This is a genomic window from Luteimonas wenzhouensis (assembly GCF_007859305.1).
GTDB classification, from domain to species: Bacteria; Pseudomonadota; Gammaproteobacteria; order Xanthomonadales; family Xanthomonadaceae; genus Luteimonas; species Luteimonas wenzhouensis.
In genome coordinates, this window is sequence record NZ_VOHE01000002.1 from 1 (window position 1) to 57,671 (window position 57,671).

41 protein-coding genes, 2 tRNA genes and 3 pseudogenes (1 of these 46 running past the window's edge) are annotated in these 57,671 nt (G+C 67.3%); 2 read left to right on the forward strand and 44 right to left on the reverse strand.

Features of this window, described 5'->3' with window-relative positions:
- Positions 1 to 125: 125 nt before the first annotated feature.
- The 10 genes and pseudogenes from FQY79_RS03460 to FQY79_RS03505 all read right to left on the reverse strand — a co-directional run.
- Positions 126 to 745: pseudogene (locus FQY79_RS03460) on the reverse strand (IS3-like element ISPa39 family transposase); the annotation flags it as partial.
- 104 nt (positions 746 to 849) lie between these two features.
- A complete protein-coding gene (locus FQY79_RS03465; protein WP_246122991.1) occupies positions 850 to 1,269 on the reverse strand; it encodes a very short patch repair endonuclease in 420 nt (139 codons plus the stop codon).
- A gap of 14 nt (positions 1,270 to 1,283) precedes the next feature.
- Complete coding sequence (gene drmC / locus FQY79_RS03470; RefSeq protein WP_146310864.1) at positions 1,284 to 2,060, reverse strand: DISARM system phospholipase D-like protein DrmC; 777 nt, start codon at positions 2,058 to 2,060, stop codon at positions 1,284 to 1,286.
- Positions 2,053 to 3,903, reverse strand: coding sequence for a DUF1998 domain-containing protein (gene drmB, locus FQY79_RS03475; RefSeq protein WP_146310866.1), 1,851 nt, complete (start codon positions 3,901 to 3,903; stop codon positions 2,053 to 2,055). The genes drmC and drmB overlap by 8 nt, the downstream gene beginning before the upstream one ends.
- Positions 3,900 to 7,763, reverse strand: coding sequence for a DISARM system helicase DrmA (drmA, locus tag FQY79_RS03480; protein WP_146310868.1), 3,864 nt, complete (start codon positions 7,761 to 7,763; stop codon positions 3,900 to 3,902). Before drmA ends, drmB begins: the two co-directional genes overlap by 4 nt.
- A 79-nt stretch (positions 7,764 to 7,842) precedes the next feature.
- Positions 7,843 to 9,138 (reverse strand): hypothetical protein, encoded by a 1,296-nt coding sequence (locus FQY79_RS03485; protein WP_222434240.1) that lies wholly within the window; start codon positions 9,136 to 9,138, stop codon positions 7,843 to 7,845.
- Positions 9,139 to 9,557: 419 nt separating this feature from the next.
- Positions 9,558 to 12,689, reverse strand: a complete 3,132-nt coding sequence (gene drmD / locus FQY79_RS03490) for a DISARM system SNF2-like helicase DrmD (RefSeq protein ID WP_146310871.1) — start codon at positions 12,687 to 12,689, stop codon at positions 9,558 to 9,560.
- A gap of 15 nt (positions 12,690 to 12,704) precedes the next feature.
- Complete coding sequence (locus FQY79_RS03495; RefSeq protein ID WP_146310872.1) at positions 12,705 to 17,117, reverse strand: MarR family transcriptional regulator; 4,413 nt, start codon at positions 17,115 to 17,117, stop codon at positions 12,705 to 12,707.
- The gene (gene drmD, locus FQY79_RS03500; protein WP_146310875.1) at positions 17,114 to 20,296 is read right to left on the reverse strand and encodes a DISARM system SNF2-like helicase DrmD; all 3,183 of its coding nucleotides are present in this window, start codon (positions 20,294 to 20,296) and stop codon (positions 17,114 to 17,116) included. The genes FQY79_RS03495 and drmD (FQY79_RS03500) overlap by 4 nt, the downstream gene beginning before the upstream one ends.
- Before the next feature lie 92 nt (positions 20,297 to 20,388).
- On the reverse strand, positions 20,389 to 21,432 hold the full coding sequence (locus FQY79_RS03505; protein ID WP_146310877.1) for a DNA cytosine methyltransferase: 1,044 nt from the start codon (positions 21,430 to 21,432) through the stop codon (positions 20,389 to 20,391).
- Here FQY79_RS03505 and FQY79_RS15555 point away from each other — a divergent pair.
- The gene (locus FQY79_RS15555; protein ID WP_246122992.1) at positions 21,419 to 21,748 is read left to right on the forward strand and encodes a hypothetical protein; all 330 of its coding nucleotides are present in this window, start codon (positions 21,419 to 21,421) and stop codon (positions 21,746 to 21,748) included. The genes FQY79_RS03505 and FQY79_RS15555 overlap by 14 nt on opposite strands.
- A 397-nt stretch (positions 21,749 to 22,145) precedes the next feature.
- Here FQY79_RS15555 and FQY79_RS03515 read toward each other — a convergent pair whose 3' ends face one another.
- From FQY79_RS03515 to alr, 6 genes are all read right to left on the reverse strand, one after another.
- Entirely contained in the window at positions 22,146 to 22,763 is a 618-nt protein-coding gene (locus tag FQY79_RS03515) for a DUF6088 family protein (RefSeq protein ID WP_146310879.1), read from the reverse strand.
- On the reverse strand, positions 22,747 to 22,965 hold the full coding sequence (locus tag FQY79_RS03520; protein ID WP_125076807.1) for a helix-turn-helix transcriptional regulator: 219 nt from the start codon (positions 22,963 to 22,965) through the stop codon (positions 22,747 to 22,749). The genes FQY79_RS03515 and FQY79_RS03520 overlap by 17 nt, the downstream gene beginning before the upstream one ends.
- Before the next feature lie 87 nt (positions 22,966 to 23,052).
- Entirely contained in the window at positions 23,053 to 24,174 is a 1,122-nt protein-coding gene (locus tag FQY79_RS03525) for a Fic family protein (protein ID WP_146310881.1), read from the reverse strand.
- A 586-nt stretch (positions 24,175 to 24,760) separates the two neighbouring features.
- Positions 24,761 to 25,435, reverse strand: a complete 675-nt coding sequence (locus FQY79_RS03530) for a YiaD family glycine zipper/OmpA-like lipoprotein (protein WP_146310883.1) — start codon at positions 25,433 to 25,435, stop codon at positions 24,761 to 24,763.
- Between the two features lie 118 nt (positions 25,436 to 25,553).
- Positions 25,554 to 27,023, reverse strand: a complete 1,470-nt coding sequence (locus FQY79_RS03535) for a cryptochrome/photolyase family protein (protein WP_146310885.1) — start codon at positions 27,021 to 27,023, stop codon at positions 25,554 to 25,556.
- Between the two features lie 31 nt (positions 27,024 to 27,054).
- Entirely contained in the window at positions 27,055 to 28,194 is a 1,140-nt protein-coding gene (gene alr, locus FQY79_RS03540; RefSeq protein WP_186759742.1) for an alanine racemase, read from the reverse strand.
- Positions 28,195 to 28,331: 137 nt separating this feature from the next.
- Between alr and FQY79_RS03545 the strand changes: the two genes are divergently transcribed.
- On the forward strand, positions 28,332 to 29,042 hold the full coding sequence (locus tag FQY79_RS03545) for a hypothetical protein (protein WP_146310894.1): 711 nt from the start codon (positions 28,332 to 28,334) through the stop codon (positions 29,040 to 29,042).
- Positions 29,043 to 29,057: 15 nt separating this feature from the next.
- Here FQY79_RS03545 and FQY79_RS03550 read toward each other — a convergent pair whose 3' ends face one another.
- The 28 genes and pseudogenes from FQY79_RS03550 to FQY79_RS03680 all read right to left on the reverse strand — a co-directional run.
- Positions 29,058 to 30,458 carry a replicative DNA helicase gene (locus FQY79_RS03550; RefSeq protein WP_146310896.1) on the reverse strand — a complete coding sequence of 467 codons (1,401 nt, stop codon included), beginning with the start codon at positions 30,456 to 30,458 and terminating at the stop codon, positions 29,058 to 29,060.
- A 591-nt stretch (positions 30,459 to 31,049) separates the two neighbouring features.
- Positions 31,050 to 33,158, reverse strand: coding sequence for a polyribonucleotide nucleotidyltransferase (gene pnp, locus FQY79_RS03555; RefSeq protein WP_146310898.1), 2,109 nt, complete (start codon positions 33,156 to 33,158; stop codon positions 31,050 to 31,052).
- A gap of 122 nt (positions 33,159 to 33,280) precedes the next feature.
- On the reverse strand, positions 33,281 to 33,541 hold the full coding sequence (rpsO, locus tag FQY79_RS03560) for a 30S ribosomal protein S15 (protein ID WP_146310900.1): 261 nt from the start codon (positions 33,539 to 33,541) through the stop codon (positions 33,281 to 33,283).
- A gap of 175 nt (positions 33,542 to 33,716) precedes the next feature.
- Complete coding sequence (gene truB, locus FQY79_RS03565; RefSeq protein ID WP_146310902.1) at positions 33,717 to 34,682, reverse strand: tRNA pseudouridine(55) synthase TruB; 966 nt, start codon at positions 34,680 to 34,682, stop codon at positions 33,717 to 33,719.
- A 64-nt stretch (positions 34,683 to 34,746) separates the two neighbouring features.
- The gene (gene rbfA, locus FQY79_RS03570) at positions 34,747 to 35,103 is read right to left on the reverse strand and encodes a 30S ribosome-binding factor RbfA (RefSeq protein ID WP_146310904.1); all 357 of its coding nucleotides are present in this window, start codon (positions 35,101 to 35,103) and stop codon (positions 34,747 to 34,749) included.
- Positions 35,104 to 35,192: 89 nt separating this feature from the next.
- A pseudogene (gene infB / locus FQY79_RS03575) lies at positions 35,193 to 36,989 on the reverse strand (translation initiation factor IF-2); the annotation flags it as partial.
- A gap of 45 nt (positions 36,990 to 37,034) precedes the next feature.
- Positions 37,035 to 37,781 (reverse strand): annotated as a pseudogene (locus FQY79_RS15870) (translation initiation factor IF-2); the annotation flags it as partial.
- Between the two features lie 95 nt (positions 37,782 to 37,876).
- The gene (nusA, locus tag FQY79_RS03580) at positions 37,877 to 39,388 is read right to left on the reverse strand and encodes a transcription termination factor NusA (RefSeq protein WP_146310908.1); all 1,512 of its coding nucleotides are present in this window, start codon (positions 39,386 to 39,388) and stop codon (positions 37,877 to 37,879) included.
- A gap of 108 nt (positions 39,389 to 39,496) precedes the next feature.
- A complete protein-coding gene (gene rimP / locus FQY79_RS03585) occupies positions 39,497 to 40,054 on the reverse strand; it encodes a ribosome maturation factor RimP (RefSeq protein WP_146310910.1) in 558 nt (185 codons plus the stop codon).
- 178 nt (positions 40,055 to 40,232) lie between these two features.
- Positions 40,233 to 40,309: transfer RNA gene (locus FQY79_RS03590), tRNA-Met, on the reverse strand.
- Positions 40,310 to 40,390: 81 nt separating this feature from the next.
- Positions 40,391 to 41,845, reverse strand: a complete 1,455-nt coding sequence (gene nuoN, locus FQY79_RS03595; protein ID WP_246123022.1) for an NADH-quinone oxidoreductase subunit NuoN — start codon at positions 41,843 to 41,845, stop codon at positions 40,391 to 40,393.
- Positions 41,846 to 41,870: 25 nt separating this feature from the next.
- Entirely contained in the window at positions 41,871 to 43,385 is a 1,515-nt protein-coding gene (locus FQY79_RS03600) for an NADH-quinone oxidoreductase subunit M (RefSeq protein ID WP_146310914.1), read from the reverse strand.
- 4 nt (positions 43,386 to 43,389) lie between these two features.
- Positions 43,390 to 45,453, reverse strand: coding sequence for an NADH-quinone oxidoreductase subunit L (gene nuoL, locus FQY79_RS03605; RefSeq protein ID WP_146310916.1), 2,064 nt, complete (start codon positions 45,451 to 45,453; stop codon positions 43,390 to 43,392).
- Between the two features lie 145 nt (positions 45,454 to 45,598).
- Positions 45,599 to 45,922: an NADH-quinone oxidoreductase subunit NuoK gene (gene nuoK, locus FQY79_RS03610; RefSeq protein WP_146310918.1), complete on the reverse strand. Its 324-nt coding sequence runs from the start codon at positions 45,920 to 45,922 to the stop codon at positions 45,599 to 45,601.
- The gene (locus FQY79_RS03615; protein ID WP_146310920.1) at positions 45,922 to 46,554 is read right to left on the reverse strand and encodes an NADH-quinone oxidoreductase subunit J; all 633 of its coding nucleotides are present in this window, start codon (positions 46,552 to 46,554) and stop codon (positions 45,922 to 45,924) included. The genes nuoK and FQY79_RS03615 overlap by 1 nt, the downstream gene beginning before the upstream one ends.
- A gap of 10 nt (positions 46,555 to 46,564) precedes the next feature.
- Entirely contained in the window at positions 46,565 to 47,053 is a 489-nt protein-coding gene (nuoI, locus tag FQY79_RS03620) for an NADH-quinone oxidoreductase subunit NuoI (RefSeq protein ID WP_146310922.1), read from the reverse strand.
- Positions 47,053 to 48,156 (reverse strand): NADH-quinone oxidoreductase subunit NuoH, encoded by a 1,104-nt coding sequence (gene nuoH, locus FQY79_RS03625; RefSeq protein WP_146310924.1) that lies wholly within the window; start codon positions 48,154 to 48,156, stop codon positions 47,053 to 47,055. Before nuoH ends, nuoI begins: the two co-directional genes overlap by 1 nt.
- Entirely contained in the window at positions 48,153 to 50,414 is a 2,262-nt protein-coding gene (gene nuoG, locus FQY79_RS03630; protein ID WP_146310926.1) for an NADH-quinone oxidoreductase subunit NuoG, read from the reverse strand. Before nuoG ends, nuoH begins: the two co-directional genes overlap by 4 nt.
- Complete coding sequence (gene nuoF / locus FQY79_RS03635) at positions 50,411 to 51,778, reverse strand: NADH-quinone oxidoreductase subunit NuoF (protein ID WP_146310928.1); 1,368 nt, start codon at positions 51,776 to 51,778, stop codon at positions 50,411 to 50,413. Before nuoF ends, nuoG begins: the two co-directional genes overlap by 4 nt.
- The gene (gene nuoE / locus FQY79_RS03640; protein ID WP_146310930.1) at positions 51,779 to 52,306 is read right to left on the reverse strand and encodes an NADH-quinone oxidoreductase subunit NuoE; all 528 of its coding nucleotides are present in this window, start codon (positions 52,304 to 52,306) and stop codon (positions 51,779 to 51,781) included. It abuts the gene before it with no gap.
- 8 nt (positions 52,307 to 52,314) lie between these two features.
- Positions 52,315 to 53,610 carry an NADH-quinone oxidoreductase subunit D gene (locus tag FQY79_RS03645; RefSeq protein WP_146310932.1) on the reverse strand — a complete coding sequence of 432 codons (1,296 nt, stop codon included), beginning with the start codon at positions 53,608 to 53,610 and terminating at the stop codon, positions 52,315 to 52,317.
- Positions 53,607 to 54,380 (reverse strand): NADH-quinone oxidoreductase subunit C, encoded by a 774-nt coding sequence (locus tag FQY79_RS03650; protein WP_146310934.1) that lies wholly within the window; start codon positions 54,378 to 54,380, stop codon positions 53,607 to 53,609. The genes FQY79_RS03645 and FQY79_RS03650 overlap by 4 nt, the downstream gene beginning before the upstream one ends.
- Positions 54,373 to 54,960 carry a NuoB/complex I 20 kDa subunit family protein gene (locus FQY79_RS03655; RefSeq protein ID WP_146310936.1) on the reverse strand — a complete coding sequence of 196 codons (588 nt, stop codon included), beginning with the start codon at positions 54,958 to 54,960 and terminating at the stop codon, positions 54,373 to 54,375. Before FQY79_RS03655 ends, FQY79_RS03650 begins: the two co-directional genes overlap by 8 nt.
- Positions 54,951 to 55,307, reverse strand: a complete 357-nt coding sequence (locus FQY79_RS03660) for an NADH-quinone oxidoreductase subunit A (protein ID WP_146310938.1) — start codon at positions 55,305 to 55,307, stop codon at positions 54,951 to 54,953. The genes FQY79_RS03655 and FQY79_RS03660 overlap by 10 nt, the downstream gene beginning before the upstream one ends.
- 81 nt (positions 55,308 to 55,388) lie before the next feature.
- Positions 55,389 to 55,473, reverse strand: a tRNA-Leu gene (locus FQY79_RS03665).
- Positions 55,474 to 55,532: 59 nt separating this feature from the next.
- Entirely contained in the window at positions 55,533 to 55,985 is a 453-nt protein-coding gene (secG, locus tag FQY79_RS03670) for a preprotein translocase subunit SecG (protein WP_146310940.1), read from the reverse strand.
- A 35-nt stretch (positions 55,986 to 56,020) separates the two neighbouring features.
- Positions 56,021 to 56,773: a triose-phosphate isomerase gene (gene tpiA / locus FQY79_RS03675; protein WP_146310942.1), complete on the reverse strand. Its 753-nt coding sequence runs from the start codon at positions 56,771 to 56,773 to the stop codon at positions 56,021 to 56,023.
- A gap of 73 nt (positions 56,774 to 56,846) precedes the next feature.
- A protein-coding gene (locus FQY79_RS03680) for a glucuronyl esterase domain-containing protein (protein WP_186759747.1) crosses the window boundary here: on the reverse strand, positions 56,847 to 57,671 show its 3' portion. Its footprint extends 393 nt past the window's final position; the window shows 825 of its 1,218 coding nt (coding positions 394–1,218); the start codon falls outside the window, past its right edge; it ends in the stop codon at positions 56,847 to 56,849.

Sequence of the window (57,671 nt, forward strand, 5' to 3'; positions counted from 1 at the left end):
CCCTGCTTGAGCACGGCAATGATCTGGGTCTCGGTGAACTTCGACTTCTTCATACAACCTCCTGGCGGGGAAAAGATGCCAGAAAGTTCTACTTATTGGGTGTCTACCGACCGGGGAAGCTTACGCATCGACCAGGTGTGGTTCGGCCCCGACGGCAGCTGCAGCGGACGGCGCTCGACGGCCACGCGATCGCGCTTGCGGCGCTTGCGCACCGCCAGGCCAGCGTTGCGGTACAGCCGGTAGATTCGCTTGTGGTTGGCGATCCAGCCCTCCCGTTCCAGCAGGATGTGCAGCCGTCGGTAGCCGAACCGGCGACGTTCGCCCGCCAACGCAACGAGCCTGGCCTGCAACGGCGCGTTCGCCATGCGCGGCTGGTAGTGCAACACGCTGCGTGACGAGCCCAGTGCCCGGCAGGCCCGCCGCTCCGACAGGCCCAGCTTCGCCCGCACGTCCGCGACGGCAGCCCGTCGCGTCGGCGGGCTCAGTATTTTCCCCGCGCCACGATCCTCAGCGCTTCGTTGTCCAGCATCGACTCGGCCAGCAGCTTCTTGAGCCGCGCGTTCTCCGCTTCCAGTGCCTTCAGGCACTTGGCGTCGGGCACATCCATGCCGCCGAACTTGCGCCGCCACAGGTAGAACGACGCGTCACTGAAACCGTGCTTGCGGCACAGCTCCTTGACCGGCGTGCCGGCGGCCGTCTGCTTCAGGAAGCCGATGATCTGTTCTTCGGTGTATCGCTTCTTCATGTCCGTCCTCTTGTGAGACGGACTCTACTAAGATCAGACTGGCCCGGATATCGGGGGGCAGGTCAGGTCTTCTGGATGCGGATATCGCTCATGCCAGCTTGGTCTCAACAATCAAGCGCAACACCTGGATGAGAGTTCCGCCATCTCTTCGGCCAGCGCTTCCTCCGGAGTTTTCCCTTCAAGGCACATTCCCATACGGTCAACACGCGCCATCCGTCCGCCAGCAGCAGATTCACGTTCCTCTCGTCACGCGCCCTGTTAGCCGAGAACTTCTCCGCCCAGAACTCCTTTCGGGTCGTTGGTGCCGTCGAATACTTGCAGCCATGCACGTGCCAGAAGCAACCGTGCACGAAAACCACGGCATTGAAGCGTGGGAACACCAGATCCGGCGATCCCGGCAGCTTTCGATCATGCAGACGGTATCGCAGGCCCAATCGGTGCATCGCCTTGCGCAGACGCATTTCTGGGCCGGTATCACGTTGTCGCACGGACGCCATGATACGAGAGCGCACCGACTTGCTCACCGTGTCCACCACAATCACACCCTCTCGACGATGCCGGTGGTGACCAACGCGTCAAGATGACGATCGAGGTTGTCGGGGATGGTGCCTCCCCGGATCAGCACACCCAGTTCCATATTGCGTTCCATGGCGGCGGTGCTGAGGTTGGCACTCGTGATGAACGCCACCGCACCATCGGCCACCGCGCATTTCGCGTGAACGGATCTCGAGGGCCAACCGCTCCCCGCCTTGCCCGCATCGGGCTTCCACACGAAGATGTTCACTGAAGGCAACGCGTCCTTCATCGCCTTCACCGAATCGAACGTGACGGCTCCACCGTGAGCCGTGGACGACTCGAGCAAGACGTCCACCTGTACGTGACGACCCACGGCGGTACGCAGGGCCCGCGTTATCGAAGGCATTTCGTACGCGACGAAACTGACCAGGAAGAGCCTATAGCGTGCCGAATCGATGACCTCGCAGAGCACCTGCTCCGTATGCCGCACCGGGACCAGTCCGGTGGATGGTCCGGTCCAGACGAGTTCGGTCGAACCAAGACTCGCCGCCATAGAGGCCGTGGCCGAAGCGGCGACGAGCGCGGCGGCGACTTCTGCCGACGAAACCTTGGACGCTTCTCGCCACGCTTGTTCCAATCGCGCAGCGAGATTCTCGTCGGTGTTGGGGCCGAAGCTCGTCTTCACGAAACCGAACTCCTCGACCGACTTCAGCGAGCCTATCTTCTTGGCGACGGCCGCCAGGCGACGAGGATGCAGCTCTAGCCCGAGTTCAGCCACCACCCGCCAGAGCTCATCCATCCCGTTCCCCCTGTAGCGGGAAGAAGGCCGCATCCTTGCAATCGAAGGTACCCACCAGCAGTGCTCGGTCGAGATAACGATTTCCACGTTCGCATGACGTTTCCGCTACGAACGCACAAGCATGGCAAGAAGCGGCGTGCAGAGAACGATCGGCCGCCGGATCGTGCTCCGAGCACAGAGGATCCGACGAACACACCCCGGCACGGACCAGGGCCTGCTCGATCAGCGATCCGAGGTTTTCCGGCTTGCCCAGTTCGACGAGCCCGCCGAGCGTACCGTCGGAGTCGGCGGCCGCCGTGTAGAGAAGAACGCCCGCCATGGGCGAAGCCGGATCGGCGCTCGCGTAGATGCGCTCGCGGATGCTCGCCGCGTTGTAGCCACACTCCAAGGCCAGCTCTCGAACGAGGAGGTGGGCGAAGGTATGCAGCATCGCGTAGCGAATGCCTGGATATCCTTGGTCCGGCGACAGGCCACGAGCGTTACGCCATCCACGATGCCCTGCAAGAAGCATCCGGTCCCGATCGAGGACTACCTGCTGACTTTCCCATGCCCTGACCGCATCCTCGCGAAAACGAATGAAGATCCCTTCGCCATGTACCTCGGTGGCCGGAACCCACTCCGGCTTGCTCCTGCACAAATCGGCCATGGGAGGGCGCTCGTCGGGATCGGTCGCCTCTTCGGGCGCTTCGACGCGCGTATAACCGACCAGCGCGTTGACCTCACGTAGCCTCTTCAAGAGGAGGACGTCGTCGATCAGTCCAGCGAAAGCACTTGGAATCTCGGTCTTCTCGCTCATGAAATGAGGCCAGTCCGATGGTGGATTCGGGCTTGCCAACACGTCCCACTCCGGCCGCTTGATGTCGCCCTCCGAGACGGTGGTCGTACCCGTCTTGCCGGCGCGCTTCTCTTCTATCGCTTTCCATATGTCCCTTGGATCGTACCGGTCGATCCCCGGTAGGCTCCCACTGGCCGCCAGGGTATCGACGACGATTTCGACCGCTTCCACCGACTTCACCTTCTCGAAATACTTCCACCCGTCGGCGACGAGTTGCGACAGCTGATCGCCTTCCATCGGAATCGCCAGCACCGAAAGCGTGATCGGAAACCAGCTGTTGGTCGCCCCGAGGAGTACGGCGCGGGCAAGCTCTTCGCAGCTGTCGTCGTAGATGTCCAGGTGTGGATTACGGCCACGGCAGGCGGGGAGGTTGTCCTGCCCCTCCTTCCCGAATGCGTGGACGAGCGAACGCGCGGCGTCGCAACCGTCACACGTCACCCACAGGTTTTCGGTTTGCAAAGACGCCCCGCGTTCGAAGAAGCGAAGCGGCCCCTTGCACTCCGAAGGACCACCGTGGACGAACCAGCGCCAGGGGAAATCGTCCAGATGGCCGTTCCGACAGGCGAGCAGGAAACGCGCCGGGACGGCATCCGACTTCCCCCCTTTCTCGCAGTTGGCATGAACGAAATGAGTCTGATCGGGGCGATAGGGGTTAGCCTTGATCTCGAACAACCCGGAATCGTACTCGGCCAGCAGGCCACAACGGACGCAACGCAGCCAGCGTGGAAACGGCCGGACCGGCACTCCGATACGCCCCTCGGCCGAAAACGGGCTGACGCCTTCCTCGCGCAGGAACGGCGGCATGCGCAATCGTTCGACCTGGTGCCCGAGAATCCGGCGCACGGCCGCCAGCAATCGCGCCTCCTCCACCGGAGGACAGCGATCCGTGTCCCACCGGTCCAGTCCCATGGTGATCACGGAAAGATTGGGCAGATCGACGAGTGCGCCGGGGCCGTAGGTCCATAACAATTGACTCGGTCTCACTTGTCCCACCGGAATACCACTCATGCCGCACCTCCTCGATCCGCGTCTTTCTTGACTCTGACCCTCCATGAGGGCGGCTCTGGCAACTTCATGTCGTCCATCACCAACTGGACGCCGGGCTCGACCTCGCGCATCGACATCGGAACCGTCAACTCGTCCCACGCCCGAGCTCCGGGCTTCTTGAGAAGACCGGCGACGTCACCCTGGCGTCGTTCGGTCTCGTAGCCGAGTCGCCGTCCCCCTTTCGTCGCCTCCTTGACCCAGCGGTCGAATCGATCCGCCACCATGGTCGCGGTATGGGTCTCGATCGCCTTCTTGCCGGTGACCAGCCAGGCACGATCCGCGATCGCCTTTCGAACCGCTCCCACCTCCGGTTTTCCCGTGCTGTCCAATCGCTCCGCGCCGAGGTTCGGGTTCAGTTCGTCCTTGTCCAATCTCAGCAGGCTCACCATGGTCCCGGTGAGTCCACGATCCATCGCGCGGGGCGCGAATGGTGTCACCGACTGAGCCTCCACGTGCTTGTAGAAGGTGGCGTGGTAGTGCTCGAACGTCTCGTAGTGCGAGAGGTCGCGGGGCCTCGCCCAAGTCAGCACCGTGCAGACGAGCCCCGGGAAGGCACGCCCGACGCGACTCGTCGCCTGGATGTATTCGGCTGTGTTCTTGGGTTGGCCGTTGACCACCATCAACCCGAGACGGTTGACGTCCACCCCAACCGAGAGCATGTTCGTGGCCAAAACGACGTCGATGGCCCTGGTCTCGTCCTTCTGCCAAACCGCCTTGAATTTCACCTCCAGCTGATCGAGCTTTCTCGGAATGTCCTTGTTGGACACGCGCGACGTGAGCTCGTCCACGTTCCGCACCGACCGTTGCGCCAGCCCCGGACGCGCGACACGACTCATCTGCACTCGGTAGGCGCGAGTCTGTACGTCGTCCTCGGCGAGGCGTCGCATGCCGCCCAACTCGCGCAAGGAGTTGAAGTAGCCGACGACCGTCATGTACGGGTCGGCCGCGTGGCCGAAGCGCTCGAACAGAGCCTGAGCCGCCGTCAGCAGAGCCACGTAGACGCGAATCAGCACGGCGGGCCTCGAACTGCCGGGTGAACATATCCCCAGGTAACGGCGACCCGGCTTGCTCTCGATCGGCCGCTGGACGGAGAAGAAGTTGTCTTCCACGTCCAGTCCGTGCGGCGGGAAGACGGCCACCTGGCGCAGGAACACGTTGTTGACCTGCTCCGCCGCCTTGCGAACGGTCGCCGTGGAGGCGATGACTTTCGGCCGGACGTCCTTGCCGTCCCACTTCCAGGTACAGAGCTCGTCCACGGCCGTCTCGTAGAGCCCCACCATGGTTCCCAGCGGGCCGCTGATCAGGTGAAATTCGTCCTGGATGACGAGATCGGGCGGTCGGATAGGCGTGATCGTTCGCGCAGTGGTGGCGGCGAGCGCCCCCTTCTTCTGGTGGTTGCCGGTACAGTCCGCCTCCGGCCAGAGCAGCCCGTGTCGAGGACATTCCGTTGTTGCCCTGCCGAACAAGGTGCGGACCTGTCCACGCCAGGCCATCATCGCGAACTTGTCCACGGTCGCCACCATCATGCTCGGCGGGCGTCGGTAGATCTCGTCGTCCACCACCTTCACGGGCAATCCCTGGTGGTTGGACCTGGCGTGGCTGAAGTCACAACGCCCGAGCTTGTCGCCGCAATAGACGACCGTCCTGCCGCTATCGCGATCCACGCGGATGTCACGCCCAGGAGCGATCTCGGAACCGCACCAGGGGCAGAAGGTGAGCTGGGCCGGCGTCGAGCCAGTACCATACTTGCCGGCTCGCTCCTTCTCGATGGCCGCGTGGCTTTCCTCGGTCGTGTTCGGCGTCACGCGCTGACCGACCCAAAGGCCGATGGTGAAAGGCTCGTCGCCCCATTTCTTCGGGTCGACCCGTCGCAGCACCTCCATCGCGCAGATCAACGCGGTGGCTCGTTGGAACTGCTGCAGGGTGAGCAGACGCAAGGTGTATCGCATGATCACGGCCAGACCGCGTCTCGCGTCGTAACCACCGACAGTCCCCTGTAGCCTGCGCACCGCCATGGTGAAAGCCGCCACTCCGAGGTAGGCCTCGGTCTTACCACCACCGGTGGGGAACCAAAGCAGATCGGCGTAGGCCTCGAGCGGCTCGGTCCGGTCCCGATGATGGGGATCGGCGAGGGCCGGAATGGAAAGCAGAACGAAAGCCAACTGGAATGGACGCCATGATGGCTTCTCGCGCTTCTCCAATTCGGAAAGATCGGGCGCTCCGCCACGACGGCGTTCCAGCGAATAGACGCTGCGGAGGCGCTGCATCGACATGGCCCGATTCGCGAAGCGGAAAGCCTCGAGCGCTCGGTCGTCCGAACCGAGCACCTGTACGCCTTCCCTCAGGCGCTCCAGCACCGCCTGACACCGGCCCATCGCATCCGACGCCACCTTGTCGTATCCGACGACGTCGCCACCGATCCGGGCACGTTGCTCGGCAATCCAGACGGCATAGTCATCGACGAGAGCGGTGAGCGCGTCGACGAGATCGGAGCGATCCATGGTCGCCAGCCGATTCATGTCGAGCCAACCTTCCTCCACCATCCGTCGCATGGCCGGCCGGTCCTCGGGTCGGGAGCCAGGTGTCTCCGTGACACGAATCTCGTAGCGCGGCAGAACCTCCGTACGTACCTCGACGGCATGCTCGACGTCGTCCGAAGCAGTCTCGGAATGCACGGAAACGCCGTGTCCAACGGCGAATTCCACCCGGCGCCGGTAAATCATCTCCAACGCCAACCTTTCCTCATCCGGATGGGTGGCTTGTAGGTTCGGCTTGCGACGAAAGACAGGGCGTCGCTCTGGATCGCGAACGACCAGCTCGGGCTGGAAAATCCACGCTGCATCCTGGTTCTGGTCGGGAAGCTCCTGGGTGTTGACCAAGAACAGTGTCACCAGGCGGTCCCCGTTCGGGAGTGGCGAACGTACGGTTCCTTGGATCACCACGGCGGGGCACTCGCCGTCCGGAGCGATCGGGGCGATTTCGCCATCCCGCATGGGAAGGACCAGCCTGCCGCCCGAGGGGATACGCTTCCAGGCCCTCAGGGGCTTGCTCGTCTTCTCGTCCAAGTGCCGCTCGCTTTCGCCGCGCTCGTAGCGCCCCCAGCGGGCTTCGACTTCCAGTGCCGTGACGTCCGCGTCGACGCAGAACGTGATGCCGAACGACGACGGCACCAGCGACTGGTTGGTGGATGCGTCTATCTCGCGCGGCCCTTCCTCGGCCTCGACACGACCGCTGGTGCCCGCGAGGTCGTCTTCCTCCTCGACCCGACTGTCGCGGGGCGCGAGTTTCCCCACCAGATAGCGGTCACGCACGCTCATCTCGACGATCTCTTCGCGCGGACCGTCGGCGGGGCCGAGCAGGTCGTCGGTGACCGCCGCTTCGAGGAGTTCCCGGACATAGGCCTGCTCGTCCGGCGTGTCGCCCACGATCGTGGGAAACGCCGACCAGTCGAGACCGGTGGTGGTCTTCAAGGCGCTCGCGAAGACCGACCAATCGAGGCGGCCAATCGCACCGGCAGAGGTAGGCAAGGCGACGCCGACGGAAGCGTGGGCGATCGGCGACGGCAGACGGACCACACCGTCGAAATGGAACACCACCTCGTCGTGCATGGTACGGACGCGATAGACCCTTGCGAAAGCGACGGCATTGCCCATCGGCCCGTCGGCGATCAGGAAACCGTCACCTTCCCCGATCGCGGCGAAGTCATAGCTCTGCCCCTGCACACGCAGCGAGAACGTCTCGAATCTCGCCTCAGCGCCGAGGCGAACGAGCCATGCATTCGGAAGCCCACCAGTACCGGCGGTCGTATCGTTCTTGTCCATTTCATCCATAAGTCACCAACCTCGTCGGCGTTCGACCGAATCGATACGCCTCTCGATTCAAAAAGGGTTTCACACCCGCTCATCGGTCGCCATAAAGCTCCGTATGGTCGACACGCTCTTTCACGGTTCGCGTTATCGGTTCAATGTCGCGATGAGGAACGACGCGAGCAATGTTTTCCGCATCCTCTGTCAAGCCGATCGCGACGGTGAGCCTGCCCCCGATTTCGGTACCGAACTGTGGGAACTTCGCGCCGAGCGGATCCATCTCGATGAACCGGAATCGGCTCGACGAACCGATCCGTCGTAACAGATCGAGCTGTCCCGCTTCGATGGCCCGGCGATAGAGTTCACAACCGGATCCGCCGCCGGTCACGAATATCGGCAGCCCTTCGCGCCATACAGAACCCTTGGGATACTCCCCAAGCCGAGTGCGCTGCTCCGTAACTCCTCGTGTATTGGTACGGGTGCCGTCGATCACGTTCGCGATGCATTTCGCGACTTTATTCACGAACTCCGAATCGATGGTGTCTACCTCGTTCGGACGCCTGCCGTATCGCTTCGCGAAGCCATCGGCAGGCTCGACCGGCGCTGCATCGTCCCATGCGAAATCGAGGTCGAGCTTGGAATGACGATTGTGGTACAGGTAGTGGGTTCCGAGCAGACGCACGGCGGAGAAAAAGATCGGAACTCGCGGCGAGGAATCCTGATTGTTCGGCAAGACGACGTTGAACGTCGCCACGTCGAGAGTCGCCGCACCGATGTCGATCAGCGCGTGCAATCCTTCACTCACCTGGGGCGATACGAGGTAACCGGCGATCTGCGCCACGAACTCCGGCACGACACCCGGCTCCGTCTCGAGGCCGACGTCCGCTTCGTCATTCCTCCACGCGGCGGCGATGTTCGACTCGCGGAGATCGTCCACTCCCGCCAGCCGCCAAGCGATCCGAGCGATGCGTCGGAACAGTTCGACGACCTCCGGTCTCTCGTGTGGCTCGGTGGGGCATCCGAAGTTCAATTCCCAACGAAGCGAACGGGCCACCAGTTTCCGCCCGACTTCCGGGTGCCGATACAGGAACGCTCTGGCGTAGCGGATGACCAGGGCGAGATATGCCAGGGTGGCCGTTGGACACTCGTCGGAGCCGGCCATCTCTATGACCGGGAGCTTGAGATTCCCCCGGATATCGGAATCGGCAAGTCGCCGCCAACAGTACTCGCCATTCGATGTGCGGCAAACGAAGCCAGGCGTCACGTAGCGCCCGGTCGGCGACTCGTCGCCGGTGACCGCGGACCAATCGACGGGGACCAGATCGACACCCGCTCGAATCGCCACTTTCGTGAAGGCGGTTCCGAAATCCACGCCGATTCTGACGACCATGGGCGCAGCTCTCCCGCCCTGGTAATCGGGGTGCTGCAATGACCTGCCAGCGTCGCTCCAATCCGGCATGACCAGCGAGCGCCCCGCATCGATGCGTGGCCGAAAGACCGGCGTCGGCGCCGTCCGGTTCGAAGGCGTGGGTCGGTTCTCGGAAGAGGAACCAGCGTGGCTCGGGCCGACCGGTTTTTCGCCATCTACCCGCCCCCTCATCATACTGGCCGTCCCGACACCGGAGCGATTGCTCGCTCCACCGGACGCTCTCCCACCGGAAGGCGCGGGTTTCGAGTGAAGTGCGTCGTCGCGTCGATCGTGAGCCGGCGCTTCGGGAACGTCGGGTTTTCCATCCTGGCGTACCGTTACCTTCGACGTCACTCCGAACAGGGCTCGTTTGGCGTCCCGAAGTTGTTCTTTCCAGCTCTTCACGGCCTTTGCCCCTCCCGCACCACGTCCACGAGCAAGACGCAGATCTCACGCGTTTCCGCCGAAAAAGACTGGCTCTTCCTGGCCAGCGTCGCCCGGCGCGTCTCCATCCTCGCCAGGAAGTCCTCCAGCTTCTTGCGCTCCGCGTTCGCCAGCCCCTTGCGTCGCTTGCCATCCGGGCTGTTCCCATACAGCGAAGCGAAGGTCTCGTGACTCGCGATGCGTTTCTCGAATCCTTCACGTTTCTTGCGGACGTGGTCGTCCAGCAGCTGCGACAGCACGTCGGCACGATCACGGTTTTCGCGCCACTTCTCGTCCTTGAGTGCCCTGTAGCGATCTCTGAGAAATTCCTCGCATCGCTCCACGGCGGCTACCCCGGCCTCGGAAGCGACATCGACCGCTACCGTCGGCCAGTCGACGCCGGATTGCCTGACCGTGTCGAGCAGGGTTTCCGCTGCTCGATCGTCGCGGGACAAATCCCGATCGAGCGATACGGCAGCGACAAGAAGATGTTCTTCCTCCTTAACGCCCGAAAAACTCGCCAATCGGGCCATCAGGACGTATCGGCCCGCCGCGACGCCATTGGTGGCGACTCTGGACGCATAGAGCGGAAAGTGGGCCTCACCGTCTTCGGCCTTGTGCGACAGGAAGCGGACGATCGGGTGGAAGCGATGGACGATCTCTTCCCCGGGTTTCGGCTTCTCGGTGATCCTGTCGGTGAAGCGGCAACGCCGTGTCTGGCCGGTGCCCAGGCCGGTCTTCCCGACCAGATTCTCCTTTCGGACGAACTCGTCCAGCTCCGCCGCCAAGCCGGGGCTCAGGCCGATGTCGAAGGTGTCGGGCTCGCCGCGTGCCGCGACGAACCGGCAGCCTGGAACGCTCTTGAGGTAACCGTCCACGTATCGGATCAGGTCGTGGCGGGTGACGGTCCTTCCCTCTCCACGCGCCGCTTCGATCTGCGCCAGCAACTGCTGGCCATGGGCGACCAGTTGGATCGCCTCTCGCTCCAGCTCCTCTTGTTTGCGTTTGGCGTTCTCGATCGCGAGCGCCACTTCCTCGATCAGGCGCGCTTCTTCCGCAGCTGTCAGATGCTTGGAGAGCAGCACGTCTTCGAGGCGCCTGACCTTGCCCAGGATCTCTTCCGTTTCACCCAGTGTGCTCTCGAAGACACCGATGCGCTTGGCCAAACGGGTCAAGATCATGGCGTCGATGGTCTCCTTGTGCACGAAGTTCCAGACCAGGATGCGGTTCGACCGTTGCCCGATTCGATCGATACGGCCGATACGCTGCTCGATGCGCATCGGGTTCCACGGCAAGTCGTAATTGACCACGAGCCTGCAGAACTGCAGATCGACGCCCTCGGCGGCCACGTCGGTGCACACCAACACACGGCAGGTGCGATCTTCCCGAAAGGCGTTGACCACCATTTCCTTGTCGAACTCTGCGCCCCCCATCAGCAGCCCCGCCTCGACGTTCTCGGCGGAGAGTCGATCGACGAGATAGCGGGCCGTGCCACGGAAGGTCGTGAACACGATCGCCTTGTCCTCACGATCCTCGGCCAGGAACTTCTTCAAGGCATCCTTCAGCTTCGCGAACTTCGAATCCTGCCGGGTGAGTTCGCCAGGATCGAACTCGCGGAGCACCCGATCGGCCAGATACCGCCTGAGCCCCGACGACGCGTCCCTTATCCTGTCTTCGTCCTCGTCCGTCTCGTCCGACGCCACGGCCATGGCGTCCGCGTCCATCACGTCGTCGCGCCAGGTGCGCAGCAGTGCGGCGGGGCTGGACGCGACCATCCGCTGGGGCGTACTGAGGAGGAAGCCGTGCTCGATGCCGTTGATCAGCGCGTACTCCCGCGTACCCTCAGTGATCGCCTGGTAAAGCTCCGCTTCGACGGGCGACATCTCCGCCTCGAACACGGTGACGTCACGCAGGACCCGATCGGTCTGCACTTCGCGCTTTCGCGTACGGGTGACGATGTGCGCGATCAGGTTGAGCCGCTCGATCTTGGCCGCGAATTCGACGCGCCTCTCGTTCGTCCATTCCCCGACCGCCTCGGCTTCCTCGATCAGACGATCGACGCGCTCGGATCTCTCGAAGTAACGCGACGACTTAATCTGCTGAATCGCATCCACGATGCGCCGGGCGTCGCTCGACGGATTACGGACCACGTCGCTGGCGGCGATCACCGGACGATTGGCGAGGACGACGTTTCGGAAGTCCTCCGGATACTCGAAATGATCCGGGTCGAGCAGACGCAATACGTTGAACAGATCGTCCGAGTCGAGGTTGATCGGCGTGGCCGACAGCATCACCTGATGCGTGCTGACGTCGCGCAACAGGCTTCCGGTTCGCCACGCGCCCGTCTCTTCGTTGCGCATGTAGTGCGCTTCGTCGAAGATCACCAAGTCGAGCAGGGGCTCCCGGTCGGCGTGGCGATAGAGAAGGTCGGCGAGCCTGGCACGGGCCGACCGGCGCGGGGTGTCGCTCTGGGACGGATCCCAGCCGCTCGGAACACGGATGCCTTGGTAGCTGACGATCCATGCCCTTTCCCGGTGCTCGCTCGAATCGAGATCCTGCAAGAGTTCGGCCGCATCGACGACACGCGCGTCGAGACCGAAACGCGACGAGAGTTCGAGTCGCCACTTCTCCCTCAGCATCGCGGGGCAAACGACGAGCAACCGTCGCATGTCGTAACGGGCTCGCAGTTCGGTCCAGATCAGTCCCGCCTCGATCGTCTTGCCCAGGCCAACCTCGTCCGCTATCAACAGGCCGTTGACCGGCGAGTCCAGCAGGGTCAGCAACGGCTTGTACTGGTGCGGATAGAAATCCGTCTCCGTCAACCCCATGGCGTAGACGACGCTCGACAGCCGACCTGCGAGGTGGACGTGCGTGAGCAGCCGCCGCAGGTCGTCCACCCGCCCGTAGCGCCCCTCCCGGATCAGCTCGTGGACGTCGTCGTCGCCCGACTCGGCCTCGACCAGCTCATCCTCGTAATGCCAATCCAGGCGGCCGTTCCAGTTCACCCGGTACTGGAGGCCGGAGGCGCGCGGACGGGTCTGGTCGGTAACCGTGCCGATCTTGGCCGGATCGTCGATGTGGCGGACGAGTTGTCCTGGATTCCATGGCATGTCGGGCGTTCCTCGCTATTCAACCAATCGGTACCGGGCACCGCGCCGTTCCCCTTGGCGCTCGACGAGGCCACGCGCAACGAGATCGGCGATGAGGGTGTTCCATTGGCCATCGCTGAGTCCGGTGGCGGCGACGATGTCCGACTTGGCGTGCCACCCTGGGGAGGAACTCAGGAAGTCGAGGATGGCGTCCGCAGGCATCGCTGTGTAGCGAGCGCGTGATTCGGCGGCTTCAAGGTAGTCGCTCTCGTTCGCCGATGCGGCATAGACGACCGAATTGCCAACCGATGCTGTCGCAGCCGAAGGCATGCCCAAGTCGAGGGTGGCTTGTGTCGCTTCCTCCGCGCCATGACGTACGCGAGGTGCGCGTGCGGAGGAAGGGCGAGTGGCGTTTTCACGCAGCCCACGAGTGACTTCCTCCTCGTAGCGTTGCCGATTGAGGTCCGACAGGCGGCGCAGGACTTCCAGGCGTGCGGGCTCCGAAATGGTGAAGCGTACGCGGTCGTTCTCGGGAAGGTACGTGACTGAGTGGAAGCCGTGATCGAGATGAAGATCGTCCCAACCATAGGCAAGGGCGGTCGCCTCGTCGATCCGTACCTGCAGAGTCCGAAGTTCCTGAATGTGTTGGTCTGCCTCGTCTGGATCGTGAAAGCGTCTGTAGAGTCGGGTCAGGCCAACCCTCTCGGTCCGCATGATTTCAGATCGGAGTGCGTGGAAGGTATCGCCAAGCTCTTCCAAGCCAGGATCATGCACTCCAGGCAATGGAAACGTCTCGAATGCATCCGATGGGCTGTATCGAAGATCGCTCTTCAGCTTGGAAGAATGCTGCCAGGCGAACACGCCGTGGAGGCTCGACTGGAACAGCGCGAAGTCAGCGGCACTGCCGAACGCGAACGCCACGATCTGATCGGAAAATACCGTGGTGGGATCGACGAGCGCGAAAGCGAGGGTCTTGCTTACCCTCGCAACCACCAATACTCGAGCCAGCGGCCGTGCCGCCGGATCCCAATGGTCGGGATGCTGGCAAAACGTCGCTCCCCGTCCGATAGCGTGATACAGCCCCGGACGCACGTTCCAGTGCTGCCACCACATAGACATGATGTTTCGGTAGGACTTTTCCTTGCTCTTTTCCAGCCGCTCGGGGTAGACACGTTCCTTGACCCACGCGTAGGGCTCGCGGTAGGTCGCGGCCTTCTCCTCCGGCCAGTCCCAGAAGTTGATGACCCAACGACTCGCGCGCTGTTCCGGGTCCGAGTTCACGTCTTCGCCGTTGAGGTAGGGGAAGATCACCTCCGCGTTTCGTGGATCGGCATCGAGCATCCGCTGGGCTTCGTCGTGCGAAAGGACGAAGCCCATACCATTCACGAAAGAGCCGATAAACGCTTTCCCTTCGTTCGCTTTGAGCTTCTTCGGGCTCCATTCCTCCTGGTCGGACAGGAAGGCCGAAACGAACGAAACCGATCTACCGGACAGGATTCGTGCTCCAGTCCACTCGCCCCTGTGGACATGAACGCGGCTGGTGACCACGGCGGCCTTGCCCGGCCAAGGCTCGTTCGGATACGCCGCGTAGATGGTCGCACCGTTCCGTGTCATCCACTCCAGCCCACCCTGCCGGGTATCGCCCTCGGCGATGGTGTTGACGGCCAACAACCCGAAGTTGCCGCCGTCGCGGAGCAGCCCGAACGCTCTCCGGAAGAAATGCGCGACGAGATCGGTGTTCTTGCTCGCGGGCGGATGGATGGCGGCGAGGAACGTGTTGTACGTCGTGCCCAGCACCGTGCTGATGCGCTTTCCGCCGAGGAACGGCGGATTGCCGATGAAAGCGTCGAACCCACCGTTCTCCCGCGCGAACACCTCCGGGAATTCCAGCGGCCAGTGGCACGGCCTGCGGGGCGGTTTGCCCTGCGGCAGGTCCACCGCCAGGGCGTCCCGAGCTCGACGCACCACCGCGTCTTCTGCGTCCTCGTCGCCGTCGAGATACCCTTGGGCTTCGATTGCCAGTGCCTGCAACGCCGCCTCCAGCGCCGCGCCGCCGCCCGTCCGCAGCGCTTCGCCGACGAGGGCGTCGGCCACCCGCTCCGACGCTTCGAGCACCCGTCGCGCTTCGGCGTCCAATCGCGCCATGGCTTCCACGTCCCGGATGTCCCGGATTGGCGTCTCGCGCAGCCGCCTGCGGATCTCGATCGCGTCGCGCACCGCGCGCTCGACGTTGCGGCCGAACAGTCGCATCTGGCCCTCCCTACCGGAGGGCGTCATGGTCAGCTCCGTGAGCTGGTCGAGCCGGTGGATGCCGAGCAGGCTGTCGCCGCAGCGCAGGTTGTGGTCCAGAAAACCGAAGGGCCGGCCCTTGGCCAGGGTCGTGAGCCACAGGGAGAGCTTGGCCAGCTCCACCGCCAGCGGATTCATGTCCACGCCGTAGAGGCAGCGCTCGGCGACGAGACGACGGGCGATGGTGAGGCGGTCGTCGAGGCTCGTCGGCATGGGGTCGAGACCGCCCAGGTCGTCCACCGTCTCGCCGTTCACGGTGATCCGACGACCGGCCGCTTCTGCCTCACCCCAGGCCTCGACCAGCCGTTCCGCGAGCCAGCGGCAGGCCTGTACCAGGAAGGCCCCCGATCCCATGGCCGGATCGCAGAGCTTCAGTTCGAGCAGTTCGTTGTCGGATTTGAGGCGCCATTCCTCGCGAGGAAACCCCTCGGCCGGCCCGACGTAGGCGACCGGCTCCAAGGTCGTCTCGACGATGGTCTCGGTGAGCGATTTCGGCGTGTAGTGGGTACCGGTTTCGCGCCGGTCGGTGCCCAGCGTGACCGCGAACGCCCCCTCCCGGTAGACGAGCGGCTCGCCCCAGTTGTCCGTACGAAGAAGGTTCGCGAACGGACGTACACGACCGGCGAGCTCGGACTCGCCGCCGCAGGCCTGGAGGAGCTTCCCGAAGAGGGCGTCGTCGGGCTCGCGTGACAGCGCGTTGCGCAACGCGGCTTCCGACCGCCCCGTGGTTTCCAGCAGCAGCGCGATCAGCGCGGCTTCGCCGTCCAGCCTGGCGGACTCGAGCTCGGCCAGGGCGACGTTTGGGTTCTTGGCCTTCTGAGACCCCACGAGCCCCAGGGTGATCCGGGGGACTCGGCCCACGGTGTATTCGAGCAGGCCTTCGTAGACGTGGCCGATCTGTTCCACGTCCAAGGCCTTGTATGACAGAAGCATGGCGCCGCTTCGTTGCTCCAGAACCTGCAGGGCCTCCAGCAGCATCAGCACGGTGCGGTTGTCGATGGGGAGCGGTGACGCCGGGGTGTCGCGCCAGTTCGATCCCTTGGCCCGCCCCTCCAGGAACGGGAAACGGTCCGGGTCGAACAGGGAGCCGCCGAGCGCCGGCAGACGCAGGCTCTCGTGCTCCATCCCACCGTACACGGCTCGGAACACCGCGAGGAGTCGCGACCATGCGTCGTGGCGTCGTTCCAGCACCTCCGGCCCGTGACGGCCGGCCTCGTCGGCCAACTGCGCGCGCAGCGGGGAGACGGCGTAACAGCGGTCGTATACCGGGTCGCCCAGCAGGAGCAGGCCGCGCTCCTCGGCGCAGAGCACGAACACCAACCGCATCATGACCGTGAGGCCGGCTTCGTAAAGCTCCGCCGGTCGCACGTCGCGCAGCAGTTCGCGGTTGCGGTCCACGTCGGCCCGGTCGAGCGCCTGGACCAGCACCTCCACCGCCCGGCGCACCTGCTGGCCCAGGGTGTCGGTCACTTCTTCCTGGTACTCGAGCGATTTTTCCAGCAACGCCACGAGGGTCTCGTCCGCCGGACCGAAACAACGGCGGACCCCGAGGAGGGAGCTGAACGCCTGGAGCGTCACCGGCTCCTGGAACCAGAGGCGCGCGTACCAGGAGGCGTGTCCCGACGTCGCGCCGACCGGTGCGTTCACCAGCGTCCACCGCTCGCCATCGGTGACGAGCCCGAGCCGCACGCCCGTCGCGCGGCAAAGCAGCGTCATGCGCTTGATGGCCGATGCGGGCCACCCGTCGCCGACGAGGGGAGATTCGAGGCCGGTGCCGGGCGGGTGCACGGCGACGAGCAGGCGCGCTTCGCCGTCCGCCAGGACCGCCCAATCCGGCGCGATCGTGATCCCGTGTTCCGGCGACGTGTAGGAGAAGGAGCCGTCGAACTCCCCACGGGGCTTCAACACCTTGGGGTCGTACTCGAGCAACTCTTCCAGCACGAGCCGGACCCATTCTCGGTGCAGCGCTTCGAGTTGCGGGTCGGCCTCGTCCACGGCTTCCCGCCACTCCTCGTGGGCGCTCCGCAGGCGCCGACGATCCCTGGTCTCGACCGCTTCGATACCCTGGGGGAACACCGCGTCGAGGATCGGCACCGCGAGGAACGGGCCGGACCACTCGACGAGCGAGAGCCACTCGGTATGTCGGGAGACGCCGTTCATGCCGTTCCCCCTCCACGAATCGAAGACCGGGGTACTAGGAACACGACGGCCACCGGGAAAGTCCGATCGACGAGGCCGGCGTAGCGGGCCTCGATGGCGGCGGTCTCGCGTTCGCGCTCGGCGGGAATGCGCGCCAGCCGTGCGCGCAGTGCGTCGACGTCTCGGCGAAGTTGGTCGCGTTGCTCCGAGGGCCACAGTTCCATCTGCGCGGGAAGGGGCGCTTCGAGTTCGCGGCGAATGGCGCCTTCCAGCTCGGCGAGGACACCGGTGAGGTCCGCGATCTCGCCCGCCTTGCGACGCTCCAGGGTGTTCTCCAGATACTTCAGGCGGTCGCGGGAGCGCGCCTCCACGGCCAGTCGTATCGACTCCTCGTGACGGCGGAAGCGATCGGCCAGCGCCTCGAAGAGGTCCGCGGGGGGGTCGATCGGCCGGGCGTCGTCGAGTAGCTTCTCCAGCCGACCGATCTGGGCGATGCGCCGGAACGTTCCGTGTTCGATCTCGCCGCCCGCGAGCGTCAGCTCCTCGTGCAAGCGATGGTGGTTGCCACCCGTGATCACGAGACGCGACCAGACGGCGACGGCGGGGACGCGCAGGCCAGGATCGGAGACGGCCCGCACGGTCACGCGGTGAAGCTTCTTGAGGTCCTCCAGGGCCCAGATCTCGGCCCTCAGCAGGCGCAGACACATCTGTACCAGGCGGTGATTGAGATGCGCGAGCACCACGTCGTCGCGCCCCTTGGCGACCTCGTGGTCGAAGGTGATCGGTCGCCGCGCCCCCGTATGCGGATGCTCCAAGCCGGCCGTCGCCCGCCCCCAGGAACCGGGCAACCAAGGCACGTCGAACACGCTGCCTTCAGGTGCACCTGGCAAGGATGCGGGTTTCAGCGCTGGCAGATCGGCCAATTCCATCCCGACCCGCACCGCCCGAGAGATACGGTCGGGGGAGAGATGGAAGTCGTTCCGCGCCTCCAGCAACCGTTCGTGCAACTTGGCGACTCGCTCCTTCAGCTTGCGTTCGGCAGCGACGAAACGGCGGGCCCGCTCGGCCTTCTCCTCGGCGACTCGGGTATCCAGCCGGTCACGACGCCCGAGCATGGCCTCCTCGATCTGTTGCGCGATCACGGGACCGACGCTGCCGAGATCCTCGCGAATGGCGTTCACCTTGAGCACGGCCCGCATGAGGTATTCGTGGTCGCCTTCCAGTTCTCCCACGCTCGGATCGGCGGCGACGGTTTCGGCGGCGAACCCCTTGCCGACCGGGTGCCAGACGTAGACCCGGTCGTGCTTCTGGCCGTGACGGTCGATACGGCCGTTGCGCTGTTCCATCACGTTCGGGTTCCAGGGGATCTCGACGTGAATGAGGTAGTTGCAGTGGTTCTGGAGATCAATGCCTTCCGACGCTGCGTCGGTGGCCAGAAGGATTCTCACCGGCGAGACGTCGGGGTGTGCCTGGAACGCCGCCTTGATCCTCTCGCGCTCGTCCCCGTCCATGCCGCCGTGGAGGATGGCGATGCGGTCGCTCCCGTAACCGTGGCTCGCGAGGATCTGGTGCAGCCAGGCATGGGTGGCGCGATACTCGGTGAACAGGATGACGCGGCGGTCGTTCCAGTGACCGTCGGTCTTGAGGTACGCATCCAGCCAATTCAGTATGGCTCGCGCCTTCGAGTCCGGTTTGTTCTTGGCCGACTCCGCCCAACGTCCTAGCCGATCGAGCATATCGCGCTGCTCGGTCGTCAGGGTCGGGGCAGTCGCGCCCGCTTCGCGGGTAGCGTCATCCAGCGCCACTTCCAGCCGGCCGTCGTCGGCCCAGTCCTCTTCCGCGCGCAGGATGGCCTTCCGCAGGATGCGATCCTCCATCGCCTTCCCGCTCTTCGTGGCCGGGCCTCGCTCCAGACTCTCCCGATGCTTGGAGAGCGTGGCGGCGAAGGCCGCGGGCGAAGAAAACAGTCGTTTCTTGAGGAGTTTGTGGACGAAGTCCGCGCCGAACTCGGAACGGGTACCCCCCACGCTGCGCGCTCGGCTCTCGGTGTAGTCGCGGAGAAGTCTGTGCATCTCCCGCTCTTCGGGCGTGTACTCGACTTCCAGCGGCATCAGCTCGCGACGTGGATAGATCGGTTTTCCGTCCGCATCCACCAGATCGGTTTTCAGTCGTCTGACCATGACACGCTGGAGCTGCCGCTCGTCGGGCATGACGGACCGCGCGAACCTCTGGTCGTCGAGGAGTTCCAGCAGGGAGGTGAACGACACCTGATAGCCGTTGTGCGGCGTGGCGCTCAAGAACAGACGATGCTCGAAGTGGGGCGCTATGGCGCGGATCAACCGGGTTCGTTGGCTTTCGAGCGCGTACTGGGCGGCGGCCGCCGGAGCCACGTTGTGCGCCTCGTCGACGACGAGAACGTCGAACTTGCGCGGATAGGTGGCGTGTGGCGGCAAAACGTCCTTCATGAGCCGCAGCCCTTCGCCGCTCTTCATCCAATCCATCGACGTCACCAGACGGGGGAAAGAGGTCCACGGATTGGCGTGGATGCCGCGCTCGCGGCGCAGCCGGCGGATGTAGTCCGTGTCGACGATCCGAAACTCGAGACCGAACTTTTCGTGCATCTCCATCTGCCACTTCACCTGGAGCGAGGCGGGGCAGACGATCAGGACCGTCCGAGCGCGGTGGCGTACCAACAGTTCCTGGATGACCAAGCCGGCCTCTATGGTCTTGCCTAGACCGACGTCGTCCGCGATCAACAGGTTCACTCTGGCCATGTCGATCGCCCGGACGAGCGGATCGAGCTGGTAGTCCTCGATGGTCACGCCGCTGCGAAACGGTGCCTGGAGGAACGACCTGTCGGCGTTGGTCGCCGCGCCCCAACTCACCGCGTCGAGAAAGGCCTCCAGCCGATCGGCGTCGTCGTGCCCCGTGATTCTGGGCAACCCGGCTTTCTCGAGTACGCGCGCACCGGGCTCGATTTCCCAAACGACGTCGAGCTCCTCGCCGAGCGCGTCCTCGTCGATGGAGGTGAGGTTGACTAGATGCTGCCAGGAGGCAGCTTCGGTATCGCGATCGATGCTGGCGCCCTGGACGTCACCGACCACCCACTGTCGCCGGCGAACTTCCACGAGCTGGCCCGGCTCCGGGACCGCCGAGCTGAAGCCTTGCCGTATCTGGTCTGGTGCGACGATCGCGGACATACCTTTCCTGTCATGTGACGGCGCATCGAAGCGCCGAACGCCACATCGACCATCCGGATGGAATGCTCGACGCGGTTCCTCTAAACCCAACTTCAGCCGTATTCGACGACGTGCCGTAGGACGCTCTTGCCGATGGCTTCGCCCAACTTCACGGGGACGGCATTGCCGATCAGACGACCCACCGTCTTGCGATAGATGGGCTCGCCCCGTCTCGCGAATTTGTATCCGCGCGGGAAGCTCTGCAGGATCGCCCCCTCTCGCAGCGAGATGGCCCTGTCCTGCTCGGGATGCCCGAAGCGCCCGTTTCCGAAGCCGTAAAACTGAGTGGTCATCGTCGGCGCCGGTTCGTCCCACGACATCCGCCCGTACACGCTCGGATAGGTCTTGCCGGACCCCTTCTTGTGGCAGTCGGCCACGAGATCTTCGTCCCAGTCACGCCACGAACCGCCTGGACGCGATGCCTTGATTCGCTTCAGGTTGGTGGGTGATAGCGTGCATGCTTGGTGCAGCGGATCACGGTCGTGGGTTTCTCCCGCCTCGATCGGGGGAAGGTCGCCAATGGCCTGTCGGACCGTGACATGCCTCGCCGGCATGTGCGTGGGCGGAATCATTTCGATGGGGCCGAGGCGGGACGCGAGCAGCACGAGCCGTTGGCGCTGCTGCGGAACGCCGTAGTCCGCGCAGTGGACCGCCCGATAGGAAACATGAAATTTCAGTCGGCGCAGTTCTGCGACGAATTCGTCGAATATGTCCTGTTGTGCGAGACGCGGGACATTCTCCATCGTGACCAGATGGGGCTTGGTCTCGCGAACCAGTCGGGCGAACTGGCGGAGAAGATGCCAACGGTCGTCGGAGGCGTCGGTCTTGCCCTGGCTGTAGGTGGAGAACGGCTGACAGGGGGCGCATCCCGCTAGCAACCTGTACGGTGCGCCATTCATCGCGTCTTGCAGCTCCCTCGCGGAAACCCGATCCACAGACTTGAGCTCGAATCGCGCCCCGTTGTTGGCCTCATAGGGATAAGCGCACGCAGGATCGATATCCACACCCACGCGCACATCTATGCCGGCCTTTTCTAGCCCTCGCGTGAGCCCCCCCGCGCCACAAAACAAATCGACGGCGGCTATGGTCTTCTTCATGTTCGTTCTTCTCGATTCAATGCCACATCATCGCCCCCAGCCCTCGTTCGACGTGAATCAGCGCGATTTGCCCGGTTCGCCCTTGACGTCCCGTACATACCGCTCCGCCGCCTGGCGAACCACCCACGCCAGTGAAACCCTGTTGGCTTCGGCGATTCGCTCCAAGTCCGCATACACGTCGGCCGGAAAGCTGATGGATGCGCGCACGGTCCTAGATTCGTCGTTCCTTCGGCTGGCTCGCTTGGTCATCATGGTGTCCACCCAGTTTTCACCACTTTACACCAAGGTGGTGCATCATGGTAGGCGCAGCCAATGACAGGGGCCTATTCGATTCCGGAAGGTGGAATCGAACTGGCTGGCCGATCTGGGGCATCAGCCAAATGCCGATGTCGACAGGAACTGATAGGATTGCTGCTAACAGAAGCCGGGATTCCGCGCCTTTCCGCAGGAGTTCGCAGCGGCTCTAAGGCGCTGAGTTGCTGCGGTTTGGCGCAGGGTTCCGCCCCACCGATTCCCCGCAGGAGTCCGAACCATTCCGCACGAACCCGCAGGAACCCTCGCCAGCCCGCACGGTCTGATGGCAGGTCCTTGATTTTGAACAACCTGCTTGACCAGTCCGCACTTGCGGACTGCGGACTTTCGGTATGCCGGCAATCCGCTTGTAACCGTGGTCGGATGCCGCCGTGTTTCGAAACGTCGGTACTTGTCGACATCTACCGACGAAACGGAACAAGTGCCGACGCGGGAAGACCTTTCTGGATTGCCACTACCATCCACGCCGGCAGGTGAGTCCTGGTTTCGAGCACGGCGTTCCAGTCATCCCGCCCGATGCGCCCAACCAACTTGCCGACCGTGGTTTCGGCGAGGTCCGGGCCAAGCCATTCAAGGGCTCTGACGACATCACCGGCGAGACTATCGCCCAGCACCAACATCCACCTGGGGGCACGGCGGATCTCGATGACCTGCTTGCCGAGATTGAGCGTCCGCGCGCGGCCGTCGGTCAGGTAGATCTGTCGGGCGGGGACCTGCGTGGTCAGCCCCAGGGCACTGGCCGCAGCCGCGCCATGACGGACGATGGCGTGCCCCGTGATGCGCGCGAGGGACTGGACAAGTTTGTCGGCGGGCGGCGGGACTGGACCGAAGCGGCTGGCCGTCACGGCGACGTACATGCCGCGCGCCACGCGCCTCAAACGCCCATGCCGTGCCAAGCGAACCAACTGCCGCGACGCTTGATCGCGATTGACCAAGTGCTCCAGGTCCAGGCTCCTGAGCAAGGCGCCCTCCGGCTGCGCATCGATCCAGCGGCTGACGATCTCAGTTTGTTTGGCCATGGGCAACGACCGCAGACTGGCTGGTTGATATCTGCAGGCACGACTCCTCGTAGGCTTCGATGTCGACTTGGCGGTAAATCACCCGACCACAGAGTTTCAGGAATTTCGGCCCAATTCCCACGCTACGCCAGCGTTCGAGGGTGGCTTCGCTGATACTCCAGCGGGCGGCCAGTTGTTTTTGATTGAGGTGAACGACGTCCATCTTGGTCTCCTTCCGCATGAGTTGGCAGGAGTCCATGAAGGCGCTGTTCGGTCCGCCAGCCAAGTCAATTCAGAAGACGCGCGGTTACTACGGGAGATCGTTCAGCTCGTAGCTGGTACTGCGCCCGCCCGCATTCGATTTCCGCAGCACGCCGCGCGCGAGCAGGTCGTTGATGTCGCGCAGCGCCGTGTCTGGCGAGCACTTGGCGATCGCCGCCCACTTGCTGCTGGTGAGCTTACCTTCAAAGCCATCGAGTAGCCGGTTGAGCAATTTCACCTGTCGCTCGTTCAAAGGTGTGGCTGCCCAGTGCTGCCAGAAGCGTGCCTTGGTCAGCACGGCATCGAGGGTGTGCTGCGCCTGATCGACGGCGCGATGCAGGGTGTCGAGGAACCAGGCCAGCCACTCGGTGACGTCCATGGACCGCTTCTGGGTGCGCTCCAGAATATCGTAGTAGGCCTTGCGCTCCCGCTGGATCTGCGCCGACAGGCTGTAGAAGCGCTGCGGGCTGCCGTCGGCGCGCGCCAACAGCAGGTCGCCGATGGCCCGGGCGATACGGCCGTTGCCGTCGTCGAACGGGTGCAAGGTCACGAACCACAGATGGGCAAGCCCCGCCTTGACGAGCGGTGGCTCACCCGAGTCCACATTGACCCATTCGAGGAAACGACCTGTCTCGGTCTCCAGTCGATCGGCGGGCGGCGCCTCGAAATGCACGCGCTGGCGGCCGATGGGGCCGGAGACCACCTGCATGGGGCCACTGGCGTCGTCGCGCCAACTGCCGACCTTGATCCTGGAGAGGCCGGAGTAACCAGTGGGAAAGAGCGCCGCGTGCCAGCCGAACAACCGCTCGCGGGTCACCGGCGCCGCGCAGCTGACCGTGGCGTCGAGCACCATCTCCACCACGCCTTCGACATGACGATCGACTGGAGCCAACGCCCCGATGTCGACGCCCAGCCGGCGAGCGATGCTTGAGCGCACGGACTCGACGTTGAGCTGCTCGCCCTCGATTTCGCTGGTCTTGACCACGTCTTCGGTGAGCGCCGCCAGGCTGGCCTGATCGCGCAGCGCCATGCCCACGTCGGCCAGACGCCCCAGCAAGAGCCCTTGAGCACGACTCACATCCGCCATAGGGCCAGCGAGCGCCGCCAGGTCGAAGCGCCAGTCCGGCCAGTCACTGGCCTGCCAGATGTACTTGTAATCGCCGCTGTTCATGCGGAGATTATGGGCTTCATTCTCCGCATGCGCAAGTTATTCACCGCATATAATGCGGCGATAGAAGGTGCGATTCCCCGCACCCCGGGCTGCCTTACCCCGGAATGGGTGTGAATGGGTGTGCTCTTGGTCGGGGGACGGACGCGGGTTCAATTCCCGATTCCGGAATCGAACCGGACCAGAGAAGCATACGAACTTGAACGGCCATATCGGTGACCGATCCACGGGAAAAACCGCTTGATCGTCCGCTGCCTCTGGCCTGTCAACCCCCGCTTTTCGCAGCAGCCAGCAGGACTTATCAACTTGCCGGAACGCCGGTATCGCGTACTTTCAACGGTCGTTTGGCGCAGGCTGCCACCCCACCACCATCTTCAGACCGGAAAGGCCCGCGCAAGCGGGCCTTTCCGCGTGTCCGGTCCGGCCACGGCCGGGATCGCGACGACCCGGTACGATCCGTGACGCACCGCCGGCGGATGCGCCGGCCATCGCCCCCTCCGAACCCGTCTGAGCGAAGACTTGTTGGAGGCCAACGGGAAAGGCAGGGCCGCCTGCGCGGCCCTGCCCGGTCTGCGACCGGCGGATCCGGTCAGGAGCGCAGCGGGACGATCCGGATCTCGACGCGGCGGTTGAGCGCGCGGCCCTGTTCGGTGCTGTTGTCGGCCACCGGGTACTGGTAGCCGAAGCCGGCGACCTCGAAACGCTCGCGGCGCAGGCCCTGTCCGATGAGGTAGGCGGCAACGTTCTGCGCCCGCTCCTCGGAGATGCGCTGGTTCACGGCGGCGCTGCCGATGTTGTCGGTGTGGCCGCTGACCTCGATGATGGTCTGGTCGTATTCGCGCAGGGTCGCGGCGACGTTGTTGAGCGCCGGGTAGAACTGCGGCTTGAGTTCGGTACGGTTGAAGTCGAAGGTCACGCCGTCGGGCAGGTGCAGCTTGATGGTGTCGCCCTCGCGGTCAACCGAGATGCCGGTGCCGGCGGTCTGGCGACGCAGTTCGGCCTCCTGCCGGTCCTGGTAGGCGCCGATCGCGCCGCCGGCCAGGCCGCCCACGCCGGCGCCCACCAGCGCGCGCTGGCGACGCTCGGTGGCGTCGCTGCCGCTGAGCAGGCCGGCCACCGCGCCGATGCCGGCGCCGATGAGGGCGTTGTTGCGGGTGCGGTTGGGGTCGTCCGGCGCGTTGGTCTGGCCGGTGTAGGTGGCGCAACCACCCAGCACGAGCGAGCTGGCGAGGACGGAGGCGATGATCGGGTTCCTGTAACGCATGTGCCACTCCTGGGGGCGGGGACGACCCGCCGGTTGGGTTCGCCGCGCATTCCAGCATGGGATCCGGCAACGGATGGTGACGGCCGGCGCGGGCGCATCGGACGCGGATCGCCGCCGTTCAGGTTGGCGCACCTTCCTCCGGCGCGTCCCCTTGATCCTCCTCCCGCCGCGATGCCGCCAGCGCGCGCCAAGCCGCGAGCGCCGCCTCCCGCCCCTCCTCCAGCCCCACGACCGGGCGCGCGGGATAGTCCGGCGCCAGCCTGCGCGCGAGTTGCGGCGCGGTCCACGGCGCGTGCCGGGCGGGCATCGGCAGTCGCGCCAGTTCCGGCAGCCAGCGCGCGACGTAACGGCCCTCGGGATCGAACTTCACCGCCTGCGTCACCGGGTTGAACACGCGGAAATACGGGGCCGCGTCCGCGCCGGTGCCGGCCACCCACTGCCAGCCGAGCGTGTTGCTGGCCAGGTCGGCGTCGACCAGGTGCTGCCAGAACCAGCGCGCGCCCTCGCGCCAGTGCTGGCGCAGGTGCTTGCACAGGTAGCTGGCCGCGAGCATGCGCACGCGGTTGTGCATCCAGCCGCTCTCGCGCAGTTCGCGCATCCCGGCATCCACGATCGGCACGCCGGTGCGGCCCAGGCGCCAGGCCTGCAGCAGGCGGCGCTGCGGCGGTGCCCACTCGAACCGGTCGAAGCGCGGATTGAAGTCCGCGTCCGGCGTGTGCGGGAAATGGTGCAGGAGGTGGCAGGCGAACTCGCGCCAGCCCAGCTCGCGCACGAAGGCGTCGATGTCGGCGGACGTGGCGGCGCTGCGCTGCGTCTCGAGCGCGGCCACGATCCGCCACGGCGCGATCTCGCCGAAGTGCAGGTGCGGCGACAGGCGCGAGGTGCCGACCTGGTCGGGACGGTCGCGTCCCTGGCGGTATCCGTGCAGCGCACCCTCGATGAAGAGCTCCAGCGCCTCATGGGCACCGGCCTCGCCCGGCTTCCAGCCGTGGCGCAGCAGCGCGTCCGGGTCGCGCGCGGGCGGCAGCCGGAGCGTCTCGAGCCGGATGCCGTCAGGATCGCCCTCCAGGTCGGGGATCGAGGCGGGCGCGTCGAGCAGCCGGTGCGCGCGCCAGTGCGCCAGCGCGGCGCGCCAGAATGGCGTGAACACGCGGTACGGCCCGCCCTGCTTCGTCGCCAGTTCCCAGGGTTCGAACAGCAGTGCGCCGTTGAAGCTTTCCGCGTGCACGCCCTGTTCGCGCAGCGCGCGCTTGATCGCGGCGTCGCGGCGCTCGATCGCCGGCTCGTAGCGCCGGGTCCAGTACACGGCCTCGATGTCGCAGGCCGCCACCAGCGCCTCGATCACCGCCCGGCTCGGTCCGCGGAAAATGCGCAGGCGCGAACCGCGCGCACGCAGCGAGGCGTCCAGCGCCGCCAGGGAATAGTGCCGCCAGGCCTCCGCGGCCGGGCCCGGGGCCCAGTCGCCCTCCTCCTCCGGCTCGTGGATGTAGACGCAGACCGGCACCTGCCCGGCCGCGAGCGCGGCCGCCAGCGCGGGCTGGTCGGCCAGCCGGAGGTCGTTGCGGAACCAGACGAGGGCGTTGGCCATGCGCGATCCCGTGTCCGGTGGGCAGGTGGCGTCAGCCGGCGGAGGCATCCGCGCCCACGTACTCGCGCGGGATGCGTTCGTTGAGCTGGACCAGCACTTCGTAGGGAATGGTACCGGCGGCGGCGGCGACCTCCTCGACCCGGATCTCCTGGTCGCCCTGGCGGCCGATCAGCACCACCTCGTCCTCGTTGCAGGCGCTCGACGCGCCGATCGCCACCATGAACTGGTCCATGCACACGCGGCCGACGACGCGATGCCGCTCCCCGCTCACCAGCACCTGGCCGTGGGAGGACAGCGCCCGGGGCCAGCCGTCGCCGTAGCCGATCGGGACCGTCACCACGCGGGTGTCCGCCGGCGCGGTCCAGGTGGCGCCGTAGCTCACCGTGCCACCGGCGCGCACCACCTTGAAGTACACCACCTGCGACACCAGCGACAGCGCCGGGCGCACCGGGACCGCGGGTCGCGACGCCGCGTCGGGCAGGACGCCGTAGAGCAGGATCCCGGGCCGCACCATGTCCAGGTGGGTGCCGGAGAAATGCAGCACCCCGCCCGAGTTGGCCAGGTGCCGCACCGGCATCGGCGCCCCCACCCGCTCGAAGTACGCGCACGCCTGGAGGAAACGCTCGAGCTGGCGTGCGGTCATCGGGGAGTCCGGATCGTCGGCGCAGGCCAGGTGCGAGTAGATGCCGCGGATCTCGCACCAGCGAGAGGCCAGCGCGGCCTCGACGAACGGACCGGCCGAATCGTGGCGCACGCCGATGCGGCCCATGCCGGTGTCGATCTTGAGATGGATCGCCGCGCGTCGCCCGAGCGCCTCGGCCGCCGCCTCCACCTGGCGCAGCTTGGCGATGGAGGACACGGTGAGTTCGAGGTCGTGGTGCAGGAACAGCCCGACCTGCGGTCCGAAGATCCCGCCCAGCACGAGGATGGGCAGGGTGATGCCCGCCTCGCGCAGGGCGATGCCCTCCTCCACGAACGCCACGCCCAGGCGGGTCGCGCCCTGCGCCTGCAGGTGCCGCGCCACCGGCACCAGTCCGTGCCCGTAGGCATTGGCCTTGACGATCGGCATCACCGGCACGCCCGCGTGCGCTTGAATCGCGCGCAGATTGTCGGAGATCGCATCGAGGTCGACGCGGATTCGGGTCGGGCGCTGGGTGAAGGCGGTGGTCACGCGGGGTTCCTCGACCCCGTCCGGCAACGTGCCGGCGCGGGCATTCAGCCGATTCTAGCGGCCCTGCCAAGGGACTGACTGGCCGCGACTGCGGATTCGCGCTAGGCTGGATCCGGATCTCAGGACGAGACTCGTGAATGAATGGATTCGACGCGCGCGCCCGCGCGGGCGCCCTGCTGCTCTCCGCCCTCCTGCCCCTGATCGCCGCCGCCGGGTCCGGGCCGCAGCGCCTGGACGGCTACGCCCACTTCATCGACGGTGCCGCCGTCGATGTCGCTCCCGAAACCTGGGATGGCCGCTTCCGCTTCGCCGACGTGTACTGCACGACGTTCCCCCTGGCCGGCAAGGCCCGGCAGCGGGTGTCGGCGCTGTTCCACGGCAACGCGGTATCGCTGGTGAGGGTGGCGTACGACGGACCCTACGAGGTCTACGTGGCCACCTCGACCCTCCCGGCTGGCAGGACTCGCGAGGACGAACACCACCAGCAGTTGGCAGGCCTGCAGGCCGGCGCCAGTGTGGTCCCGGAACTGCTGCAGTACGACGTGGTCGAGCTCGAGCACGGCCCCGTCATCCGCACGCGGATGACCAACGTCACCTACCCCCGGGAGGGCGAGGATCCGTTCCCGCTGCAGATGCGCTTCTTCGACTCGCCCGGCGCGGTCCGGAGCATTGCCGAATCCCGGCTGGCGATTCGCGCGTACGACCGGGTGGAGGTGGTGGCGCTGGCCGCAGTGCCGGAAGGCGCCGGCGAACTCGAAGCCGCCCTCACCCGGGGGCTGATGGCCGGGATCGCCGACGCGGTGCTGGCATCCCTGCTCGAGTGCAGCGCCACGCTTCCACCGCCATGACGCCCGCCCGGGGCGCTACTCGAAGCTGCCGACCGAGTCGTGGGCGAGGTTGTCGAAGCGGGTGTACTCGCCGAAGAAGCGCAGCTTCACCGAGCCGGTCGGGCCGTTACGCTGCTTGCCGATGATGACCTCGGCCAAGCCCTTGTCCGGCGAGTTTTCCTTGTTGTAGTACTCGTCGCGGTAGATGAAGATGATCACGTCCGCGTCCTGCTCGATGGCGCCCGATTCGCGCAGGTCAGCCATCACCGGGCGCTTGTCGGTGCGGGTCTCGAGCGAGCGGTTGAGCTGCGAGAGCGCGATCACCGGCACGTTCAGCTCCTTGGCCAGGGCCTTGAGCGAGCGCGAGATCTCCGAGATCTCGGTGGCGCGGTTCTCGCTGTTGCCCGGCACCTGCATCAGCTGCAGGTAGTCGATCACGATCAGGCCCAGGTCGTGCTCGCGCTTGAGCCGGCGCGCCTTGGCACGCAGCACGTCGGGCGAGAGCGCCGGGGTGTCGTCGATGAAGATGCGTGCGTCCTTGATCAGCCGGATCGCGCTCGTCACCCGGCTCCAGTCCTCGTCCTCAAGCTGGCCGGTGCGCAGCCGGGTGGCGTTGACCCGTCCGACCGAGGAGATCAGGCGCAAGGCCAGCTGGCTGGCCGACATTTCCATCGAGAACACCGCCACCGCCTTGCGCGTCTTCATCGCCGCGTACTCGGCCATGTTCAGCGCCAGCGTGGTCTTGCCCATCGACGGGCGCGCGGCGAGGATGACCAGGTCGGTGGGCTGCAGGCCGGCGGTCATCTCGTCGAATTCGGTGTAGCCGGTCGGCAGGCCGGTGATGCCGCCGCCGCTGGCGAAGCGGGTCTGGAGGACATCGAAGGCCTCCTGCATCGCCTTGTTGACCGGGGTGAAGTCCTGGCGTCCGCGCGCGCCGGCCTCGGCGATGGCGAACACTTCCTGTTCGGCCTTGGCCAGCAGTTCGCTGCTGTCGCGGCCGTCGGGCTGGAAGCCGTCGTTTACGATGCCGGTGCCGACCTCGATCAGCTGGCGCAGGATCGCCTTGTCGCGCACGATCTCGGCATAGGCGCGGATGTTGGCCGCCGAGGGCGTGGTGGTGGCCAGCTCCACGAGGTAGGCGCCGCCGGCGACCTGTTCGCCCAGGCCCTGCGATTCGAACCACTCGCCCAGGGTCACCGCGTCGAACGGCCGGTTCTTCTCGGCCAGTTCGCGGATGGCGCGGTAGATCAGCTGGTGGTCGCGGCGGTAGAAGTCGCCATCGGCCAGCAGGTCGGCAACCTTGTCGAACGCCTCGGGCGCCAGCATCAGGCCGCCGAGCACGGCCTGTTCGGCCTCGACCGACTGCGGCGGGACGCGCAGCTGTTCAACGCGATTGTCGATGCGGCCTTCCTGGCGGAAACCGGGGCGTGCGGACATCAGCGGGGTGACTCCCAGGGACGGGCCGTCGGCGCGGCCGTATCGTTGTTGTGTGGCAGTCATCGTAGCGGCGGCGGCTGTGGAGGCGCGACGGAACAAGCTGTGGATAACACCGCCAGTTGTAGGCGCCCGTCGTCTCAGGCGATGAGATCGCAGCGCTGCACTGGTGTCTCCATCCGGGATGATGCGGATGCTATCCCGCTTCGAAAGCCGGTCCCGATCCGGGGCCATTCGGTCCACCGACGCCGCCACCCGTCCACCAGAGCGGGAGACGGCACGCTGCCTGGCCGCCGCGTGGCCGTGGCCCGCTCCGGAGGCGCGAACAGGACAACACGACGGAGCCGCGAAGGATCACGGTGCCCTGGCCTGCGCGGTCGCGGCTGAAGCCGCTCCTACAGGGCCCGACCAGGAACATCGGCTCGCCTCGCGACGGCTGCGCAGTCGGGAGGTTCGAGGGAACGCGCGCGATGGCGTGCGACGTCATCGGTCGCGGCTGAAGCCGCTCCTACGGGGGGGAACAGTCGGAACCGGGGCAACAAAAAAGCGGGCCGGGGCCCGCTCTTCTGTTGCACTGCCAAGGGTCCGGACGGCTTACTCGTCCGAAACGCCCTCGCCTTCCAGCACCGCCTTCATCGACAGGCGGATGCGGCCCTGCTTGTCCACTTCCAGCACCTTGACCTTGACCACGTCGCCTTCGCGCAGGTTGTCGGAGACCTTCTCCACGCGCTCGTTCGAGATCTGCGACACGTGCACCAGACCGTCCTTGCCCGGCAGGATCGTCACGAACGCGCCGAAGTCCATGATCTTGACGACCTTGCCCTCGTAGATGCGGCCAGGTTCCACGTCGGAGGTGATCTGCTCGATGCGCGCCTTGGCGGCCTCGGCGGCGGCGGCGTTGACCGACGCGATGACGATGGTGCCGTCGTCCTGGATGTCGATCTGGGTGTTGGTTTCCTTGGTGATCGCCTGGATCGTGGAACCGCCCTTTCCGATCACCTCGCGGATCTTGTCGGGGTGGATCTTGATCGTCAGCAGGCGCGGCGCGTACTCGCTCAGCTCGGTGCGCGGCGCGGTCAGCGCCTTGGCCATCTCGCCGAGGATGTGCAGGCGGCCCTGCCTGGCCTGGGCCAGCGCCACCTTCATGATCTCCTCGGTGATGCCCTGGATCTTGATGTCCATCTGCAGCGCGGTCACGCCCTTCTCGGTGCCGGCCACCTTGAAGTCCATGTCGCCCAGGTGGTCCTCGTCGCCGAGGATGTCCGACAGCACCACGAAGTCGTCGCCTTCCTTGATCAGGCCCATGGCGATGCCGGCCACCGGGGCCTTGATCGGCACGCCCGCGTCCATCAGCGCCAGCGACGAACCGCACACCGACGCCATCGAGGACGAACCGTTCGACTCGGTGATCTCCGAGACCACGCGGATCGTGTACGGGAACTCCTCCATCGTCGGCATCACCGCGGCGACACCGCGCTTGGCCAGGCGGCCATGGCCGATCTCGCGGCGCTTCGGGCCCATCATGCGGCCCGCCTCGCCCACCGAGTAGGGCGGGAAGTTGTAGTGGAACAGGAAGTGTTCCTTGTACTCGCCGGCGACCGAATCGATGATCTGCCCGTCGCGGGCGGTGCCCAGGGTGACGGCGACGATCGCCTGGGTCTCGCCGCGGGTGAACAGCGCCGAGCCGTGCACGCGCGGCAGCACGCCCACCTTGCAGCTGATCGGGCGGACCTGGTCGGGCGCGCGGCCGTCGATGCGGACGCGGTCCTTGAGCACCGCGTTGCGCATGGTCTGGTATTCCTGCTCGCCGAACTCCTTGGCCAGGTCGCCCGCCTCCCAGGCGTTGGCTTCGGCCTGAGGCGCGAGGGCGTCGAGGATGGTCTTCTTGATCGTGGAGATGGCGTCGCGGCGCTCGAGCTTGTCGCGCACCTGGAAAGCGTTGGCCAGCTGCTCGCCGATCGCGCTGCGCAGGGCCGAGATCAGGCTCTCGTTGGCCGCCGGCGGCTCCCAGTCCCACTTCGGCTTGCCGGCCTCGGCGACCAGCTCGTTGATCGCGGCGATCGCCACCTGCATCTGCTGGTGGCCGAACATCACCGCGCCCAGCATCACGTCCTCGGACAGCTCGTTGGCCTCCGACTCCACCATCAGCACCGCGTTGGCGGTGCCGGCCACCACCAGCTCCAGCTCCGAATCCTCCAGTTCGCTGGTGGTCGGGTTGAGCAGGTACTGGCCATTGCGGTAGCCGACCTTGGCCGCGCCGATCGGGCCGTTGAACGGGGCGCCGGTGAGCGACAGCGCTGCCGAGGCGCCGATCAGGGCAAGGATGTCGCCGTCCACCTCGGGGTTCATCGACATCACCGTGGCGATGATCTGGACCTCGTTGCGGAAGCCATCAGGGAACAGCGGCCGGATCGGGCGGTCGATCAGGCGCGAGATCAGGGTCTCCTTCTCGGTCGCGCGGCCCTCGCGCTTGAAGAAGCCGCCCGGGATGCGGCCGCCGGCGTAGAACTTCTCCTGGTAGTCGACGGTGAGCGGGAAGAAATCCTGCCCCTCGCGCGCCGTCTTGTTGGCCACCGCGGTGACCAGCAGAACGGTGCCTTCGCAGGAGACCATCACCGCGCCGCCGGCCTGCCGTGCGATCTCGCCGGTTTCGAGCGTGACCGTCTGGTTGCCGTACTGGAAGCTCTTGGTAACTTTTGCCACTTGGGTTTCCTTGATGACTCTTTCGATGGACCGGCCAGGACCCCTGTCCCGGTCGGGCGGCCGCGCCCGGCGTGGCCAAGAAAGAGCCGCGGCGCATCACTGCGCCGCGGCGGAGTTCGGCTTTATCGGCGCAGGCCGAGTTTCTCGATCAGGGCCCTGTAGCGCGCCGGGTCCTTGCGATGCAGGTAGTCGAGCAGGCTGCGGCGGCGGTTGACCATCTGCAGCAGGCCGCGCCGGCTGTGGTGGTCCTTCTTGTGGGTCTTGAAGTGCTCGGTCAGGTGCACGATGCGGGCGGTGAGGAGAGCGACCTGGACTTCCGGCGAGCCGGTGTCGTTGGGACCGCGCGCGTGTTCCTGGATGATCTTGCTGTTGTCGATGGACATGGTTGCCTCGTAGTCGCGAAACCCGCAGACCCGGCGCGGCGTCCTGGACGCTGCGACGCACCGCGTGGTTCGTCGTGGATGACCGGGGCGCCACCGTGCGGCGACGGCCTGGCCGGTTCGAAAAGTGCTGGAAAAAGCCGGGGAAGTGTAGCCGCTCCGGGACGTCCGGACAAGGTCAGGCCGGCGAGCGGGCACTCGCCGCGGCCCAGCTGAACAGGCGCTGCGCCCGCAGCGTTCCGTCCTCCACCCGCCCCAGGCCCAGGGCGCGGCCGTCGGGGCCGTACACCGCCACGCTGCCGGACGGGTGGAACGGGCCGTCCACCGACTGCCCGCGGCCGAGCCGCCGGGCCTGGGCGGCGTCGAGCTCGACCGGCGGCCACGACGCCATGCCGCGCTCTATCGGCAGCAGGCAGGCCAGCAGGCTGCGCTCGCCCCGCGTCGCCAGCGCCTCGAGCTCCTCCAGGGTCCACATCCGCGGCTCCCTGAACGGGTCCACCCACAGCCGCCGCAGCTCGGCCACGTGGGCCCCGCAGCCCAGCGCCTCCCCCAGGTCCCGGACCAGGGCCCGGACGTAGGTCCCGGAGCCGCACTCCACGTGCAGGCGCAGCTGCGGCGGCACCCCGTGGAGGTCGTCGAGCAGATCGCCGGCCGACTGCAGGGTGAACTCGTGCACGTCCACCTCCCGCTCCTCCACCTCCACCAGCTCCCCGCGACGGGCCTTGGCATAGAGCGGCTCGCCGCCGCGCTTGAGCGCCGAATAGATCGGCGGCCGCTGGCGGATGCGGCCGGTCAGGCCGCGCAGGGCGGCATCGATGTCGGGGATCCGCAGCGGCGGCACCGGCCGCTCGCGCAGCGGTTGGCCCTCGGCGTCGTCGGTATCGGTCACCACGCCCAGGCGGGCCACCGTGTCGTAGGCCTTGCGCGCGCCGAGCAGGCCGCCGGCGATCTTGGTGGCCTCGCCGAAGCACACCGGCAGCAGGCCGGTGGCGAGCGGGTCCAGGCTGCCGGTATGGCCGGCCTTCTCGGCCCGGAACAGGTGGCGCACCCGCTGCAGGGCCTGGTTCGAACTCAGCCCGCGCGGCTTGTCGAGCAGCAGGAGGCCGTCGAGCTTCCTGAATTTCGTCCGGGGTCGTGGGGACATCGGGTCAGTGTACGTGGCCGCTGCCGGGCCGGGCCGGGCAGCACGCGGCGCGCGCGGCGCGGGCTCAGTCGGCCGGCCCGGGCCCCAGGTCGCGCAGCAGGGCGTCGATGCGTTCGCCGCGGTCGACCGAGTCGTCGTAATGGAAGTGCAGCTCCGGCACGTGCCGGAGCTTGACCAGGCGCGCGAGCCGGAAACGGATCTCCGGCGCGGCCGCCTTCAGCCCCTCGAGCGCCTCGCTCGCGCGCTCGGACTGCAGCGCGGTCACGAAGACCCTGGCGTGGGCCAGGTCGCGGGTGACCTCGACGTCGGAGACCGAGACCGAGGGCAACCCGTGCTCGGCCACCGCCTCGCGCACCAGGGTCCCGAGCTCCCTGCGGAGCTGGGCCGCGACCCGGTCGGTGCGATGGAATGACCTGTTCATCTGGTTCGGCTCCCGGTTGGGCGCGGGGACCGGCCGGCGGGCCGGGTCCCACCGGGACCCACGGCCACGCCCTCCGGTGCCGCCGGCGCCTACAGCGTGCGCTGCACCTCGATGCGTTCGAAGCACTCGATCTGGTCGCCCGGCTTGACGTCGTTGTAGGCCCGCACCGCGATGCCGCACTCGGTGCCGCTGCGGACCTCGTCGACGTTCTCCTTGAACCGCCGCAGCGATTCCAGCTCGCCCTCGAAGATCACGGTGTTGTCGCGCAGCACGCGGATCGGCTTGTTCCGCTTGACCACGCCCTCGACCACCATGCTGCCGGCCACGGCGCCGAACTTGGAGCTGCGGAACACCTCGCGGACCTCGGCGATGCCGATGATCTCCTCACGGATCTCCACGCCAAGCAGGCCGGACGCCACCTGCTTCACCTGGTCGATCACGTCGTAGATGATCGAGAAGTAGCGCAGGTCCAGGTTGTGGGTCTCGATCACCTTGCGGGCGGCCGCGTCGGCGCGGACGTTGAAGCCGATGATGGTCGCCTTCGCGGTCGCGGCGGCATTGGCGTCCGACTCGGTGATGCCGCCCACGCCGGCGACGATCACGTTGATGCGGATCTGCTCGTTGGACAGCCCGGTGAGGGCCTGGCGCAGCGCCTCCACCGACCCCTGGACGTCGGCCTTGATCACCAGGTTGAGCACCTGCTGGGCCTCGCCCTGGCCCATCTGGGCCATGATGTCCTCCATGCGGTTGCCCGCGGCCTGCACCAGGCGCAGTTCGCGGCGCTTGGCCTCGCGCTGCTGGGCGACCTCCTTGGCCAGGCGCTCGTCGTCGACGACCACGAAGTCGTCGCCGGCGTCGGGCACGCCCGACAGGCCCAGCACCTGCACCGGGATCGACGGGCCGGCCGACTTGACCTGGGATCCGGTCTCGTCGAACAGCGCGCGCACGCGGCCGTACTGCACGCCGCACACGAGGTAGTCGCCGCGCTCGAGCCGGCCCTGCTGCACCAGCACGGTCGCGACCGGGCCGCGGCCCTTGTCCAGCGACGATTCGATCACCGTGCCGGAAGCGCGGCCGTCGGCCACCGCCCGCAGTTCGAGCAGCTCGGCCTGGAGCGAGATCGCGTCGAGCAGTTCGTCCACGCCCTGCCCGGTCTTGGCCGACAGCTCCACCATCTGGGTGTCGCCGCCGTAGGTCTCGGCCACGACATCGTGGGCGAGCAGTTCGTTCTTGATCCGGTCGGGATCGGCGTCGGACTTGTCGACCTTGTTGATGGCCACGATCAGCGGCACGCCAGCCGCCCGGGCGTGCTGGATGGCCTCGATCGTCTGCGGCATGACGCCGTCGTCGGCCGCCACCACCAGCACCACGATGTCGGTCAGCTTGGCGCCGCGCGCGCGCATCGAGGCAAAGGCCGCGTGGCCCGGGGTGTCCAGGAAGCTGATGACGCCCTTGTCGGTTTCGACGTGGTAGGCGCCGATGTGCTGGGTGATGCCGCCGGCCTCGCCGGTGGCGATCTTCGTGCTGCGGATGTAGTCCAGCAGCGAGGTCTTGCCGTGGTCGACGTGGCCCATGATGGTGACCACCGGCGGACGCGGGACGGCTTCGCCCTGCACGTCCTCCACGTGCGCCAGCAGCTCGGACTCGGCGTCGTCGGGCTGGGCGGCGACCGCCTTGTGGCCGAGCTCCTCGACCACCAGCACCGCGGTGTCGTGGTCGATGGTCTGGGTGATGGTGGCCATCACGCCCATCTTGAACAGCGCCTTGACCACGTCGCCGCCCTTCATGGCCAGCTTCTGGGCCAGGTCGGCGACGGTGATCGCCTCGCCGATCGCCACCTCGCGCACGACCGGCGCGGTGGGGCGCTCGAAACCGTGCGGGCCGGCGCCGCTGCGCGACTGCTCGACCTGGCGGCGGGTCCTGGTCCTGGCGCGGCTGCTGCTGCGGCGCGCGCGGTCGGAGGCGCTCAGGTGAAGCTGGCCGGCGAAGCGCGCGGTGGTCTCGTCGTCCTCCACCCCGGCGACCATCGCGTGCGAACCGCGGCTGGGCTTGTGCCGGTGCCCGCCGCGCTCGTCGCGCGAGGGCTGCTTGGGATGGCCGTGGCCGCCGGCCTTGCGAGGCGCCGGTTCCTCCCCGGCCGGGGCAGCGGCGGCAGCGGCGGCCTCGGCTTCCTTGCGCTGGCGCTCGGCTTCCTCTTCCTGCCGCTTGCGCTCGGCCTCCTCGGCCCGGCGCCGGTCCTCCTCGGCCAGACGCCTCTGCTCCTCAAGGTTGCGCTGGCGCGACTCCTCGAGCTTGCGCAGGATCTCGGCCTGTTCCTCGTCCACCGGGCCGGTGGCCGCGGCCTGCCCGGCATCGGCCTCGAGCTCGGGCTTGACCAGGGTGACCTTCTTGCGCACCACCACGTCGACGGTCGACTTGTTCCGCCCGCCGCCCACGGTCAGTTCCTGCTTGCGCGTGCGGCTGAGGGTGATCTTCTTCGGTGCCGCCGCCTCGGCTGCCTTCCCTGCCTTGCCGTGCGTCCGGCGCAGGAAGCCAAGCAGCTTGACCTTCTCGGTGCTGGTGACGACCTGGTCCGGGTCGCTGAACTCCATGCCGGCCTCGGACAGCTGCTCCAGCAGCTTCTCCACCGGCGTGTTGACCAGGGCGGCGAGCTTGCGGATGGTGGTTTGTTGCGACATTCGGTTCCTATGCTCTGTTTGGCGCCCCCTCGCCGTGAGCAAGGGAAACGCGGATTCTAAGCCCTGAGCGAAGCAGGGCGGCGTTCATCGGGTGGTCATTCGCCGCGCTCCAGGCGTGCGATCTCCTCGGCGCGCGCGGCCAGGATCAGTGCCGCGGCGCGTTCGGCGTCCAGCCCGTCGATGCCGAATTCGGCCACTTCGTCCGCGCCCAGGTCGGACAGTTCCTCGCTGGTGCGCACCCCGTGCGCGGCCAACGCGTAGGCGGTCTCGTCGTCCATGCCCTCCAGCGCCAGCAGGTCCTCGGCGGGCGCGTTTTCGTCCAGCTCCTCCTCCACCGCGAGCGCGTCGTTGAGCAGCGCGTCGCGGGCGCGGGCGCGCAGCTCCTCGACGATGTCCTCGTCGAAGCCCTCCACCGCCAGCAGTTCGCCCACCGGCACGTAGGCGATCTCCTCGACCGTGTGGAACCCTTCGGCCACCAGGATGCCGGCGATCTCCTCGTCGACCTCCAGCTTCTCCTGGAACAGGGCGCGCGCGGCGGCCTGCTCGGCCTCCGACTTGGCGGTGACCTGCTCCTGGGTCATGACGTTGAGCTGCCAGCCGGTCAGGCGGCTGGCCAGGCGCACGTTCTGGCCGCCCTTGCCGATCGCCTGGGCCAGCTTGTCCTCGGCCACAGCCAGGTCCATCGAGTGCTTGTCCTCGTCGACCACGATCGACTGCACCTCGGCCGGCGCCATCGCGTTGATCACGAACTGGGCCGGGTTGTCCGACCACAGCACGATGTCCACGCGCTCGCCGTTGAGTTCGTTGCTCACCGCCTGCACGCGCGAGCCGCGCATGCCGATGCACGCGCCGATCGGATCGGTGCGGTTGTCGTAGGCGATCACCGCGATCTTGGCGCGGTCGCCGGGGTCGCGGGCGCAGGCCTTGATCTCGACCAGGCCCTGGCCGACCTCGGGCACCTCGAGCTTGAACAGCTCCATCATGAACTCGGGGGCGGCGCGGCTGATGAACAGCTGCGGGCCGCGCGGCTCGCTGCGCACGTCGTAGAGGTAGCCGCGGATGCGGTCGCCGGCGCGCACGATGTCGCGCGGGATCGCCTTGTCCTTGGGGATGAAGCCTTCGGCGTTGCCGCCGAGGTCAACGTAGACGTTGCCGCGCTCCACGCGCTTGACCACGCCGGTCACCAGCTCGCCGACGCGGTCCTTCCAGGCGTCCACGACCTGCTGGCGCTCGGCCTCGCGCACGCGCTGCACGATCACCTGCTTGGCGGCCTGGGCGGCGATGCGGCCGAAGTCGACGTTCTCGATCTGCTCCTCGATGTAGTCGCCGACTTCCACGCCCTCGACTTCCTCGATGGCGTCCATCAGGCGGATCTGGCGGTCGGGCGACTCCATGACCGCGTCGTCGGCCACCACTTCCCAGCGGCGGAAGGTCTCGTAGCTGCCGTCCTTGGGGTCGATCGCGACGCGCGTGAGCACGTCCTGGTCGGGATAGCGCTTCTTGGCGGCGGTGGCCAGCGCGGCCTCGATCGCCTCCAGGATCACCGATTCGGGTACGCCCTTCTCGTTGGCGACCGCGTCGACCACCAGCAACAACTCTTTGCTCATCTGTGTCTGACCTCTGAAATACCGCTCGATCCCATCACCAGGACGGGGCCTGGGCCCCGCCCTTCGGCCGCGCCCGCCGACACCCCGGCCGGCGCGTGCCCCGAATCCTCAATGCCGCGCCGGCTTCGCCGTGCGGGCCTTGCGCCCCGGCTTCCCGGGCTTCGCCTCGCCGGCCGGCGCCAGCCCCAGCGCCTCCCAGTCCGGCACCAGGCGCGCCTTGTCGATGTTCCCGGCCTCGACCGCGAACGGCTGGCCGTCGACCTCGAACTCGATCCGCTCGCCCTCGACCGCGACGATGGTGCCGGTCAGCCGCCGGCGCCCCTCCTGGGGCAGCTTCAGCCCGACCTTGGCCTTCTCGCCGACGAAGCGCGCGAACTGGGCCGGCGTGAACAGCGGCCGGTCCACGCCCGGCGAGGACACCTCCAGCGTGTAGTTGCCGGAGATCGGATCCTCGACGTCGAGCCGGGCCGACACCTCGCGGCTCACGGCCTCGCAGTCGTCGATCGTCACGTGGCGTGCACCGGCCTCGGCGTCGGGCACGTCCAGGTACAGCCGCAGCACCGCGCCGCCCGGGGCGGGCAGGTACTCGATGCCAAGCAGCTGCAGCCCCAGTGACTCCACCGTGGGCGCGAGCAGGGTGCCGATCTGTGTCGCCTTGTCCGTCACGTCCTCGTCCGTATCGCGCCCGTGCGGCCCGGAAAAAAACAAGGGGCCCGACGGGCCCCTTGTCCAGAATGTCCGGCCCTGCGGCCGGAGTTCGGCGCCGAGGCGAGCAGCCGCCTCGACAAGCCCGGTTTCCCGGCGCCCACTGGAAGCCTCAGCGCTTCCGGCGGCCCGGTGAAACTGGTAGCGGGGGCAGGATTTGAACCTGCGACCTTCGGGTTATGAGCCCGACGAGCTGCCAGACTGCTCCACCCCGCAGCAGAGACGCGAGATTATGGCGACACTCGGCGGTTTTGACAAGCCCGGTCGCGCCACCGGGCCTGAACCGCCCCCTGGGTCTCAGGCGAACGCGGCCTGGCACCAGGCCATGATCGGGTTCCACGCCAGGCCCAGGCCAAGCAGGGCCAGGGCGTTGACCGCGAACACCGCCTGCAGGGCGCCGCCGCGCACCACGATCGGCTCGCCGGCCGGCTGTTCGAAGTACATCACCTTGATCACGCGCAGGTAGTAGAACGCACCGATCACGGCGAACACCACGCCCACGATCGCCAGCCACAGCAGGTCGCCAACCAGCGCCGCGCGCAGCACCGCGACCTTGGCCCAGAAGCCCAGCAGCGGTGGCACGCCCGCCAGCGAGGCCATGACCAGCAGCACCAGCCCGGCCATCCACGGGCTGCGCGCGGCCAGGCCCCGGAAGTCCTCGATCCGGTCGGCCTCGAAGCCGCGGCGCGCCAGCAGCACGATCGCGCCGAACGCGGCCACCGACATGATCGCGTAGCTGATCGCGTAGAACATGGCCGCCGCGTAGCCCTCCTCCCCGCCCGCGGCCAGGCCCAGGAACAGGAAGCCGACGTGGGAGATGGTCGAGTAGGCCAGCATCCGCTTGAGGTTGGCCTGGGCGATGGCGAACAGGTTGCCGACCGCCAGCGAAACCGCGGCCAGCGCGGCCACCAGCACCTGCACCTGCTCGTGCGCCGGGCCGAGGCCGACGGCCAGCAGGCGCCAGGCCATGCCGAAGGCAGCCAGCTTCGGCGCCGAGCTGATGAACACCGTGATCGGCGTGGGCGCGCCGTGGTAGGTGTCGGGCAGCCACATGTGGAACGGCGCCGCGCCGAACTTGAACGCGATCCCCACCACCACGAACACGGTGCCGGTCAGCAGCAGCACCCGATCCTCGCCGGCCAGGCCGGTGGCCGCCACGCGGATCTGGCCCAGGTCCAGGGTCCCGGTGGCGCCGTAGACCAGGCTCATGCCGTAGAGCAGCAGGCCCGAGGCCAGTGAACCGAGCACGAAGTACTTCATTGCTGCCTCGGACGCCAGCGGGCTGTCACGGTCGGTGGCCACCAGCGCGTACGAACACAGCGCCAGCAGCTCCAGGCCCACGTAGACCATGGTCAGGTTGCCGGCCGAGACCAGCAGCATCATGCCGGCCACCGCGAACAGCACCAGCACGGCCACTTCGCCCTTGTACAGTCCGCGTTCGCGCAGGAACGGCCAGATGTAGGCCATCGAGGCGGCGCTGATCAGCAGGATGGCGAGCTTGAGCACGTCGGCGCCGTCGTCGCGCACGAACTTCCCGGCCAGGGTGGTTTCCTGCCCGCTGCCGACCCCGGCCCAGACCATCGCGGCGGCGACCAGCATGATCGCGATCGCCAGCGCGTGGGTCACCACCCGGCGGCGGTCGTCCAGGAACAGGTCGAGCATCAGCAGCGCGAACCCGCCGAACACCACCACCAGCTCGGGGGCCAGCGGCGCGATCTCGGCGAAGGAACGGACGGGTGGCGCGGGAAACATGGCAGCGGTCATCGCGTGCGGGTCCTCAAAGCTTGCTCGCGGCGAGGTGGGTCGCCAGCTGGGCGATCGCCGGATCCATCAGCTCCACCAGCGGCCTGGGCCAGACGCCGATCAACAGGGTGCCGGCGGCGAACACGCCCAGCACGATCCATTCGCGGGCGTTGATGTCGCGCAGCTGCGCGACGTGGGCGTTGGCGACTTCGCCGAACATGATCCGCCGCACCATCCACAGCGTGTAGGCCGCGCCGATGATCAGCGTCAACGCGGCGACGAAGGCGATCAGCGGGTGGTGCTGGAAGCTGGCCAGGACCACCATGAACTCGCCCACGAAGCCGGAGGTGCCCGGAAGGCCCGAGTTGGCCATCGCGAACAGCACCATGAAGAAGGTGAACCAGGGCATGACGTTGGCGACGCCGCCGTAGTCCTTGATCATGCGCGTGTGCATGCGGTCGTAGAGCACGCCCACGCAGGAGAACATTGCGCCGGAGATGAAGCCGTGCGAGATCATCTGCACCATCGCGCCCTGCAGGCCGAGGCGCGCGGCGTCCTCGCCGCCGCTCACGTCGCGGATCAGGGCGAAGGCGATGAAGGTGCCCAGGGTCACGAAGCCCATGTGCGACACCGACGAATAGGCGATCAGCTTCTTCATGTCCTGCTGGACCAGCGCCACCAGGCCCACGTACACCACCGCGATCAGCGACAGCGCGATCAGCAGCCAGGCCCATTCGTGGCCGGCGTCGGGGGTGATCGGCAGGCTGAAGCGCAGGAAGCCGTAACCGCCGATCTTGAGCATGATCGCGGCCAGGATCACCGAGCCGCCGGTCGGCGCCTCGACGTGCGCGTCCGGCAACCACGTGTGCACCGGGAACATCGGGATCTTCACCGCGAACGCGGCGAGGAACGCGAGGAACAGCCACATCTGCTCGGTCGAGGTGAGCGGCAGCGCGTACAGGTCGGGCAACTGCCAGCTGCCGCCCTTCAGGTACAGGTACACCAGGGCGACCAGCATGAAGATCGAGCCCAGGAACGTGTACAGGAAGAACTTGATCGACGCATACACTCGCCGCGGGCCGCCCCAGACGCCGATGATGATGAACATCGGGATCAGCATGGCCTCGAAGAACACGTAGAACAGCAGCGCGTCCACGGCGCAGAACACGCCGACCATCAGGCCTTCGAGGATCAGCATCGAGGCGTAGTACTGGTTGACCCGCCGGTCGATGGAGGTCCATGCGCCCACCAGCACCAGCGCCGTGGTCAACGTGGTCAGGATGATCAGCGCGATCGAGATGCCGTCAACGCCCAGGTGGTACTGGATGTCGTAGGCGGGGATCCACGCGGCGCGCTCGACGAACTGCATGCCGGCCACCGCCGGGTCGAACGCGGTGAACAACGGCACGCTGAGCGCGAACACCGCGATCGCGACGATGAGCGAGGTCCAGCGTGCGGCCCGCGCGCGGTTGTCGCCGAGCGCGAGCACGGCGGCGCCGCCGACGATCGGCAGCCAGATCAGGAGACTGAGAAGAGGCCAGTTCTGCACGGGGTCAGGTCCAATGGCGAATCAGCACGGCCAGGAGCACGATCAGGCCGACGATCATCGCGAACGCGTAGTGGTAGAGGTAACCGGTCTGCATGCGCCGCACCAGCCCGGCGGTGAAGCCGACCAGGCGCGCGGCACCGTTGACGAACAGTCCGTCGATCAACCTGGTATCGACCTCGCGCGAGCCGCGGCCCAGCAGCAGGCCCCCGCCGGCGAAGCCCTTGATCCACAGGTCGTCCATGCCGTACTTGTTCTCGAGGATGCGGATCGGCAGGCGCAGCGCATGCGCCACCTTCGCCGGCAGCCCCGGGCGCCAGATGTACATCAGCGTGGCGAGCAGGAAGCCGGCCAGCACCAGCCAGAACGCCGGGGCGACGAAGCCGTGCAGGGCGAACGCGGTCGGTCCGTGCCACAGCGCTTCCTTCAGGCGCGCCATCACGTCGTGTTCGCCCAGCACCTGGATCGCGTTGCCGAAGAACGGCGCGGCGTCGTGGTGGCCGGTCCAGTCGGTGCCGAACAGCATCGGCCCGGCGGTGAAGAAGCCGACCAGGATCGAGGGAATCGCCAGCAGCACCAGCGGCACCGTCACCACCCACGGCGACTCGCGGGGCTCGTGCGGGCCATGGTGACCGTGGGCGTCGCCGGGGTGCGCGTCGTCGCCATGGTCGTCATGCACCGCGTGGCGGAAGCGCTCCTCGCCGAAGTAGGTCAGGTACAGCAGGCGGAAGCTGTAGAACGAGGTCACGAACGCACCCAGCAGCACCGCCCAGTAGGCGTAGCTGCCGATCCAGCCGGCGCGCCCGGCGCCGAGCTTGGCCGCCTCGATGATCACGTCCTTGGAATAGAAGCCGCTGAAGAACGGCGTGCCGACCAGGGCGAGCGTCCCGATCACGCTGGTCCAGAACGTGACCGGCATGTACTTGCGCAGGCCGCCCATCTTGCGCATGTCCTGCTCGTGGTGCATGCCGATGATGACCGAGCCGGCGGCCAGGAACAGCAGCGCCTTGAAGAACGCGTGGGTCATCAGGTGGTAGACCGCGGCCGAGTACGCGGACACGCCGAGCGCGACGGTCATGTAGCCCAGCTGCGACAGCGTGGAGTACGCGACCACCCGCTTGATGTCGTTCTGCACCATGCCGATCAGGCCGGTGAAGAAGGCAGTGGTGGCGCCGATGAACAGCACGAAGTTGAGCGCGGTCACGCTCAGCTCGAACACCGGCGACATGCGCGCGACCATGAAGATGCCCGCGGTCACCATGGTGGCGGCGTGGATCAGCGCCGAGATCGGGGTCGGGCCTTCCATCGAGTCGGGCAGCCACACGTGCAGCGGCACCTGGGCGGACTTGCCCATCGCGCCGATGAACAGGCAGATGCAGATCAGCGTCGCCGCCGACCATTCAAATCCGTTCACGACCTGGAGCGTCTTGCCATCGAGCACCTGGCCGGCGCTGGCGAACACGTCGGCGTAGTCGAGCGTGTCGAAGTACCAGAACACGGCGGCGATGCCGAGCAGGAAGCCGAAGTCGCCGACGCGGTTCACCAGGAACGCCTTGAGGTTGGCGAACACCGCGCTCGGACGCTTGAACCAGAACCCGATCAGCAGGTACGACACCAGGCCGACCGCTTCCCAGCCGAAGAACAGCTGCAGGAAGTTGTTCGACATCACCAGCATCAGCATCGAAAACGTGAACAGGCTGATGTAGGCGAAGAAGCGCTGGTAGCCGGGGTCCTCGGCCATGTAGCCGATCGTGTACACGTGCACCAGCAGCGAGACGAAGGTCACCACCACCATCATCATCGCGGTCAGCCGGTCGACCATGAAGCCGACGTGCGCGGAGTACTTGCCGACCTCGAAGAACGTGTACACGTTCTGGTTGTACGCGGCCGCGTCCTGGCAGACGAGCTGGTAGAGCACGTAGCAGGAGAACGCGCAGCTCAGCGCGACCCCCAGGATGGTCACCGTGTGCGCGCCGGCGCGCCCGACCTGGCGGCCGAAGAAGCCGGCCACGATCGCGCCCAGCAGCGGTGCCAGCACGATGATCAGCAGGTGGGTTGTGGAAATCGCCATGTCTGGTCCGTTACCTGTCTACGTATGCCGCCCTGTCCGCCTTCCCCGCCGGGCGTCGCGCTGGCGGCCTGCCGCCGCGCGCGCCCCGGTTCCGGTTGCCACCCGCCCGGCCTTGCCGCGGCCGGGCGTCCGCCCCGCGTCGCCATCATCCCTTCAGCGTGTCGATCTCGGCGACGTTGATCGTGCTGCGGTTGCGGAACAGCGTCACCAGGATGGCCAGGCCGATCGCGGCCTCGGCCGCGGCCACCGTGAGGATGAAGAACACGAAGATCTGCCCCGCCTCGTCGCCGAAGTGCCGCGAGAACGCGATGAAGTTGACGTTCACCGCCAACAGCATCAGCTCGATCGACATCAACAGGATGATGACGTTCTTGCGGTTGAGGAAGATGCCGGCCACGCTGATGCAGAACAGCACCGCGCCCAGCGCCAGGTAGTGGCCCAGTCCCAGGCCCTGTCCGAGGAATTCCATTACTGTCGCGCCTCCCCGCCGGTTGCGTCGTCGCCGTGCTTCTCGGCCGGCATGCTCACCATGCGCAGGCGGTCGGCCGCGCGCACCCGCGCCTGCTCGGCCGGGTTCTGGTGCTTGGTCCCGGGCCGGCGGCGCAGGGTCAGCGCCACCGCCGCGATCACCGCCACGGTCAGGATCAGTGCGGCGACCTCGAACGGGAGCAGGAAATCGGTGAACAGGCGCCGGGCCACCCAGGCCACGTTGTTACCGCCGGACGCGTCGACCGCGTCGACGCCGAAGGGCACCGTCCGCGCCCTGACCCCGATCAGGGTCAGCATCTCCACCAGCATCACCACCGCCACCAGCAGCCCCACGGGCAGGTAGCGCACGTATCCCTCGCGCAGCGGCGCCACGTCCACGTCCAGCATCATCACCACGAACAGGAACAGCACCATCACCGCGCCAACGTAGACCAGGATCAGGGCGACCCCGAGGAACTCGGCGCCGGCCAGGATCCAGGTGCAGGCCACGGTGAAGAACGTCAGCACCAGGAACAGCGCGGCGTGCACCGGGTTCCTGACGCTGATCACCGCGCCGGCCGAGGCGACGGCCACGGCGGCGAAGGCGAGGAAGGCAAGCAGGGCAAGATCCATGGTCGGTCGCTTATCGGTAGGCGGCGTCGGCCGCGCGGCGCTCGGCGATCTCCGCCTCGAGGCGGTCGCCGATCGCCAGCAGCTTCGGCTTGGTGAGGATGTTCTCGCCGCGGTTCTCGAAGTGGTATTCGTGGACGTGGGTCTCGACGATCGAGTCCACCGGGCACGACTCCTCGCAGAATCCGCAATAGATGCACTTGAACAGGTCGATGTCGTAGCGCGTGGTGCGACGGGTACCGTCCTCGCGCGGCGCCGAATCGATGGTGATCGCCAGCGCCGGGCACACCGCCTCGCACAGCTTGCAGGCGATGCAGCGCTCTTCCCCGTTGGGGTAGCGGCGCAGCGCGTGCAGCCCGCGGAAGCGCGGCGACTGCGGCGTCTTCTCCATCGGGTACATCAGCGTGTACTTGGGACGGAACAGGTACTTCAACGTCAGCCCCAGCCCCCGGAGCATCTCCAGCAGCAACAGGCTGCGCAGCCATGATACGAACTTGCCCATCACGCGCCCGCCTCGAACAGGCCGAAATACGCCATCAACGCCACCACCGCGATCCAGGCGATGCTCAACGGGATGAAGACCTTCCAGCCCAGCCGCATGATCTGGTCGTAGCGGTAGCGCGGGAACGAAGCCCGGAACCAGATGAAGCAGCTGGCGAAGAAGAACATCTTCAGAAACAGCCACCACCAGCCGTCGCCCAGCACCACCCGCAGCACGGGGACGTCGGGGATCCACGCGGCCGGGACCGGCGACAGCCAGCCGCCGAGGAAGAAGATCGCGGTCAGGATGCTGACCAGGATCATGTTGGCGTACTCGGCCAGGAAGAACAGCGCGAACGCCGACCCGGAGTACTCCACCATGTGCCCGGCCACGATCTCCGACTCACCCTCCACCACGTCGAACGGCGCGCGGTTGGTCTCGGCCACGCCGGACACGAAGTAGATGACGAACAGCGGCAGCATCGGCAGCCAGAACCACTCGAACAGGCCGGCGTCGCCCGACTGCGCCATCACGATCTCGCTCAGGTTCAGGCTGCCCGCGCCGACCATCACCCCGACCAGGGCGAAGCCCATCGCGATCTCGTAGCTCACCACCTGGGCAGCCGAGCGCATCGCGCCAAGGAAGGCGTACTTCGAGTTGGAGGCCCAGCCAGCCAGGACCACGCCGTAGACGCCCAGCGAGGTCATCGCCAGCAGGTACAGCAGGCCCGCGTTGGCGTTGGACAGCACCAGCTTCGCGTCGAACGGCACCACCGCCCAGGCGGCGAACGCCGGCGCGAGTGTGATCAGCGGCGCCAGCACGTACAGCGACTTATGCGCGCTGCTGGGGCGGATGACCTCCTTGAACAGGAGCTTGAACACGTCGGCAAAGGCCTGCAGCACGCCCCAGCCCACGTACATGGGCCCGTGGCGCACGTGCATCCAGCCGATCAGCTTGCGTTCCCAGACCACGTAGAAGGCCACCGCCACGATCACCGGCACGGCGATCGCGAGGATCTTCAGCACGATCCACAGCGCCACGCCGACCGGCCCGAGCGAGGCCAGCCAGTCATGCAGCGGCGCGGTCCAGGCCGACAGCAGCGTCGCGGTATTGGTCGCGCTCATGCCGCCTCCACCTTGACCCTGCCCGCGCCCAGCGCAGCGGTCGCGCCGTGCCCGGACTCGACCCAGGCACAGCCCGGCGCCACCCGCGGGTTCACGTTGACCGGCAGCGTGGCGATGCCGGCGGCGCCGGCCACCTTCGCCATCGCGCCGTCACCCACGCCGGCGGCGGCGGCATCATCCGGATGCAGGCTGACCCGCGGGCCCACGTTCAGCGGGTGGGCCTGCAGCGCCTGCGCGCGGCGCACCAGCGCGTCGACCCGGTAGATCGCCTGCGACACGGCCAGCTCCAGGCCTTCGCCGGACGCCTGCGCTGCGGCCTGGCCCGGCCGCGGCGACGGGGTGCGCGCCTGCATGCCCTGGCGCACGCCGGCCAGGTCGGTGAAATCGAACCCGGGCAGCTGCAGCGCACCGCCAAGGGCGCGCAGCACCGCCCAGCCCTGGCGCGCCTCGCCCGGAAGCCGGCCCGCGGCTACCGCGCGCTGGTCGCGGCCATCGAGGTTGGTCATCGTCGCGTCGTTCTCGAACAGGGTGGCGATCGGCAGGATCACGTCGGCCACGCGCCGGGTCGACTGGCAGGCGAAGTGGCTGAACGCCACTACCTGGGCCGCGCCCAGCGCCCTCATCGCGGCAGCCTGGTCGGCGAAGTCCAGTCCCGGCTCGATGCCGTACACCAGGTAGGCGCCGCGCGGCTGGGCCAGCATCGCCGCGGCGTCGAGCCCCGAGGGCAGCACGCCGTGGCGGGCCAGGCCGAGCGCGTTGGCGCCCTGCGGGATGCGGCACAGCGCCGCGCCGGTGGCGCGGGCGAAGGCGGCCGCCGCGGCGCGGACCGCGCTCGCGTGCGGGCCGTTCTCGGCCACCGCGCCCACGATCACGGCGACGCTGCCGGCGCCGCGCACGGCATCGGCCAGCTCCGCCGAGGCGAGCGCGTCGGCCATCCCCGACGGCGGCACGATCGCCTTGCTGGCGATGTCGAAGGTGAACTCGAAATCGACCGGGCCGACCACGTGCACCTTCGCGCCGCGGCGCCAGGCCTTGCGCACGCGCTGGTGCAGCAGCGGCACCTCGTGGCGCAGGTTGGAGCCGACGATCACGATCGCATCGGCGTTCTCGATGTCCGCCACCGGCATCGCGAACGGCTCGGCCACGGCGCCGTCGGACAGGTCGTGCTGGCCGATGCGGTGGTCGATGTTGCCGGTGCCCAGGCCCTCGGCCAGGCGCGCCAGCAGCGCACCCTCTTCGTTCGAGGTCGCCGGGTGGACCAGCACGCCGAGGTTGTCGGCGCCGTTCTCGCGCAGGATCTGCGCCGCCTTGGCCAGCGCCTCGTCCCAGCTCGCCTCGCGCCAGTCGCCGTCGTCGCCGTTGGAGGCCACGCGCAGCAACGGCTTGAGCGCGCGGTCGGCGGCGTACAGGCCCTGGTGCGAGTAGCGGTCGCGGTCGGACAGCCAGCACTCGTTGACCGCGTCGTTGTCGCGCGGCACCGCGCGCATCACCTCGCCGCGGCGCATGTGCAGGAACAGGTTGCTGCCGAGCGCGTCGTGGACGCCCAGCGACTCGCGCGCGATCAGCTCCCACGGGCGGGCGCGGAAGCGGAACACCTTGTTGGTGAGCGCGCCCACCGGGCACACGTCGATCACGTTGCCCGACAGCTCGGTGGTCAGCGGCTTGCCGTCGTAGGTGCCGATCTGCAGGTTCTCGCCGCGCCACATGCCGCCCAGCTCGTAGGTCCCGGCGATCTCGGCGGTCACGCGGATGCAGCGCGTGCAGTGGATGCAGCGCGTCATCTCGGTGGCCACCAGCGGCCCGAGATCCTCGTCGGCGACCACCCGCTTGCGCTCCACGAAGCGGCTGACCGAGCGGCCGTAGCCCAGCGACAGGTCCTGCAGTTCGCACTCGCCGCCCTGGTCGCAGATCGGGCAGTCGAGCGGATGGTTGATCAGCAGGAACTCCATCACGTTGCGCTGCGCCTGCAGGGCCTTGTCGTTGCGGGTGAAGACCTTCAGGCCGTCCATGACCGGGGTCGCGCAGGCCGGCGACGGCTTGGGCGCCGGACGGCCACCCACCTCGGTGTCGACCAGGCACATGCGGCAGTTGGCCGCGATCGACAGCTTGTCGTGGTAGCAGAAGCGCGGGATCGGGATGCCGGCCTTGTCCGCGGCCTGGATGATCATCGACCCCTTGGGCGCCGCCAGCTCGACCCCGTCGATGAAGACGGTGACGTGGTCGGGCGGCAGGTTCGGGTTCACCGGTTGCGCGCTCATGCCAGCGCCTCCGCGGGCCGGGCCAGCGTGCCTGCGAGCTCGTCGTCGACGTAGAAGCGCTTGTTCACGATGGCGTATTCGAATTCATGCCAGAAGTGGCGCAGGAAGCCCTGCACCGGCCAGGCCGCCGCCTCGCCGAAGGCGCAGATGGTGTGGCCCTCGATCTGCCCGGCCGCGGCGCGCAGCATGTGCAGGTCGTCGAGCGTCGCCTCCATGTTCGCGATGCGGGTGAGCATGCGGTACATCCAGCCGGTGCCCTCGCGGCACGGGGTGCACTGGCCGCAGCTTTCCTTGAAGTAGAAGCGCGCGATGCGCTGGCAGGCGCGCACCATGCAGGTGGTGTGGTCCATGACGATGACCGCGCCCGAGCCCAGGCCGGAACCGGCCTTCTGGATCGCGTCGTAGTCCATGGTCAGGCCCATCATCACCTCGCCCGGCAGCACCGGCATCGACGATCCGCCGGGGATCACGCCCTTGATGCGGTTGCCGTCGCGCATGCCGCCGGCCATCTCCAGCAGCTCGGAGAATGGGGTGCCCAGGCGGATCTCGTAGTTGCCCGGGCGGTTCACGTGGCCGGACACCGAGAAGATCTTGCAGCCGCCGTTGTTGGGCTTGCCCAGGTTCATGAACCACTCGGGCCCGTTGCGCACGATCGCCGGCACCGAGGCGAAGGTCTCGGTATTGTTGATCGTGGTCGGCTTGCCGTAGAGGCCGAAGTTGGCCGGGAACGGCGGCTTGTAGCGCGGCTGCCCCTTCTTGCCCTCCAGCGACTCCATCAGCGCGGTTTCCTCGCCGCAGATGTAGGCGCCGGCGCCCAGGGCGTTGTAGATGTCGATGTCCACGCCCGAACCGAGGATGTTCTTGCCCAGCCAGCCGTGCTTGTAGGCCTCGGCCAGGGCTTCCTCGATGTGCTCGAACGGCTCGTGGTGGAACTCGCCGCGCAGGTAGTTGTAGCCCACGCTCGCGCCGGTGGCGTAGCAGGCGATCGCCATGCCCTCGATCACCGCGTGCGGGTTGTAGCGCAGGATGTCGCGGTCCTTGCAGGTGCCCGGCTCGGACTCGTCGGAGTTGCAGAGGATGTACTTCTGCATCTCGCCCTTGGGCATGAAGCTCCACTTCAGCCCGGTCGGGAAGCCCGCGCCGCCGCGGCCGCGCAAGCCCGACTGCTTGACCATCTCGATCACGTCGGCCGGCGGGATCTTCTCCGTCAGCACCTTGCGCAGCGCCTGGTAGCCGCCGGTCTTGAGGTAGTTCTCATACGACCACGGCTTGTCGAAATGCAGCGTGGTGTAGACGGCCTGGTGTTCCTTCGGCGCGGGGCCGACGGGGCCGTAGCCTTCCGAGTAGTGCGAATGACCCGCCATTTACTTCAGCCCGTCCAGCAGCTCGTCCACCTTCTCGGGGGTGAGCTTCTCGTGGTAATGCCCGTTGATCACGACCACCGGCGCGCCGCAGCAGGCGGCCACGCACTCCTCCTCGCGCTTGAGGTAGACGCGCCCGTCGGCGGTCGACTCGCCGAGCTTGCAGCCCAGCTTCCTCTCGGCGTGCGCGACCAGCTCCTCGGCGCCGTTGAGCCAGCAGCTGATGTTGGTGCAGAAGGCGACGTTGTTGCGGCCGACCTCGCGGGTCTCGAACATCGTGTAGAAGGTCGCGACCTCGTACGCCCACACCGGCGGCAGGTCGAGGTACCTGGCGACCGCCGCGATCAGCTCGTCGGTCAGGTAGCCCTGGTTCTGCTGCTGCGCGGCGTGCAGCGCCTGGATCACGGCCGAGCGCTTGCGGTCCGGCGGGAACTTGGCCACCCAGTGGTCGATGTGCGCGCGGGTCGCGTCGCTCAGCACGACCATCGGGTCGACGTTGCGCGCGTTCTCGAAGTTGCCTGTCGCTTTCATCGCCTGCCTTACCTGTCGATTTCGCCGAACACGATGTCGTAGGTGCCGATCATCGCCACCACGTCCGACAGCATGTGCCCCTTCACGATCTCGTCCATGGAAGACAGGTGCGCGAAGCCGGGCGCGCGCAGGTGCACGCGGAACGGCTTGTTGGCGCCGTCGCTGACCAGATAGCAGCCAAACTCGCCCTTGGGCGCCTCGACCGCGGCGTAGGTCTCGCCGGCGGGCACGCAGTAACCTTCCGAGAACAGCTTGAAGTGGTGGATCAGCGCTTCCATGTCGGTCTTCATCTCCTCGCGCGAGGGAGGAGCGACCTTGTAGTTGTCCACCATCACCGGGCCGGGGTTGGCCCGCAGCCACTTCACGCACTGCTCGATGATCCTGGTGGATTCGCGCATCTCGGCCATGCGCACCAGGTAGCGGTCGTAGCAGTCGCCGTTGACGCCGACCGGGATGTCGAACTCGACCTGGTCGTACTTCGCGTACGGCTGCTTCTTGCGCAGGTCCCAGGCGACGCCCGAGCCGCGCAGCATCGGCCCGGTCATGCCCCAGGCCAGCGCCTGCTCCGGCGGGATCACGCCGATGCCGACGGTGCGCTGCTTCCAGATGCGGTTGTCCGTGAGCAGGGTCTCGTACTCGTCGATGCGGGACGGGAAGTCCCTGGCGAACGCCTCGAGGTAGTCGAGCATCGAGCCCTCGCGCCACTCGTTGAAGCGCTTGAGCTTCGCACCCTTGCGCCACGGCGACTCGCGGTACTTCGGCATGCGTTCGGGCAGGTCGCGGTAGACGCCGCCCGGGCGGTAGTAGGTCGCGTGCATGCGCGCGCCCGACACCGCCTCGTACACGTCCATCAGCTCCTCGCGCTCGCGGAAGGCGTACAGGAACACCGCCATCGCGCCCAGGTCGAGGGCGTTGGACCCGACCCACATCAGGTGATTCAGGATCCGCGTCACCTCGTCGAAGAGCGTGCGGATCCACTGCGCGCGCTCCGGCGCCTCGATCCCCATCAGGGTCTCGATCGCGCGCACGTAGGCGTGCTCGTTGCACATCATCGACACGTAGTCGAGGCGGTCCATGTAGCCGATCGACTGGTTGAACGGCTTGGACTCGGCCAGCTTCTCGGTGCCGCGGTGGAGCAGGCCCACGTGCGGGTCGGCGCGACGCACCACCTCGCCTTCCATCTCCAGGATCAGCCGCAGCACGCCGTGCGCGGACGGATGCTGGGGCCCGAAGTTCATCGTGTAGCTGCGGATCTCCTGACCGGCACCAGCCTGCTGCTGGGGATCCTGCGGTACTGCGTTCATCGGTCGCCTCCGGCGCGGCGCGCCATCTGCTCGGCGGCCGCGGTCAGGTAGCGCGCGTCGTCGCGGATCACGCGCGGCACGTTCACGCGCGGCTCCACCGAGGTCACCGGCTCGTAGACCACGCGCTTTTTCTCCGCGTCGTAGCGCACCTCGACGTTGCCGATCAGCGGGAAGTCCTTGCGGAACGGATGGCCGATGAAGCCGTAGTCGGTGAGGATCCGGCGCAGGTCGGGGTGGCCCTCGAACACGATGCCGTACAGGTCGAACGCCTCGCGCTCGAACCAGTTGGCGACCGGCCACACGGGAGTGAGCGAGGACACCGCCGGCAGGTCGTCTGCGGGCGCGAAGCAGGTCACGCGCAGGCGCCGGTTGTGCTGCACCGAGAGCAGCTGGGCGACCGCGGCGAAGCGCCGCTGCGGCACCGGGATCGCGCCCACGCCGTCCGGATCGTCGAGCTGCTGCGAAGGCGACTCGCCGAAGCGGAAGCGGCCCGGGCCCTTGCCCTCGACGCCGCGACTGAAGCCTTCGGACGAGGCCTCGGTATCCCACTCGTCGGTGCCGTAGCCCAGGTAGTCGACACCGCACAGGTCGATCAGCGACTCGAACCCGAACTCGTCACGCAGCGCGCGGCAGGTGTCGAGCCAGTCCCCGGCAGTGGTGATGCCCACTTCGCCGCGCGGCATCGCGACGGTGACGTCCGCGCCGGGGAAGCGTTCGCGCAGCCGGTCGGCGAACGCGGTGGCGGTTTCCCTGGAGACCTGCTCAGCCATTGCGCAGCCCCGTCTTCTCATCGCCGAAGTTGGTCGCGCGGCGGATCTTCTTCTGCAGCTGCAGGATGCCGTAGACCAGGGCCTCGGCCGTGGGCGGGCACCCCGGCACGTAGACGTCCACCGGCACCACGCGGTCGCAGCCGCGCACCACCGCGTAGGAGTAGTGGTAGTAGCCGCCGCCGTTGGCGCAGCTGCCCATCGAGATCACCCACTTCGGGTCGGGCATCTGGTCGTAGACCTTGCGCAACGCCGGGGCCATCTTGTTGACCAGGGTGCCGGCCACGATCATCACGTCGGCCTGGCGCGGCGACGGGCGGAACACCACGCCGTAGCGGTCCAGGTCCAGGCGCGCCGCGCCGGCATGCATCATCTCGACCGCGCAGCAGGCCAAGCCGAAGGTCACCGGCCACATCGAGCCGGTCCGCGCCCAGTTCAGGAGCACGTCGGTGCTCGTGGTGAGGAAGCCGTGCTCGAGCAGCGGGTTCTCGCCCTCGGGGCGCAGGATGTCGTCGAGCCGGCCTTCCGGCAGCGGGTTGCTCGCCGAGTCGGCCAGGCCGCGGATCGCCCGGATCACTCCCATTCAAGCGCTCCCTTCTTCCACACGTAGATGAACCCGAGCAGCAGCATGCCGACGAAGATGCCCATCTCGATCAGGCCCAGCGGCCCGAGCTCGCGGAACACCGTCGCCCACGGCACGATGAAGATGATCTCGAGGTCGAAGATGATGAACTGGATCGCGATCAGGTAGTAACGCACGTCGAAGCGCATGCGCGCGTCTTCGAACTCGGAGAAGCCGCACTCGTACGGCGAGAGCTTCTCGGGCGTGGGGCGCTTGGGGCCCAGCAGGTTTCCGAGGATCAGCAGGGCGATGCCGATACCGGAAGCCACGATCAGGAACAGCAGGGTCGGCAGGTATTCGGCCAGCACTCGTTGTTCTCTCGACTACTTGCCGCGTCGCCGCGGCCGTTGCTGGCGCGCCGCCGGGGCGACGCGCCGGAAAAAAAGGATTGGTGCCCAAGGGGGGACTCGAACCCCCACGACCGAAGCCGCTACCACCTCAAGGTAGTGCGTCTACCAATTCCGCCACCTGGGCAAAAAATCCAATGCCGCCGCATGCATGCGCTTCGCGGCAGCGCGCAATTGTAAGCCTTCCTACGGCGTTTGAGCAGCAGGGTCGGACTCGCCTTCGCCTGCAACCGGCTCACTTTCGGAAGGCGCGGCCGGAACGGCCTGTTCCTGCGCCGGAACAGCCGGCACATCGGGCGCGGCGGCCTCCGGCACGGCGGGCACCGCCAGCGCGCCCGGCGCCGCCGGCGCGGCCGGCACCTGGGACATCACGCCCAGGTCGGCCCCGGCCGTCGGGTCGGTGGCCTGACGGGTCGCGTACCAGGCCATGAACAGCGTAATCCCGAAGAACGCGATCGCGAGCCACTTGGTGGCCTTGGTCAGGAAGCTGGCCGACCCGCGCGCCCCGAACACGGTGGCCGATGCGCCACCGCCGAAGCCCGAGCCGGCGGCGGCCCCGGCGCCGCGCTGCATGAGGATCAGCGCGATCATCGCGATCGCGACCAGGACGAAGAGGACGTTGAGGGTGACCAGCAGCATTGCGACGTACTCGGGGGAAGGCTTGCGGGTCCGGCTCAGCGGGCCGCCGCGCGGACGATGCCGAGGAAATCCCCGGCCACCAGCGAGGCGCCGCCGATCAGGCCACCGTCGATGTCCGCCTGGGCGAACAGTTCGGCGGCGTTGGCCGGCTTCACGCTGCCGCCGTAGAGGATCGGCAACGAATCCGCGATTCTAGCATCCCGCCCGGCCACCTGGCCACGGATGAAGGCGTGCACCTCCTGGGCCTGCTCCGGGGTGGCAGTGCGGCCGGTGCCGATCGCCCAGACCGGCTCGTAGGCCACCACCGCGCCGGCGAACCGGGCCACGCCCGCCAGCTCGAGGACCGGCTCCAGCTGCGAGGCGATGACCTCGCAGGTCCGCCCGGCCTCGCGCTCCTCCAGGGTCTCGCCCAGGCACAGGATCGGCACCAGCCCGGCGTTGGAGGCGGCGAGGAACTTCCGGGCCACCAGCTCGCTGCTCTCGTGGTGGTAGCGGCGGCGCTCGGAATGGCCGACCAGGCCGTAGCGCGCGCCCACGTCCACGAGCATGCGCGCCGACACCTCGCCGGTGTAGGCGCCCTCCTCGTTGTGGCTGACGTCCTGCGAGCCGAACGAGACCGGATAGGCCTCGAAGTCCTCGATCAGGTCGCCCAGGTAAGGCAGCGGCGGCAGCACCACGACGTCCACGCCGTCCACCGGCAGCGCCGCGACCACCTCGGTGAGCAGCGACGTCGCGAAATCGCGGGTTCCGTGCAGCTTCCAGTTTCCGGCGACGATCCTGCGGCGCATCCACCGACTCCGTAATCAAGGACGAGGCGCGGAGGATAGCCGATCCGCTCCCTGCCCGGCCTGTGTGGCGAGTTCAGTCCAGGGCCGGCGCGGACCAGGCGCGGTGGTCGTCGAGCCGCGCGGCATGTCCGGCCGCGGCGCGCAGCGGCAGGTCGGCGGCCTCGCGCCGCAGCAGGTGCCGGCGCAGCGCATCGCGCGCCGGGCCGGTCCACTCCTCGCGCCAGGCGCAGTGGCGGCCGTCGGCGACATCGCCGTGGTAGCCCAGGTTCCCGGCCGCGCCCAGCGCCGCGTAGACCTCGGCCGCCGCCAGCGCCGAGAGCTGGCCGTGGCGGGCCCCGAGCCAGTCGACGTGGGGGTTGTCGAGCACCAGCAGGCCGCGCGGGGCGACCAGCGCGAGCACCGCGTGCTGATCGATCGCCAGCCGCCAGGGGGCCTGCGCGAACGGCGCGAAGCCGTCGCCCAGCCAGGGCTGTTCGCCCCAGGCGCTGGCCGGCGACTGCGCCCCGCCCTCGCCCGCGGCACGCCAGACCGGCACCCCGCCGGTCCCGGACTCGATCGGGATGGTGAGCGCGATGCGCGGGTCGAACGCGCCCGCCGCCAGCGCGCCCTTGCCCCAGCGCGAGCAGCCGGTCACCGCCACCGCGTCCGCGCGCAGCAGCGCATCGTGGGCGGCGATCACGTCGACCAGGCGGCTCACGCCCCAGGCCCAGGCCATGAGCGTGCCCGTGGCGTCCATCGCCCCGTCATGGAGCGTGTAGAAGGCGCCGCGGCGCTCGCGCGAGGTGCCGGTTTCCGCGCCCACCTGGGTGGCATCGAAATCGATCCGGGCGATGCCCTCGGCCTCGAGCAGGGCGTCGTCGACGCCCGCCACGCCGCCGACCACGATGATGGCCGGATG

Bases quoted from the DNA above. Each gene is read 5' to 3' on its own strand.
- drmC (WP_146310864.1), bottom strand. From the start codon at position 2,060: ATGGATGAGCTCTGGCGGGTGGTGGCTGAACTCGGGCTAGAGCTGCAT.
- drmB (WP_146310866.1), bottom strand. From the start codon at position 3,903: ATGAGTGGTATTCCGGTGGGACAAGTGAGACCGAGTCAATTGTTATGG.
- drmA (WP_146310868.1), bottom strand. From the start codon at position 7,763: ATGGACAAGAACGATACGACCGCCGGTACTGGTGGGCTTCCGAATGCA.
- FQY79_RS03485 (WP_222434240.1), bottom strand. From the start codon at position 9,138: ATGGTCGTCAGAATCGGCGTGGATTTCGGAACCGCCTTCACGAAAGTG.
- drmD (WP_146310871.1), bottom strand. From the start codon at position 12,689: ATGCCATGGAATCCAGGACAACTCGTCCGCCACATCGACGATCCGGCC.
- FQY79_RS03495 (WP_146310872.1), bottom strand. From the start codon at position 17,117: ATGAACGGCGTCTCCCGACATACCGAGTGGCTCTCGCTCGTCGAGTGG.
- drmD (WP_146310875.1), bottom strand. From the start codon at position 20,296: ATGTCCGCGATCGTCGCACCAGACCAGATACGGCAAGGCTTCAGCTCG.
- FQY79_RS15555 (WP_246122992.1), top strand. From the start codon at position 21,419: ATGGTCTTCTTCATGTTCGTTCTTCTCGATTCAATGCCACATCATCGC.
- FQY79_RS03505 (WP_146310877.1), bottom strand. From the start codon at position 21,432: ATGAAGAAGACCATAGCCGCCGTCGATTTGTTTTGTGGCGCGGGGGGG.
- FQY79_RS03515 (WP_146310879.1), bottom strand. From the start codon at position 22,763: ATGGCCAAACAAACTGAGATCGTCAGCCGCTGGATCGATGCGCAGCCG.
- FQY79_RS03520 (WP_125076807.1), bottom strand. From the start codon at position 22,965: ATGGACGTCGTTCACCTCAATCAAAAACAACTGGCCGCCCGCTGGAGT.
- FQY79_RS03525 (WP_146310881.1), bottom strand. From the start codon at position 24,174: ATGAACAGCGGCGATTACAAGTACATCTGGCAGGCCAGTGACTGGCCG.
- FQY79_RS03530 (WP_146310883.1), bottom strand. From the start codon at position 25,435: ATGCGTTACAGGAACCCGATCATCGCCTCCGTCCTCGCCAGCTCGCTC.
- FQY79_RS03535 (WP_146310885.1), bottom strand. From the start codon at position 27,023: ATGGCCAACGCCCTCGTCTGGTTCCGCAACGACCTCCGGCTGGCCGAC.
- FQY79_RS03545 (WP_146310894.1), top strand. From the start codon at position 28,332: ATGAATGGATTCGACGCGCGCGCCCGCGCGGGCGCCCTGCTGCTCTCC.
- FQY79_RS03550 (WP_146310896.1), bottom strand. From the start codon at position 30,458: ATGTCCGCACGCCCCGGTTTCCGCCAGGAAGGCCGCATCGACAATCGC.
- rpsO (WP_146310900.1), bottom strand. From the start codon at position 33,541: ATGTCCATCGACAACAGCAAGATCATCCAGGAACACGCGCGCGGTCCC.
- truB (WP_146310902.1), bottom strand. From the start codon at position 34,682: ATGTCCCCACGACCCCGGACGAAATTCAGGAAGCTCGACGGCCTCCTG.
- rbfA (WP_146310904.1), bottom strand. From the start codon at position 35,103: ATGAACAGGTCATTCCATCGCACCGACCGGGTCGCGGCCCAGCTCCGC.
- nusA (WP_146310908.1), bottom strand. From the start codon at position 39,388: ATGAGCAAAGAGTTGTTGCTGGTGGTCGACGCGGTCGCCAACGAGAAG.
- nuoN (WP_246123022.1), bottom strand. From the start codon at position 41,845: ATGTTTCCCGCGCCACCCGTCCGTTCCTTCGCCGAGATCGCGCCGCTG.
- nuoL (WP_146310916.1), bottom strand. From the start codon at position 45,453: ATGGCGATTTCCACAACCCACCTGCTGATCATCGTGCTGGCACCGCTG.
- nuoK (WP_146310918.1), bottom strand. From the start codon at position 45,922: ATGGAATTCCTCGGACAGGGCCTGGGACTGGGCCACTACCTGGCGCTG.
- FQY79_RS03615 (WP_146310920.1), bottom strand. From the start codon at position 46,554: ATGGATCTTGCCCTGCTTGCCTTCCTCGCCTTCGCCGCCGTGGCCGTC.
- nuoI (WP_146310922.1), bottom strand. From the start codon at position 47,053: ATGGGCAAGTTCGTATCATGGCTGCGCAGCCTGTTGCTGCTGGAGATG.
- nuoH (WP_146310924.1), bottom strand. From the start codon at position 48,156: ATGAGCGCGACCAATACCGCGACGCTGCTGTCGGCCTGGACCGCGCCG.
- nuoG (WP_146310926.1), bottom strand. From the start codon at position 50,414: ATGAGCGCGCAACCGGTGAACCCGAACCTGCCGCCCGACCACGTCACC.
- nuoF (WP_146310928.1), bottom strand. From the start codon at position 51,778: ATGGCGGGTCATTCGCACTACTCGGAAGGCTACGGCCCCGTCGGCCCC.
- nuoE (WP_146310930.1), bottom strand. From the start codon at position 52,306: ATGAAAGCGACAGGCAACTTCGAGAACGCGCGCAACGTCGACCCGATG.
- FQY79_RS03645 (WP_146310932.1), bottom strand. From the start codon at position 53,610: ATGAACGCAGTACCGCAGGATCCCCAGCAGCAGGCTGGTGCCGGTCAG.
- FQY79_RS03650 (WP_146310934.1), bottom strand. From the start codon at position 54,380: ATGGCTGAGCAGGTCTCCAGGGAAACCGCCACCGCGTTCGCCGACCGG.
- FQY79_RS03655 (WP_146310936.1), bottom strand. From the start codon at position 54,960: ATGGGAGTGATCCGGGCGATCCGCGGCCTGGCCGACTCGGCGAGCAAC.
- secG (WP_146310940.1), bottom strand. From the start codon at position 55,985: ATGCTGCTGGTCACCCTCAACGTCCTCTTCGTCCTGGTCGCGATCGCG.
- tpiA (WP_146310942.1), bottom strand. From the start codon at position 56,773: ATGCGCCGCAGGATCGTCGCCGGAAACTGGAAGCTGCACGGAACCCGC.